54 protein-coding genes and 3 tRNA genes (2 of these 57 only partly in view) are annotated in these 55,796 nt (G+C 62.5%); 29 read left to right on the top strand and 28 right to left on the bottom strand.

The features are described 5' to 3' along the window. The 4 genes from U3654_RS11380 to U3654_RS11365 form a co-directional block, all read left to right on the top strand. Positions 1–186: the end of a helicase-related protein gene (locus U3654_RS11380; RefSeq protein WP_324751663.1), read on the top strand. 2,664 nt of this gene lie to the left of the window's left edge; 186 of the gene's 2,850 nt are visible here — the last part of the coding sequence; its start codon lies beyond the left edge, outside the window; it ends in the stop codon at positions 184–186. Then, a complete protein-coding gene (locus U3654_RS11375) occupies positions 183–590 on the top strand; it encodes an RNA-binding S4 domain-containing protein (protein ID WP_324751662.1) in 408 nt (135 codons plus the stop codon). Before U3654_RS11380 ends, U3654_RS11375 begins: the two co-directional genes overlap by 4 nt. A gap of 49 nt (positions 591–639) precedes the next feature. After that, positions 640–978 (top strand): ferredoxin FdxA, encoded by a 339-nt coding sequence (gene fdxA / locus U3654_RS11370; protein WP_324751661.1) that lies wholly within the window; start codon positions 640–642, stop codon positions 976–978. A gap of 314 nt (positions 979–1,292) precedes the next feature. After that, positions 1,293–1,805 carry a CarD family transcriptional regulator gene (locus U3654_RS11365; RefSeq protein WP_324751660.1) on the top strand — a complete coding sequence of 171 codons (513 nt, stop codon included), beginning with the start codon at positions 1,293–1,295 and terminating at the stop codon, positions 1,803–1,805. Between the two features lie 65 nt (positions 1,806–1,870). Here the strand turns inward: U3654_RS11365 and cobS are convergent, their stop codons facing one another. Beyond that, a complete protein-coding gene (gene cobS / locus U3654_RS11360; RefSeq protein WP_324751659.1) occupies positions 1,871–2,626 on the bottom strand; it encodes an adenosylcobinamide-GDP ribazoletransferase in 756 nt (251 codons plus the stop codon). 82 nt (positions 2,627–2,708) lie between these two features. On the opposite strand from cobS, the gene cobT reads away from it, so the two are divergent. After that, on the top strand, positions 2,709–3,725 hold the full coding sequence (gene cobT / locus U3654_RS11355) for a nicotinate-nucleotide--dimethylbenzimidazole phosphoribosyltransferase (RefSeq protein ID WP_324751658.1): 1,017 nt from the start codon (positions 2,709–2,711) through the stop codon (positions 3,723–3,725). 21 nt (positions 3,726–3,746) lie between these two features. Here cobT and U3654_RS11350 read toward each other — a convergent pair whose 3' ends face one another. The 5 genes from U3654_RS11350 to U3654_RS11330 form a co-directional block, all read right to left on the bottom strand. Beyond that, a complete protein-coding gene (locus tag U3654_RS11350) occupies positions 3,747–5,651 on the bottom strand; it encodes a cation:proton antiporter (RefSeq protein WP_324751657.1) in 1,905 nt (634 codons plus the stop codon). Between the two features lie 332 nt (positions 5,652–5,983). After that, on the bottom strand, positions 5,984–8,767 hold the full coding sequence (locus U3654_RS11345; protein WP_324751656.1) for a hypothetical protein: 2,784 nt from the start codon (positions 8,765–8,767) through the stop codon (positions 5,984–5,986). A 136-nt stretch (positions 8,768–8,903) separates the two neighbouring features. After that, on the bottom strand, positions 8,904–10,181 hold the full coding sequence (locus tag U3654_RS11340; RefSeq protein WP_324751655.1) for an O-acetylhomoserine aminocarboxypropyltransferase/cysteine synthase family protein: 1,278 nt from the start codon (positions 10,179–10,181) through the stop codon (positions 8,904–8,906). A 124-nt stretch (positions 10,182–10,305) separates the two neighbouring features. Beyond that, a complete protein-coding gene (locus U3654_RS11335) occupies positions 10,306–11,310 on the bottom strand; it encodes a hypothetical protein (RefSeq protein WP_324751654.1) in 1,005 nt (334 codons plus the stop codon). 119 nt (positions 11,311–11,429) lie between these two features. Next, positions 11,430–11,513: transfer RNA gene (locus U3654_RS11330), tRNA-Tyr, on the bottom strand. A 149-nt stretch (positions 11,514–11,662) separates the two neighbouring features. Between U3654_RS11330 and rlmB the strand changes: the two genes are divergently transcribed. The 3 genes from rlmB to U3654_RS11315 all read left to right on the top strand — a co-directional run bounded on the left by rlmB (position 11,663) and on the right by U3654_RS11315 (position 13,437). Next, positions 11,663–12,445, top strand: a complete 783-nt coding sequence (gene rlmB / locus U3654_RS11325; protein WP_324751653.1) for a 23S rRNA (guanosine(2251)-2'-O)-methyltransferase RlmB — start codon at positions 11,663–11,665, stop codon at positions 12,443–12,445. A gap of 21 nt (positions 12,446–12,466) precedes the next feature. After that, positions 12,467–12,796 carry a hypothetical protein gene (locus U3654_RS11320; RefSeq protein ID WP_324751652.1) on the top strand — a complete coding sequence of 110 codons (330 nt, stop codon included), beginning with the start codon at positions 12,467–12,469 and terminating at the stop codon, positions 12,794–12,796. Positions 12,797–13,023: 227 nt separating this feature from the next. Then, positions 13,024–13,437, top strand: a complete 414-nt coding sequence (locus tag U3654_RS11315) for a CoA-binding protein (protein WP_324751651.1) — start codon at positions 13,024–13,026, stop codon at positions 13,435–13,437. 40 nt (positions 13,438–13,477) lie between these two features. Here the strand turns inward: U3654_RS11315 and U3654_RS11310 are convergent, their stop codons facing one another. The 4 genes from U3654_RS11310 to hisF are packed head-to-tail and all read right to left on the bottom strand — an operon-like array spanning position 13,478 to position 15,904. Then, positions 13,478–14,458, bottom strand: a complete 981-nt coding sequence (locus tag U3654_RS11310; protein WP_324751650.1) for a hypothetical protein — start codon at positions 14,456–14,458, stop codon at positions 13,478–13,480. A gap of 60 nt (positions 14,459–14,518) precedes the next feature. Beyond that, positions 14,519–14,809, bottom strand: a complete 291-nt coding sequence (locus U3654_RS11305; protein WP_324751649.1) for a Dabb family protein — start codon at positions 14,807–14,809, stop codon at positions 14,519–14,521. 1 nt (position 14,810) lies between these two features. Further along, positions 14,811–15,143: a phosphoribosyl-ATP diphosphatase gene (locus tag U3654_RS11300; RefSeq protein ID WP_324751648.1), complete on the bottom strand. Its 333-nt coding sequence runs from the start codon at positions 15,141–15,143 to the stop codon at positions 14,811–14,813. Continuing rightward, entirely contained in the window at positions 15,140–15,904 is a 765-nt protein-coding gene (gene hisF, locus U3654_RS11295) for an imidazole glycerol phosphate synthase subunit HisF (RefSeq protein ID WP_324751647.1), read from the bottom strand. The genes U3654_RS11300 and hisF overlap by 4 nt, the downstream gene beginning before the upstream one ends. A 95-nt stretch (positions 15,905–15,999) precedes the next feature. Between hisF and U3654_RS11290 the strand changes: the two genes are divergently transcribed. After that, the gene (locus U3654_RS11290; RefSeq protein ID WP_416384509.1) at positions 16,000–16,452 is read left to right on the top strand and encodes a DUF302 domain-containing protein; all 453 of its coding nucleotides are present in this window, start codon (positions 16,000–16,002) and stop codon (positions 16,450–16,452) included. Positions 16,453–16,454: 2 nt separating this feature from the next. Here the strand turns inward: U3654_RS11290 and hisA are convergent, their stop codons facing one another. From hisA to U3654_RS11255, 7 genes are all read right to left on the bottom strand, one after another. Continuing rightward, positions 16,455–17,174 carry a 1-(5-phosphoribosyl)-5-[(5-phosphoribosylamino)methylideneamino]imidazole-4-carboxamide isomerase gene (gene hisA / locus U3654_RS11285; protein WP_324751646.1) on the bottom strand — a complete coding sequence of 240 codons (720 nt, stop codon included), beginning with the start codon at positions 17,172–17,174 and terminating at the stop codon, positions 16,455–16,457. 25 nt (positions 17,175–17,199) lie between these two features. After that, a complete protein-coding gene (gene hisH, locus U3654_RS11280) occupies positions 17,200–17,838 on the bottom strand; it encodes an imidazole glycerol phosphate synthase subunit HisH (protein WP_324751645.1) in 639 nt (212 codons plus the stop codon). A 4-nt stretch (positions 17,839–17,842) separates the two neighbouring features. Then, positions 17,843–18,430, bottom strand: a complete 588-nt coding sequence (hisB, locus tag U3654_RS11275) for an imidazoleglycerol-phosphate dehydratase HisB (protein ID WP_324751644.1) — start codon at positions 18,428–18,430, stop codon at positions 17,843–17,845. Between the two features lie 151 nt (positions 18,431–18,581). Further along, a tRNA-Gly gene (locus tag U3654_RS11270) sits at positions 18,582–18,656 on the bottom strand. A 234-nt stretch (positions 18,657–18,890) separates the two neighbouring features. Further along, positions 18,891–19,697 carry a metallophosphoesterase gene (locus tag U3654_RS11265; RefSeq protein ID WP_324751643.1) on the bottom strand — a complete coding sequence of 269 codons (807 nt, stop codon included), beginning with the start codon at positions 19,695–19,697 and terminating at the stop codon, positions 18,891–18,893. Continuing rightward, positions 19,694–23,134 carry a pyruvate carboxylase gene (locus U3654_RS11260; RefSeq protein WP_324751642.1) on the bottom strand — a complete coding sequence of 1,147 codons (3,441 nt, stop codon included), beginning with the start codon at positions 23,132–23,134 and terminating at the stop codon, positions 19,694–19,696. Before U3654_RS11260 ends, U3654_RS11265 begins: the two co-directional genes overlap by 4 nt. Positions 23,135–23,291: 157 nt before the next feature. Beyond that, complete coding sequence (locus U3654_RS11255; RefSeq protein ID WP_324755273.1) at positions 23,292–24,437, bottom strand: alpha-hydroxy acid oxidase; 1,146 nt, start codon at positions 24,435–24,437, stop codon at positions 23,292–23,294. A gap of 379 nt (positions 24,438–24,816) precedes the next feature. On the opposite strand from U3654_RS11255, the gene U3654_RS11250 reads away from it, so the two are divergent. Further along, a complete protein-coding gene (locus U3654_RS11250; protein ID WP_324751641.1) occupies positions 24,817–25,755 on the top strand; it encodes a TonB family protein in 939 nt (312 codons plus the stop codon). 58 nt (positions 25,756–25,813) lie between these two features. Further along, positions 25,814–26,719, top strand: coding sequence for a DMT family transporter (locus tag U3654_RS11245; protein ID WP_324751640.1), 906 nt, complete (start codon positions 25,814–25,816; stop codon positions 26,717–26,719). 7 nt (positions 26,720–26,726) lie between these two features. Here U3654_RS11245 and U3654_RS11240 read toward each other — a convergent pair whose 3' ends face one another. After that, positions 26,727–27,416, bottom strand: a complete 690-nt coding sequence (locus tag U3654_RS11240) for a dimethylsulfonioproprionate lyase family protein (RefSeq protein ID WP_324751639.1) — start codon at positions 27,414–27,416, stop codon at positions 26,727–26,729. Between the two features lie 174 nt (positions 27,417–27,590). Continuing rightward, positions 27,591–29,147, bottom strand: coding sequence for an ABC transporter substrate-binding protein (locus U3654_RS11235; protein WP_324751638.1), 1,557 nt, complete (start codon positions 29,145–29,147; stop codon positions 27,591–27,593). Positions 29,148–29,461: 314 nt separating this feature from the next. Between U3654_RS11235 and betC the strand changes: the two genes are divergently transcribed. Next, a complete protein-coding gene (gene betC / locus U3654_RS11230; protein WP_324751637.1) occupies positions 29,462–30,976 on the top strand; it encodes a choline-sulfatase in 1,515 nt (504 codons plus the stop codon). A gap of 3 nt (positions 30,977–30,979) precedes the next feature. Here betC and U3654_RS11225 read toward each other — a convergent pair whose 3' ends face one another. Both U3654_RS11225 and U3654_RS11220 read right to left on the bottom strand, forming a co-directional pair. Further along, a complete protein-coding gene (locus U3654_RS11225; RefSeq protein ID WP_324751636.1) occupies positions 30,980–32,368 on the bottom strand; it encodes a helix-turn-helix domain-containing protein in 1,389 nt (462 codons plus the stop codon). Positions 32,369–32,435: 67 nt separating this feature from the next. Next, positions 32,436–33,653 (bottom strand): multidrug effflux MFS transporter, encoded by a 1,218-nt coding sequence (locus U3654_RS11220; RefSeq protein WP_324751635.1) that lies wholly within the window; start codon positions 33,651–33,653, stop codon positions 32,436–32,438. Positions 33,654–33,839: 186 nt separating this feature from the next. Here U3654_RS11220 and U3654_RS11215 point away from each other — a divergent pair, with 186 nt between their 5' ends. The 3 genes from U3654_RS11215 (at position 33,840) to U3654_RS11205 (ending at position 36,153) form a co-directional block, all read left to right on the top strand. Further along, positions 33,840–35,372, top strand: coding sequence for an acyl-CoA carboxylase subunit beta (locus U3654_RS11215; RefSeq protein WP_324751634.1), 1,533 nt, complete (start codon positions 33,840–33,842; stop codon positions 35,370–35,372). 128 nt (positions 35,373–35,500) lie between these two features. Then, entirely contained in the window at positions 35,501–35,779 is a 279-nt protein-coding gene (locus tag U3654_RS11210) for a DUF7218 family protein (protein ID WP_324751633.1), read from the top strand. A gap of 47 nt (positions 35,780–35,826) precedes the next feature. Next, entirely contained in the window at positions 35,827–36,153 is a 327-nt protein-coding gene (locus tag U3654_RS11205; RefSeq protein ID WP_324751632.1) for a DUF6497 family protein, read from the top strand. 211 nt (positions 36,154–36,364) lie between these two features. On the opposite strand, the gene U3654_RS11200 is transcribed toward U3654_RS11205, so the two are convergent. Further along, complete coding sequence (locus U3654_RS11200) at positions 36,365–36,598, bottom strand: hypothetical protein (protein ID WP_324751631.1); 234 nt, start codon at positions 36,596–36,598, stop codon at positions 36,365–36,367. Between U3654_RS11200 and U3654_RS11195 the strand changes: the two genes are divergently transcribed. The 4 genes from U3654_RS11195 to U3654_RS11180 all read left to right on the top strand — a co-directional run bounded on the left by U3654_RS11195 (position 36,587) and on the right by U3654_RS11180 (position 40,182). Next, positions 36,587–36,946 carry a hypothetical protein gene (locus U3654_RS11195; protein ID WP_324751630.1) on the top strand — a complete coding sequence of 120 codons (360 nt, stop codon included), beginning with the start codon at positions 36,587–36,589 and terminating at the stop codon, positions 36,944–36,946. The genes U3654_RS11200 and U3654_RS11195 overlap by 12 nt on opposite strands. A gap of 382 nt (positions 36,947–37,328) precedes the next feature. Next, positions 37,329–37,550: a hypothetical protein gene (locus U3654_RS11190; protein ID WP_324751629.1), complete on the top strand. Its 222-nt coding sequence runs from the start codon at positions 37,329–37,331 to the stop codon at positions 37,548–37,550. 103 nt (positions 37,551–37,653) lie between these two features. Then, a complete protein-coding gene (locus tag U3654_RS11185; RefSeq protein ID WP_324751628.1) occupies positions 37,654–39,654 on the top strand; it encodes an acetyl/propionyl/methylcrotonyl-CoA carboxylase subunit alpha in 2,001 nt (666 codons plus the stop codon). Between the two features lie 6 nt (positions 39,655–39,660). Next, complete coding sequence (locus U3654_RS11180; protein ID WP_324751627.1) at positions 39,661–40,182, top strand: hypothetical protein; 522 nt, start codon at positions 39,661–39,663, stop codon at positions 40,180–40,182. A 16-nt stretch (positions 40,183–40,198) separates the two neighbouring features. Here the strand turns inward: U3654_RS11180 and U3654_RS11175 are convergent, their stop codons facing one another. Next, positions 40,199–40,660, bottom strand: coding sequence for a DUF4174 domain-containing protein (locus U3654_RS11175; protein ID WP_324751626.1), 462 nt, complete (start codon positions 40,658–40,660; stop codon positions 40,199–40,201). Positions 40,661–40,836: 176 nt separating this feature from the next. Here U3654_RS11175 and U3654_RS11170 point away from each other — a divergent pair, with 176 nt between their 5' ends. Both U3654_RS11170 and scpA read left to right on the top strand, forming a co-directional pair. Next, a complete protein-coding gene (locus U3654_RS11170) occupies positions 40,837–41,790 on the top strand; it encodes a hypothetical protein (RefSeq protein WP_324751625.1) in 954 nt (317 codons plus the stop codon). Then, positions 41,744–43,879, top strand: a complete 2,136-nt coding sequence (gene scpA, locus U3654_RS11165; protein WP_324751624.1) for a methylmalonyl-CoA mutase — start codon at positions 41,744–41,746, stop codon at positions 43,877–43,879. Before U3654_RS11170 ends, scpA begins: the two co-directional genes overlap by 47 nt. A gap of 336 nt (positions 43,880–44,215) precedes the next feature. Here the strand turns inward: scpA and U3654_RS11160 are convergent. After that, positions 44,216–44,291 (bottom strand) — tRNA-Met (locus U3654_RS11160). A 164-nt stretch (positions 44,292–44,455) separates the two neighbouring features. On the opposite strand from U3654_RS11160, the gene U3654_RS11155 reads away from it, so the two are divergent. Genes U3654_RS11155 through U3654_RS11135 form a run of 5 tightly spaced genes read left to right on the top strand, consistent with a single transcriptional unit; the run spans position 44,456 to position 47,733 of the window. Beyond that, entirely contained in the window at positions 44,456–45,067 is a 612-nt protein-coding gene (locus U3654_RS11155) for a VOC family protein (protein WP_324751623.1), read from the top strand. Further along, positions 45,064–45,555, top strand: a complete 492-nt coding sequence (locus U3654_RS11150) for a GNAT family N-acetyltransferase (RefSeq protein WP_324751622.1) — start codon at positions 45,064–45,066, stop codon at positions 45,553–45,555. Before U3654_RS11155 ends, U3654_RS11150 begins: the two co-directional genes overlap by 4 nt. Before the next feature lie 39 nt (positions 45,556–45,594). Next, complete coding sequence (locus tag U3654_RS11145; protein ID WP_324751621.1) at positions 45,595–46,278, top strand: molecular chaperone DjiA; 684 nt, start codon at positions 45,595–45,597, stop codon at positions 46,276–46,278. Continuing rightward, the gene (locus tag U3654_RS11140; protein ID WP_324751620.1) at positions 46,275–47,306 is read left to right on the top strand and encodes an endonuclease/exonuclease/phosphatase family protein; all 1,032 of its coding nucleotides are present in this window, start codon (positions 46,275–46,277) and stop codon (positions 47,304–47,306) included. Before U3654_RS11145 ends, U3654_RS11140 begins: the two co-directional genes overlap by 4 nt. A gap of 31 nt (positions 47,307–47,337) precedes the next feature. Further along, positions 47,338–47,733 (top strand): hypothetical protein, encoded by a 396-nt coding sequence (locus U3654_RS11135; RefSeq protein WP_324751619.1) that lies wholly within the window; start codon positions 47,338–47,340, stop codon positions 47,731–47,733. Here the strand turns inward: U3654_RS11135 and U3654_RS11130 are convergent. The 4 genes from U3654_RS11130 to U3654_RS11115 all read right to left on the bottom strand — a co-directional run bounded on the left by U3654_RS11130 (position 47,730) and on the right by U3654_RS11115 (position 53,366). Next, positions 47,730–49,295, bottom strand: a complete 1,566-nt coding sequence (locus U3654_RS11130; protein WP_324751618.1) for a Ppx/GppA family phosphatase — start codon at positions 49,293–49,295, stop codon at positions 47,730–47,732. The two genes, U3654_RS11135 and U3654_RS11130, sit on opposite strands and share 4 nt — an antisense overlap. Positions 49,296–49,370: 75 nt before the next feature. Further along, positions 49,371–51,545 carry an RNA degradosome polyphosphate kinase gene (locus U3654_RS11125; RefSeq protein WP_324751617.1) on the bottom strand — a complete coding sequence of 725 codons (2,175 nt, stop codon included), beginning with the start codon at positions 51,543–51,545 and terminating at the stop codon, positions 49,371–49,373. A 61-nt stretch (positions 51,546–51,606) separates the two neighbouring features. Continuing rightward, the gene (locus tag U3654_RS11120; protein WP_324751616.1) at positions 51,607–52,299 is read right to left on the bottom strand and encodes a chromosomal replication initiator DnaA; all 693 of its coding nucleotides are present in this window, start codon (positions 52,297–52,299) and stop codon (positions 51,607–51,609) included. Then, a complete protein-coding gene (locus U3654_RS11115; RefSeq protein WP_324751615.1) occupies positions 52,299–53,366 on the bottom strand; it encodes an AI-2E family transporter in 1,068 nt (355 codons plus the stop codon). The genes U3654_RS11120 and U3654_RS11115 overlap by 1 nt, the downstream gene beginning before the upstream one ends. 174 nt (positions 53,367–53,540) lie before the next feature. Here U3654_RS11115 and proS point away from each other — a divergent pair, with 174 nt between their 5' ends. The 3 genes from proS to U3654_RS11100 all read left to right on the top strand — a co-directional run. After that, the gene (proS, locus tag U3654_RS11110) at positions 53,541–54,896 is read left to right on the top strand and encodes a proline--tRNA ligase (RefSeq protein WP_324751614.1); all 1,356 of its coding nucleotides are present in this window, start codon (positions 53,541–53,543) and stop codon (positions 54,894–54,896) included. Further along, positions 54,897–55,400, top strand: a complete 504-nt coding sequence (locus tag U3654_RS11105; protein WP_324751613.1) for a DUF2937 family protein — start codon at positions 54,897–54,899, stop codon at positions 55,398–55,400. Positions 55,401–55,492: 92 nt separating this feature from the next. Beyond that, on the top strand, positions 55,493–55,796 hold the start of the coding sequence (locus tag U3654_RS11100; protein ID WP_324755272.1) for a lipoprotein-releasing ABC transporter permease subunit. The gene runs 947 nt beyond the window's last position; 304 of the gene's 1,251 nt are visible here — the first part of the coding sequence; it begins with the start codon at positions 55,493–55,495; its stop codon lies beyond the right edge, outside the window.

Genomic DNA, 55,796 nt, shown 5'->3' with positions numbered 1-55,796 from the left:
GGACGTGGTAAACCGCAGGAGGAGCGCGGTAAACCGCGCGGCAAGGGTAAGCCAAAGGGCGGTGAGCGCGGTCCCAAAAGCAATGAGCCCAAAAGTTATGCGGCCAAGCCTGCCCCGAAAAAGGACAGGATCGACCCCGATAATCCCTTTGCTGCAGCCCTGATGGGCCTCAAGAAAGACAAGTGAAGAACGCGCCAGAAGGCATTGTTGAGGCGGGAAAAATCCGCCTCGATAAGTGGCTCTGGCAGGCGCGTTTTTTCAAGACACGCGCATTGGCCGCCGCCACAGTCAAGGGCGGCCATGTGCGTATCAACGGTAACCGCGCGGGCAAGCCCTCTCAGACGGTGCGCGCGGGCGATGTGCTGACCTTTGCGCAAGGGCGCATCATTCGCGTGGTGCGCGTCGTCGCCCCCGGTACACGGCGCGGTCCGGCGTCCGAGGCGCAGACCCTCTACGATGATTTGACGCCTGCACCCGAGCCGGAAACCGAAACATTCGTTTCGCCAAATCCGCGCTATGAAGGAAAAGGTCGGCCCACCAAACGCGACCGGCGCAAACTGGACCTCAATACCCCCGGAGCGCTTGAATGATTCAAACCGCTGGATTAAGTGTCTCGCGACTGACCCCCGAGAGGCCGACATGACCTACATCGTCAACGATGCCTGCATTGCCTGCAAATATACCGACTGCGTCGAGGTTTGCCCGGTCGATTGCTTTTACGAGGGCGAGAACATGCTGGTCATCCATCCGGATGAGTGTATTGATTGTGGCGTCTGCGAGCCGGAATGTCCCGCCGACGCGATCCGCCCCGATACCGAACCGGACATGGAAAAGTGGGTCGAGTTCAACCGCAAATACGCCGAGCTATGGCCCGTCATCATCACCAAGAAAGACGAGTTGCCCGAGGCGCAGGAGCGGGATGGCGAGACCGGAAAACTGGAGAAGTACTTCTCTGAAAAGCCGGGCGAGGGCGGTTAAGCAGGACAGCGCAATTTGTACTGATTCGCGCTGCATTGCCGCGTAACGCTTGTCTATCGCATGAGGGTCGCCGCATAAGCCATTGGGTTTGAAGTCTGCTCAAGGTGCTACGCACAGGCAGCCTTCCTTACAGTGCCGATTTGTGATATAGTCACTTCAAATGTAACGTCCGTCCCGATATCCGCGTTCCCGTGCTGCTGCTCGGGCGTGGATTTGCTTGTGTCACGATATAGCGCCATCCTGCCTGCGGCCTCGCGCCAAGGCAAGGCGGCGGTGCTCATGACACTCGGGTTGGCTGGGAAAGGAATACCGAGATGAGCAAAGCCAGAAAACCCGATTTCAGTCCTAATGACTTCGTCGTCTACCCCGCCCATGGTGTGGGCAAGGTTGTTTCGATCGAAAGCCAAGAGATCGCCGGCATCGAACTGGAGTTGTTTGTCATCAACTTCGAAAAAGACAAGATGACGCTTCGCGTGCCGACCCACAAGGCGACCGAGATCGGAATGCGCTCGCTGAGTAGCCCCGACATCGTATCAAAGGCGATGACCACGCTCAAGGGCAAGGCCAAGGCGAAAAAGGCCATGTGGTCGCGCCGCGCGCAGGAATACGAGCAAAAGATCAACTCGGGCGATCTGATTGCCATCGCAGAGGTCGTGCGCGATCTGCACCGTACCGACGATCAGCGCGAACAGAGCTATTCCGAGCGTCAGCTTTACGAAGCGGCGCTGGAGCGACTGACCCGCGAAATTGCTGCCGTGAGCGGCGATGACGAGGTCGAGGCAGCCAAGCAGGTCGGCGACGTTCTGATCTCGCGCGTTGCTGCGTAAGGAACTGCAAAGTTACGAAAAGGGCCGCGCTCCATAGGGGACGCGGCCTTTTTCATGACCGCATGTCAGGCGATGATCGACAGCAGCACCGCAATTTCGACCAGCTGCTGCGTCGCGCCTAGTATATCGCCGGTCTGGCCACCGATCTTGTCCTTGGCGATCCAGCCGACAGCAACGGTCGTCAGCGCCGCCCAGATTACCACACCAAATACTGACCAGCCGACGAGGACCAGCGCGATCACCGCGGCAATGCCAGCCGCCACTGCACAGGTCCGCGCATCGGGGCGTCCAATGCCGTGTGACAACCCGGAGGCGCGCGCGTGGGGTAGGGCCCACATCACCAGCGGCATCGCCGCGCGCGATACCGCCGCAGCCGTTACAATCGCGGCCAATGCCCAGCCGCCACCCATCTGAAAAAGCACCCATAGCGCCGCCCACCGCGCCGCCAGCGCCAGAAACAACGCGATCACGCCAAAGGCGCCCATGTGGCTGTCTTTCATGATTTCCAGCCTCTTGGCGCGGGTCCAGGCCCCCCATAGGCCGTCGGCACTATCGGCCAGCCCGTCCTCATGCATCGCGCCAGTGATGATTACCTGCACTGCCAGCGCCGCCAATGCCGCCAGCGCCGAGGGCAATCCGCCCCAGTGCGCGATCAGCCCGACCAGCCCTGCGATCAATCCGACCACTACGCCTGCCAGCGGATAAGCCCATACGGCCCGCGCGCCCCGCAGCGGTGCGTCGGGCAGGGGCAGGCGGGTCAGCAGGGCCAGCGCGGCGCGCAGATCGTCGAGATGGGCGGAGAGGGCGTCATTTTTTTGCATGGGATTGGACCTTTTGAGGGTGCGCAGGTGGCTCTTCCTTGCGATACACTGAGGCGAAACAGAGTTGCAACCGGGGGGCGGAATGACCGCGAAAATCCGCACCATGTCCGAGCTGGCTGCATTGGTAAAAAATGGTCCGCTGCCCGACACCTTCGCGCGTGATGCCGCCTGCGCCCGTGACGCCGTTCTGACCAAACCGCCCGGCGCGCTGGGCCGCCTGGAAGAGGTCGCCGCCTGGTATTGCAGTTGGCGCGGCGATGCGTGCGCGCAGGTGTTAGCGCCGCAAATTATTGTTTTTGCCGGGAATCACGGGATCACAGCGCAAGGCGTGTCTGCCTTTCCGGCCGAGGTGACGGCGCAGATGGTCGCCAATTTTCAGGCGGGCGGCGCGGCGGTGAACCAGCTGGCGCGCCAGTTCGGCGCGCGGCTGGACGTGCACGCGCTGGATCTGGACCGCCCGACCGCCGATTTCACCCAAGGCCCCGCAATGGGCGACGTCGATTTCCTCGCCGCGCTGCGCACCGGCTGGGACGCGGTCGATCCGAAGGCTGATCTGCTGGTGGCCGGCGAAATGGGTATCGGCAACACGACGTCGGCCTCTGCAATTGCGCACGCGCTGTTCGGCGCGCAGGCGGTGGACTGGACCGGCAGGGGCACCGGCATTGGCGCCGAGGCATTGGCGATCAAGACGCGTGTCGTCGCAAACGGCGTGCGCCGTCACGCTGCGATCCGCCGCGACCCGCTGGAGGTGCTGCGCTGTCTTGGCGGGCGCGAACTGGCGGCCATGGCGGGCGCGATCCTGAGCGCGCGCCATCAGCGCATTCCCGTCATCCTCGACGGTTTTATTTGCTGCGCTGCTGCCGCGTGCCTTGCTGCCGAAGCGCCCGGCGCGCTGGATCATTGCATCGCGGGCCATGTCAGCGCCGAGGTGGCGCATCCTCGCCTTCTGCACCAGCTGGGCATGGAACCGCTATTGTCGCTGGGAATGCGTCTTGGCGAGGGGTCCGGCGCGGCGCTGGCGATTGCGATCGTGCAGGGCGCGCTGGCTTGTCATTCGGGGATGGCGACGTTCGACGAGGCGGGCATCGCTGCTGGCTGAGCGCGGCCTACCGAGCGTTTGTCAGGCTCGCTTTTTCGGCTCGTCCTCACCTGATTCCTCAAGTTGCGACAGCAGCATTGTCTCCAGTTCTTCCTCCAGTTCGCGGGCGCGGGCGAGGTATTTCTCATTCTCGACGGTCGGCACGTCGGGATCCCACAGTGTCGCCAATTCGCGTACGGAATGGCGGTCGTGCCGATAGAAGGTCTGCTGCAATTCGGCGGCCTCAAATTCGGGAACACCCATATTCTCAAGGACATAGCGGCCTGCCCGCAAGGAGGAATCAAACATCTCGCGCACGATATCGTCGGCCCCGGCCTGAAACAGGCGAAAGACCTGCGTACGATCGCGCGCGCGCGCGATAATGTGCAGGTCGGGCCGCTCGCGCCGCGCGAACGCGACGAGTCGCACGGCGGCGTCAGGATCGTCCAGCGCCGCGACCAGCACGCGCGCGTCCTTGAGGCCCGCAGCGTGCAGCATTTCGGGGCGGGTGGGGTCGCCAAAGAACCCCTTGACCCCGAACCGGCGCATCCGTTGGATCGTCGCGAGGTTATGATCCAGCACGACCGTCTCGTAGCCTGATGAGCGCACCAGCCGGTTCACGATCTGGCCAAATCGACCAATGCCGACGATGATGATGCGGGCCTGTTCGTCCACATTGTCATCCTCAAAGTCCTCACTCGCCTCTTCCATGCGGTTCGACAACCAGTCGTAGAGTATGAACAGAAGCGGCGTGATCAGCATAGACATGGCGACAATCAGCAGCAGCATCTCGGTCATATCTGACGGCACGACGTTCTGCTGCCCCGAGAACGAGATCAGCACAAAACCGAATTCACCCGCCTGCGCCAATGACAGCGTGAAAAGCCACAGATCGCGTCCGCGCAGATCAAACACCCGCCCGAGGATGTAGAGGACCGCGCCCTTTAGCACGATCACCATCAGCGCGAGGCCAAGCACCAGAAATGGCGCGTCAAAGAGCAGCGAAAAATTGATTCCCGCCCCGACGGTGATGAAAAACAGGCCCAACAACAGGCCCTTGAACGGCTGGATGTCGCTCTCCAGTTCGTGCCGGAATTCGCTGCTGGCCAGAACCACACCGGCCAGAAACGCCCCCAGAGCGGGCGAGAGGCCCACCAGGTACATCAGGAAACTGATACCGCAGACGATAAGTAGCGCCAGCGCGGTGTACATCTCAGGCAGGCGGGCGGCGTGGATGAAGCGAAAGACGGGGCGCGTTAGGTAAACACCGGCAATGATGATCGCTCCGACCATGCCCAGCGTGACCAGCGTCACCCCCCATCCCGGCAGGCCCGCAACCAGCGACAGGCCGGTATCGTGACTGCCAGCGGACGTGTCGATGATGCCGGAATCCAGATGATCCGTCGCTTCGCGGACCCGCGAGAGGCCTGCACCGCCGATGGCCAGCAGTGGTAGCAGCGCCAGCATCGGGATGACCGAGATGTCCTGCGTCAGCAGCACCGAAAAGGCCGAGCGCCCGCCCTTGGTCTGCATCAGCCCCTTTTCCGACAGGGTTTGCAGCACGATAGCGGTCGACGACAGCGCAAAGATCATTCCGACGGCCAAGCCGACACTCCAAGTATGACCCAGCATCATGACGCCGCCCATGATGACCAGCGTCGTCAGCAGGACCTGCATTCCACCAAGGCCCAGTAGCCGGTGGCGCATGTCCCACAGCGCGCGCGGCTCCAGCTCAAGGCCGATGAGGAACAGCATCATGACGACACCGAATTCGGCGAAATGCTGAAGCTCGGCGGTTTCATTGCCCACAAGGCCCAGAAGCGGCCCGATCAGGATGCCAGCCGCCAGATAGCCCAGCACCGAGCCGAGTCCGAGGCGCGCCGCGATGGGAACTGCGATCACTGCGGCGGCCAGATAGATCGAGGCCTGGTAGAGGAAGCCTTCCATCAGGGTCTCCTTTGGGGGCCGCAAGGGGCCGGGTGGAACTAGGGCGCGCCGGCTCGTGGTGACGCGGGTGGTGGGTCTGGTTCAAGCATAGGGGCAGATCGCGATGTCGCAACGCCCAACGCGCGCGTATCGCGTCATTCAAAGGCAATATTGCAGAAGATTGATACGGGTCGCCCGACATTTGAGCAGCCAGTTGCCCCGCCGGGCATCCAAAAACACTCTGTATCTAATCTGGACTACAGATTTAACGCAAAGCGCCTGCAACATTGCCGCAACATCAAGGGGTGCGGGCCATTTGCGCATTGCCTGTTTCAGGAAAAGCGCGAAACGCTTTAGCCCCGCGGCATCTGCAGCACCACGTTGCGGCCCCGCTTGACATAGTGCAGTTCGCTATCGCCGATGGCGGCGACTTGACCGCCATCCAGTGTGTCGCCAACGCGCACCTTCTTGTAGCGTCCGTTGCCGAGGCGCACCAGAGCGCGGCGGCTGGCGGTCGAGCCATAGACGCCGATCAGATTGACCTTGCGCATGTTCAGCACGTCCTTGTCCGTCGCCTGTTTGGCCACCGATGCGCTCGACGGTAGCGCTGGCTGCATGCGCTGCGAGGTCGGCACCGGCTGGGCTGCGGCCTTGGCGCGCGTGCGCTTGACGATGCTTTCGAAATCTCCGGGGCGGCGCAGAGGGGTAAGCGAAGCAGTGACCGCCTGCGGCGTCGCATTTTCAAACGCATTGTCCAGCTCATTTGGGTCTTGGACTGCCTCAGGCTGAGGGATGTCAGGCTGCGCCGAGGCCATGGCGATGGCGCGGGTCAGTGCGGCGCCGTCCACCAACGGGGCGGCGGCAGCGCCTGTCTTGCTTTGCAGTGTGGCGGCGGCGGCGTTCATCTGGCGCGGGCGTGGCTGGGGGCGCAGCGCGGCCAGCGATGGATCGCCCTGAAAGGCGGCGGCGCTGGCCGCATTGGCCACGCGTGTCTCGGCCTCGTCGCCGGGCTGCACATTTTCACCGCCCTGACGTGGGGCGGTGTCGTTCTCTGGCGTTGCCTCGCCGTCGCCGCTGCCTGCCAGTGCGTTCTGTGGCCGGGTGCGCGGGCGGACGCTGGCCAACGTCGGATCACCGGTAAAGATGATGAACTCGCCCTCTTCGCCGTCTGATCCTGTGGCCGTCACGGTAATCGTCTGAACCATGTCGGCAGGCGGCGCCATGGACGGGCGACCCGCAAAGATCCGGATGCCCTCGGGTGTCATCGAACCCTCAGGCGTGGCGCGCACGAAGCCGCGTTCGTCAAAGTCATAGCGCGTCCCGGCAGGCGGCGGACCGGATGGCTTTTCGGGGCGGGTATCGCGTGCATCAGGCTGGCGACGCGGCAGACTGGCTGGCGCGCCAAGGCCGATGCCGGGATCCAGCGAAACCTGAAACAGATCGGCGAGTGGCGCGCCCGCAGCCGGAATTTCGGGTGGTGTGGGCGCCATCTGCCAGATGCCGGTCGCGGCATAGCGCGCCAACGCCTCGCTGGGCGACAGCGAAGAGGGCCGATTAGGCAGGGTGGCGACGTCGCGCGGGGGGGCGGTCTGCCTTGGAAGTGACGCGGTGCGCTCCTCCCCGGTGGGAAGGGGGGCGATCTCGCCGGTGGCGATAGCGCCCTGTAAATCCTCGTCCACCTCATCGGCGGTCGGGACGTCAGCCAGCTTGATATCGTCGCCACCGCCGAAAAAGCGCGCCAGCCCATCCTCGAGAAAGATCGACGCCCACGCCGCGACGCCCACCAGAAACAGCAGCAGTATCGCCGTCAGGATCAGGCCCAGAAACCGCGGCTTGCCGCGCACTTCGTTTTGACGCGCGCCAAACACGGTCATGCGCTGTTTTTCGTCCTCGTGGCGCGGTGGCGGGGCCTTTGGTTTGGCGACGCGGGGCGGTTTCTCGGCGCGGGGACTGTTTTTGCTAAACAGGCCAGGCGTGACGTCGGCTGGCTCTGGCGCGGCGGTCGCGGCGTCGCGGTCCAGCCGCGCATCCGGATCGGGCGAGAGGCTGGCGGCCAGTTCGGCGATCAATGCCGGATCGGTCACGTCACCGCTGGCAGGGCTGGGCAGGGGCGGCGCGGCACTCGCGGCCGGCGCAGTATCGGCGCCGTCCAACCGGGTCAGCCGGGAGGGTGCGGTGACCTGCGGCGCGCCCGTGCCCGATTCGCCCGAACGACTGGCACGGATCGACGCGAAGGCAGTTGGCGGAGTCTTGGCCGGGGCCTCGACCTTGGCCTCAGTCTTTGCTTCGGTCTTAGCATTGGCCGGGGGCTTGACGGATGTCTCTGTGGACGAAACTGCAGACGGGGCTGCGGATGCGACGTCGGGCTTGTCGCCGGGTTTCTCGGCGGGAAGGCGCGGAGTGTCCTTCGCGGCGGGAGGTGTGTCTTTTATGGCGGGAGGCGTGCTGACGTCAGTCGTCTCAGTTTGCGATTTAGCCTGTGCGTCCTTCTCGGTCGGCTCTGGCGCGCTAACCTTGGGCGCTGGGCCGGCCTCAGCCACCGCCTTGGCCGCGGCCGCGGCGACAGGTTCGGACGGCTGTTTGGTGACGTCCTGAGGGGTCTCAACCTCGCCGGTTACGTGAACCGGAGCCTCGTCACGCTCGACCTTGGTGCCTAGGGGCAGCGCCTCGGCGGCCCATTTGGTCATGCCAAAGAACGGCTCGCCGCCGAAATCGCTGCCATTGGGTATGGCGGCGAAACTGACCGGCTCGAACCCGTGCTCGACCGCGAAATTCTCGGCCTCGGCCAGTGTTTCCAACGCGACGGCGGCAACGCTGATGACGCCGCCCTCGGCGGTCCAGTCATATTCCAGCTCACTCACCGCATAGGGCGTCGCGCCCGCCAACGCGGCGCGCACGGCGGTGTCGGGGTCGCCGTCGGCCTCGATGGAGAGGTACTTGATCTGGTCATACGGGATCACCAGCTTGCAGGTGCGATCGCCGGGCAGGGCGCTCGCGCGCTCTTGCAACCGGCTCAGCGCCGCGCCCAAATCGTCCGCGTCAAAGCCGACATCGCCGACGCGCGCCCAGCCCGAGTATGTCCTGTGCAGAAGGCTGGCGCCCTCGCTGGACAGGATAAGGGAAAAATTCGGTTTCATCGCACGTCTCTAGCACCCAACGTTCCGCAGCGGGAGTCCTCGCCCCCCGCTGCGTAATTCTATAGCAGGTTCATGCCGAGTGAAAGGAAAAGCCCGACGTCACCACGAAGGGGGTGGCCAGCGGGCGTGTTCCCCCTCAGCCTGCCTTGGTCAGCGCCTGATCCAGATCAGCGATTATATCGTCCACTGTCTCGATCCCGATCGAGACGCGCACCACCTCGGGGCCGGAATCTGCCGCGCGCTGCTGCTCGGGGCTGAGCTGGCGGTGCGTGGTCGAGGCCGGGTGGATCACGAGGCTGCGGGTATCCCCGAGATTGGCGACATGGCTGAACAGCTCCAGCGCATCGACGAACTTGACGCAGGACTCATAGCCGCCCTTCAGCGAAAAGGTGAAAAGCCCGCTGGCGCCCTTGGGGCAGACCTTGGCAACGCGGTCGTAGTAGGGCGAGCTTTTGAGGCCGGCATAGGTCACGCCCGTGACGGCGTCGTGGCCCTCAAGCCATTCGGCGACCTTTTGGGCGTTGGCACAATGGCGTTCCATGCGCAGGCTGAGTGTCTCGATCCCCATCAATGTGTAGTGCGCCGCTTGCGGATTCAGTGTCATCCCCAGATCGCGCAGGCCGATGGCGATACTGTGAAAGGTAAAGGCCAGCGCGCCAAACGTCTCGTGGAATTTCATACCGTGATACGCGGGCTCGGGCGCCGATAGCGACGGGAACTTGTCCGAGGCGGACCAGTCGAATGTGCCTGAATCGACCACAACGCCACCGGTAACGGTTCCGTTGCCTGTCAGGTATTTCGTCATCGAATGCACGACCAGTGTCGCGCCATGCTCGAACGGGCGGCACAGATATGGGGTGGCGGTCGTGTTATCCACGATCAGCGGCAGGCCGGCCTTATCGGCCACATCCGCGATGGCGCGCAGATCTGCGATATGCCCGCCGGGATTGGCGATGGATTCGCAGAATATCGCGCGCGTGTCATCGTCGATAGCGTTCTGGATCGCGTCCATATCGTCGATATCGACGAATTTAGCGGTCCAGCCAAAGCGCTTGATCGTCTGGCTGAACTGCGTGATCGAACCGCCATAAAGACGCGTCGAGACGACGACGTTCTTGCCCGGCCCCATCAGCGGGAACAGCGCCATGATCTGTGCCGCGTGCCCCGACGAGCAGCAAACCGCGCCCGCGCCACCCTCAAGCGTCGCGACACGTTCCTGCAACGCGGCGACGGTGGGATTGGTCAGGCGCGAATAGATATAGCCCACCTCTTGGAGGTTAAACAACTTGGCCGCATGTTCAGCATCGCGAAAGCAATAGGCGGTAGTCTGATAGATCGGGATCTGCCGCGCGCCGGTGGCCGGATCGGGATTTGCGCCCGCGTGGATCTGCTGTGTCTCAAAGCCGAGTGTCATGGGGTTATGCCCTCCTGAAAATACGCTTGGGCGGATTTGTAGGGGATGCACGCGGGCTGGGCAACGTTCAAGCGATGCATGACGTTTATGAATGGCGCTAATCCATGCGGGCAAGGTCGCGCGCTTAGCGCATCCAGAACCCGTTGCGCTTGATCGTGTTGCGGATCGCCTGTTCGCGGCGCGGCAGGTCGTCCTGATCGAACAATGCGCGCACCTTCATGCCGCGCCCCTGATAGACCATACGTTTGATCGGATCGTATTCCTTCAGCACTTTTTTCACACGGTTATGCGCTGTGACGTGATGAAGGGCCTCGACCACATGATCGCCCTCGCGCGCATAGAGCAGCGGCAGGAGGCGATAATGACAGCTGACCGATCCATCCAGATACCCCTCCGCCAGCGCATCACGGCCGCCCCCCAGCGAATGGATGACCAGCGGCAGAGCGACCTGATCCAGCCACGGGTCCAACTCCTGGCAGATCAGTTCGGGCGGGGGATCGTCGCGGATGGCGAGGGCATAGTCGAGGAACCGCTGGCCGAAGGCGCGCGGGCATTCGTAGTAAAAGAAACCGGCGTTGAAATAGAGGTACCGTTTCCAGAATTCGTCCGGTTGGCCCAGATCGAGTGTCGTGTCGAAATCCAGTTCGAACTTGTCATAGAGCGATTTCCAGATGGCGGCGTAGCCCGGCCCGTATAGCTCGGGCTTGGGCCAGGTGCCTTCGCAGCGCAGAGACGCGCTGGGGCGCACAAAGTCGAACGGGACGGCGGCAAGATCGCCGGTGATCAGCGTGTCGGTATCAAAAAAGACAAACGGTTCGCCTGCGGGCATTGCTGCCAGCGCCTCGATCTTGTTGCCATAGGGGTAGCTCTGGCCGAAATGCGCGCTGTCGAACGGTAAAATCTCGGCGCCCAGTTCTTCCAGCATGTCACGGATATCATCCCCGCGAATGCGCGGATCGTTCTGCCATAGCGGCCCCGGTTGCGGCTCGGCCACCAGAAGGCGGCCCTGAAAATCTGGGCAGTAGCTGCGTAGGCTGAGGCAAAACAATAGCGCCTCGTATTGCAGGCGCCCGCCTTGGGCCACGATCATTACGTTAAAATGCTGGGGTGCTTTGGGCTGCCCGGCCATATCCATCCTGCTCTGACGACGTTTTTCGGCGACTATAGGGCGCGCGCGAACATTGCAGAAGGGAAAGATACGGCAAATAGCGTCGTATTATCTCAAGATCATGGATAATTTCGCTAAAATGGTGGGCGACCCAGGAATCGAACCTGGCGTGCGTCTCCGCGAGGGAGTTACAGTCCCCTGCCACACCTTGCGGCCTGTCGCCCACTTGGCCAGCCACGATAGCGCCTGACGTGGTCGGCTGATTACTAGCGCACCCGTCAAGCGTCAACCGGAAAATGCCGCCCGAAATCGCCTTGCGCGCGGGCAGGGCGCGGCGCATTCTGCGCAGCTGAGGCAAAGGGAGCGGCGCGCCATGAAGAAACCGAAATGGGTGGTCGAAAAAGAACAGGCCAAGCGTGCGGCGGATGCGCAGACCGTTTGGCTGTTCGGCCTTCATGCGGTGCGCGATGCGTTGTTGAATCCGGCCCGTGAAAAGCTGCAGCTGATCGTGACGCTGAACGCCCGAAACAAGCTGGAAGAGGCGATAGCGACCTCCGGTATGACGCCCGAAGAGGTCGAGCCGCGCAAGTTTTCCGCGCCGCTCGATCCCGGATCGGTCCATCAGGGCGCGGCGCTGGAGGTCAAACCACTGGACTGGGGCGATCTGGAGACGCTGTGCCTTGGCGATGGTCAGCGCCCGCCGCGCGTGATCTTGCTGGACCGTGTGACCGATCCGCATAACGTGGGCGCGATTCTGCGCTCGGCCGAAGTGTTTGGCGCCTGCGCGGTGATCGCGCCGCGCCACCATTCCGCGCCCGAAACCGGCGCATTGGCCAAAACCGCCAGTGGTGCGCTGGAACGCCAACCCTACAAACAGGTGCGCAACCTCGCCGACGCGATCAAGCAATTGCAAAAGATAGGATATCTGGCGTTGGGCCTGGATGGTGAGGCCGAGCAGACCATCGAGGCCGCGCTGGAGGGCCGTCGTGACCGCCCGGTCGCACTGGTGCTGGGCGCCGAGGGGCCGGGCCTGCGCCAGAAAACGCGCGAAACCTGCGACGTATTGGTCAAAATCCCGTATTTCGGCGCTTTTGGTTCGTTGAACGTCTCAAATGCGGCGGCGGTGGCCTTATATGCCAGTCAGGCGCCGGACTAACCCGCGCCCGGATCGGGAGGCATGATGCGCAAGATCGCCACATGTTGTTATTGCGGCACGCGCGCGGCGCTGGTGCTGCGCCGCGAGGGCCGCCACGAGCTGTCCTGCGCAACCTGCGGCGCCCCCCTGCGCGAGTTGAAGGCAATCCCCTGCGCCGTGCAGGATCGCGCGCAGGATCGTCCACAGCTGCGCCCCAAACCCAAGCGGCGCCGCGCCCCCGCGCCGCATACCCATGACACCCGCGGCGACCGCCATAAAAGCCGCCCTGACCGGCAGCGCACACGGCGCAAGCCCTTTTTTCGCGACGCGCTGGAAGAGATATGGGACGTCGTCGAGGATATTTTTGACTGACATCAACACGTCTCGCCCGGCGCCGATCTGATAGAATCGGTCACAGATTTATCACAGCTCCATTACCACCCCTTTTAAACTGCTCACTTCGTCCTAAATCTTGGATTAGAAGCGCCGGACCGGAACTTCGGTGCTTTCTTTCACTGTCCCTCGTTCCGTGACTGCGCCCGAAGCTAATTCTTCGGGCGCTTTTTTTCGTGTAGAGGCAGCTACAAGGGAGCCGCGCCATGACAGATGATCTCATCACACAGATATTGCGGAATACGCGTCGCATCGCGCTGATTGGTGCGTCGGCCAATCCGGCACGGCCCAGTTACGGGGTGATGCAATTCCTGCTGAATGCCGGATATGGTGTCGTCCCGGTCAATCCCGGCCTCGCAGGTCAGACTTTGCAGGGCCGCCAAGTGGTGGCCACGCTGAGCGATATCGAAGGCGATATCGACATGATCGACATTTTTCGCCGCCCCGAACATGTCCCCGCAATCGTGGATGAGGCGCTGGAGAGGTTTCCGAACCTGCAGACCATCTGGATGCAGATCGGCGTCGTGCATGAAGAAGCGGGCGCGACCGCCCGTGCAAGTGGCGTCAACGTGGTGATGGACCGCTGCCCCGCGATAGAGCATCCGCGCCTGATAGGGTGAGGCGGGCGGCGCAGTCGTGACTGGCTGGCGCGGGTCGGCGTCAGCCCGGCACGTCGATCACGCTTGCGACTTGGCCCATCCAAGTCGATTTACCCGTGATCTGGAGTGTTTCACTCTGCGTCAGCGCCTCGAACATCTCTGGAGAGAAATTGCACAATTTTACTGGCCCGGCATCAGTGCCGATCTGAACCGATCTGGAACAAAATCTGCCGGTTTGATCCGGCTCGACCGTTAGGATGGGATAGGACAGCACGATCTCGCTGCCGCCAATTCTTGCAGCGATGGCCGGAACTGACCTCAACAGCATGATGTTATAGCCGGCGACCGCCAAAAACGCGGTGACGGCCGTGCACACTGTGAGGCCGGGCAATGTCCGCGGTCGCGCCGCGGCAGGTACCACCCAGAAAAGAGGCAGCATCGTTATACCAATCACCCCCAGTGGAAGGCCGAAAGCCAGCCATTCACCCACCGGGCGATACGCCTCTGACAAGATTACCTGCGGTGCATAAATGAAAAAAATAAATGGTAACACGAGCATGCCGGTCGCCGCAGAATAGCCGTACAAGATCCACCTGTTTCGGTGGATCATCGGCTTTGCTAATGTGCCCAAGTCCTGCATGCTCAGCGCTGACGACGCGGTGACGATTACGCCGCGAAACGCGAGGCCCGGAAAGACGAACGCGATCAAGAATGCGCCCATGATGCACAGGCCCGCCCAGTAGGGAACGATCCCTGATAGAGAGTTGATCAGCACAGGCACCGGCATGACCAGCGCGCAGCAAAAGCGCAGAGGGCCAGTACCGGTGCTGCCGGCGATCCGACGCAACATCGCAATCGTGGCGCGCGCTCGCAGGAACACGACACCCGCAGCCACCGATATCGCGATCATGGCGAACCGGATGCTGTCGGCGCCGATACTGCCCGCCCGGTTCAACGCCTCGGGAACTGCGGCAATCGCGACGATCAGTGAGAAGAGGCCAAAGATCATTGCAGCGAGGCGGGTGAAATCGGATTGTGTCATGGCCGGGGAGTCGCAAAGAAACCCGGCGAAAATATGACGTTACGCCCGCAAAAGCGCCACCTAGCCGCTGTGAAAATCTGCCGCGATGCGCATCTCGCGCATGGGGCGCACATGCTTGGTGCAGGCGTCATATGTCGGATGCGCCTTGAACGCAGCCAGCGCGGCCTCGTCGGCGAATTCGGCATAGACGACCAGATCGGGTGCATCCGGGCTGATCGTATCGGCCTGAAGGTTGCGGCCCACCTCGAAATGATCGGCGTGCGGGATCGCGGCCAGCATCATCAGCCCCTCGCGGACAGTCTCGACAGAATGGCCGTTCGTGGCCGAGAAGAAAACGATGTGACGGATCATGTCAGCCCTCTTTGGGTGTCGATGGTGCGGCGCGCGCGGCCTTTTCGGCAAGGCCGGATTGGCCCTGACGGCGATCAAGCTCGGCCATGACGTCTGCCACAGCCACGCCGCGCGATTGCAGCATGACCAAGAGGTGAAACAGCACATCAGCCGCCTCGCTGGTCAGCGCTGCGGTATCGCCCTTGACCGCCTCAATGATGGCCTCGATGGCCTCTTCGCCAAATTTTTCGGCGCATTTTTCGGGGCCTTTGGCCAGAAGTTTCGCAGTCCAACTGGTATCCGCGCTGGCCTTGGCGCGCCCTGCAATGATGCCGGCCAGATCATCAAGCGTCATAGCCCCATCCTCATCGGTATTCCGGCAGCCGCCATATGCGCCTTGGCCTCTTGAATCGTGAACTCGCCAAAGTGGAAAATCGACGCGGCCAGCACGGCGCTGGCGCCGCCCTCGCGCACGCCCTCGACCAGATGATCCAGCGTGCCGACCCCGCCCGAGGCAATCACCGGCACGTCCACGGCATCCGATATCGCGCGTGTCAGCGGCAGGTTGAACCCCGCCCGCGTGCCGTCGCGATCCATTGACGTTAGCAGGATCTCACCCGCGCCAAGGCTTGCCACCAACTGCGCGAACTCGACGGCGTCAATGCCGGTTTCCTTGCGCCCGCCATGGGTAAAAATCTCCCACTTTCCGGGGCTTACGGTCTTGGCGTCGATGGCAACGACGATGCATTGGCTGCCAAACTGATCTGACGCCTCGCGCACCACGTCGGGGCGGGCGACGGCGGCGGAGTTGAAGCTGACCTTGTCCGCGCCTGCCAAGAGCAGCGCGCGAACATCGCCGGGCGTGCGGACGCCGCCGCCGACGGTTAGCGGGATATAGCACTGCTCGGCCGTGCGGCGCACCACGTCGAACATCGTGCCGCGGTTCTCATGTGTGGCGGTGATATCGAGAAAGCACAGCTCATCCGCGCCAGCGGCGTCGTAGGCGCGCGCGGATTCTACCGGGTCGCCTGCATCGATCAGATCGACGAAATTCACGCCCTTGACCACGCGGCCATCGGCCACGTCGAGGCAGGGAATGATGCGGGTTTTCAGCATGGTATCGCGGGGCCTTTTCGTGTCACGCGATTGTTTATGGGCAAATGGCGCGACATGCCAGAGGATAGGACGCGAAATGACGAGGGAGCGACGCTATGAAACGAGTGATGGCAGCGGCGGCGATTGCGCTGATGGGAACCGGCGTGATGGCCGGTGAGGACGACATTACGCGCATCAAGGCCGCAGGCGACGTGGCCGTGACGATGGATGCGCTGGAGGCCGCCGTCGAGGGGGCTGGCGCCACCGTATTCGCGCGCGTCGATCATGCCGGGGGGGCTGAAAAGGTGGGAATGGACCTTGCGCCCGCGCAGCTCTTGATCTTTGGCAATCCCAAGCTGGGCACACCTGCGATGCAGGACGATCCGCTGGCGGGGCTGTATTTGCCGCTCAAGGTATTGGTCTATGAGCAGGACGGGCAGGTCTGGCTGGCCTATGAGGATCCGGCAGAGACGCTGGGCGATCTCGAAGGTATCGCGCCTGAGGCGGGCTATATCGCCAAGATGCAGGGCGCGCTGGCCAAATTGACCGGCAAGGCGTCGGGTATGTAGTGTCAGGCCAGCGCGGTTAGCGCCTCGCGCAAATCCAGCGCCCCGTCATAAAGCGCACGGCCCGAGATCGCACCGTTCAGCGGCGCGCCGCAATCCCGCAGCGCGATGATATCCGCCAGCGAACTGACGCCGCCCGATGCGATCACCGGGATGCTGACGGCATTCGCCAGCGCCGCTGTCGCCTCGATATTCGGGCCCTGCATGGCGCCGTCCCGCTCGATATCTGTGTATATAATCGCGGCGACGCCCGCGTCCTCAAAGCTGCGGGCGAGGTCGGTGACCATCACATCCGTCTCTTCGGCCCAGCCCTTGGTCGCCACGCGGCCTGCGCGCGCGTCGATGCCGACCGCCACCTGTCCGGGAAACGCGCGCGCTGCCTCGCGCACCAGTGCGGGGTTTTCGACAGCGACGGTCCCCAGGATGACACGGGCCAGCCCCTTGGACAGCCAGCCCTCGATTGTGGCCATGTCGCGGATGCCGCCGCCCAACTGCGCGGGAACCTTGCAACGTTTCAGGATTTCCTCGACCGGGGCCGCGTTGACCGGCGTGCCGGCGAACGCACCGTTCAGATCCACCAAGTGTAGCCATTCACAGCCAGCCGCAACGAACGCCTCGGCCTGCGCCGCCGGATCGTCGTTGAACACGGTCGCCGCCTCCATTTCGCCGCGCAAAAGGCGCACGGCCTGTCCGTCCTTGAGGTCGATGGCAGGGTAGAGGATCATGGCGTAACTCTTTGTTAAATTGGGTTCAGGGCGTCCAGCGCAGGAAGTTCGCGATCATACGCAGCCCGGTCGCCTGGCTTTTTTCCGGATGGAACTGCGTGCCGATCAGATTGTCGCGGCCCACGACCGCCGTGACCGGCCCGCCATAGTCGACATGGGCCAACAGATGGGCCGGATCATCGACGTGGAACTGGTAGGAATGGACGAAATAGGCGTGCTGTCCGGTCTCGATCCCGTCAAATACTGGATGCGGGCGGTCCAGAATCAGATCGTTCCAACCCATATGCGGCACTTTCAGGCTGGCATCGCCGGGCGCGATTGGCCCCACTGTGCCACCGATCCAGTCGAAACCGTCGGTCTCGCCATGCTCCAGCCCGCGCGTGGCCAGCATCTGCATGCCGATGCAGATCCCCATGAAGGGGCGGCCCGTGTCGATCACCGCCTCGCGCATTGCCTCGAATAGCCCGCGATGATCGTAAAGTTGGGCCTGACAGGCAGCAAAGGCACCATCACCCGGCAGCACGATCCGGTCGGCACGGCGCACTGTATCGGGATCGGACGTGACGATGACCTCGCCCGCGTCGCCCTCGCGCGCCATGCGCTGAAACGCCTTTTCGGCTGAGTGCAGATTGCCGCTTTCGTAATCGACGATAACCGTTCGCATGGTCCTAAAGCGTTCCCTTTGTCGAGGGGATCGCATCGGCCTTGCGCGGGTCCGTCTCGACCGCGTCGCGCAGCGCGCGTGCGACCGCCTTGAACGCTGCCTCGACCATGTGATGGCTGTTAAGTCCGTGCAGGGCGTCAACATGCAGAGTCATGCCGGAATGCGTTGAAAACGCCTGAAAAAACTCGCGCACCAGCTCGGTGTCGAAGGTGCCTATTTTTGCTGTCGGCAGGTCCATGTTCCACACCAGATAGGGTCGCCCGCTGAGGTCAAGCGCCGCGCGCACCAGCGCGTCGTCCATGGGCAAGAGGCAGGCGCCATACCGGCGAATTCCGCGCTTGTCCCCCAGTGCCTCAGCCAGCGCCTGACCCAAGGCGATGCCGACATCCTCGACCGTGTGGTGGTCGTCGATATGCAAATCGCCCTCGCAGCGGACGGTAATATCGATCAGCGCGTGGCGGGCCAACTGGTCCAGCATGTGATCAAAGAACCCGACGCCGGTCCGGTTGTCGTAGTTGCCCGAGCCATCCAGCGCGATTTCAACGCTGATGTCTGTCTCGGCGGTCTTGCGGGTCACTGTGGCGCTGCGCATGTTGATCTCTTCTGCTGGAACTCTGCGGCGCTTATAGGCAGAACGCGCGGCCCCGCCAAGGGTCGCGCCGCCACGAACGTGCAAAAGCCCTGAAACAGAAAAGGCCGCCCGAGGGCGACCTTGTCACTGTGACCGTGGGTGGCGGTCTAATTGGAGCGGGCGAAGAGATTCGAACTCTCGACCCTAACCTTGGCAAGGTTATGCTCTACCCCTGAGCTACGCCCGCACCGATTGAGGGGGAGATACAAATTCCGCGCATCACCTGCAAGGCCAAATTGCCGGGTTGCCGAAAAATTGTTCCCCAAAGCCGCGCCCGGCAGCCCTCGCTGTGTGCGCAGATAGTTTTGTGGCCCACTGCGATGATGATTGCAGCAGCACGAATGCCGCCAGCCGCTAAGACTTTCATTGTTCCACAAATACTCTGGGGTTTTGGGGGTGAAACCCCCATGATCGTGCGGCGTTAGCGATATGTCAGCGGTCTGCGACCAGGGATACCAAAATCCTCAGAGTGCATTACGACGCCCTCATCGCCTAGGTAAAGAATCCCATACGCGCCCGGCTCGTCGACTGAGCTATGCACGTCCATACCCGGCTGCATCATGGGCGACTGATGGCAAGTGCTCTTGATCACGCTGGCTGCAATGCCGCCCGCAGCGCCCGAAACCGTGCGGTGCAGATGGCCCGAAACGATCTGGCAGGTGCTGGCGCGCGCCTTGAGCAGCGCGAGGAACTCGGCCCGGTTCGAAAGGCCAATGGCGTCCATTGCTGCAAAACCGACAGGCATGGGCGGATGGTGGGCAAAGACGACCGTCCGCCGCCCCTGTGCGCCCGCCAGCGCGGCATCGAGCCATGCGAGGCGGGCGTCGCAGAGGATACCGGCGTGACGACCCTCATCCACCGTGTCGAGCAGGATCAGCCTTGTATCGCCAGTGTCGATCACCTGCTGCACATGGCCCTCTGGTGTCAGGGGCGTGTGCGCAAACGCATCACAAAACGGCTTGCGCGCGTCATGATTGCCCAGCATCAGATGCACGGGCAGAGGGCATCCATCCAACGCGGCGGCAAGCCGCGCATATTCCTTGGGCAGACCGTGATGCGCAAGGTCTCCGGCGATCACGATCCGCTCGGCCTCGGGGAACTGGTCCAATGCGTGGGCCAGCCCCTCGCGAAACCGCTCGTCCGGGTCTAGATGCCCGATCAACTCGCCGGCTGCAGTGTAGTGCAGGTCGGTAAAGACCAGAATCTTGCGCATCTCGGCTGCGCTCATTCCAGCTCGATCAGCAGGTCTTTGGCGTCGATCTGACCGCCAAGGACGACGTGGACGGCTTTGACCACCGCGTCCCGCTCGGCATAGATGCCGGTCTCCATCTTCATGGCCTCGATGGTCAGCAGCAGTTCGTCGGCCTTTACCTTGGCCCCGACCTTTGCCGCGACGCTGGCGACGACGCCGGGCATCGGCGCACCGACGTGACACGGATTGCCAGCTTCGGCCTTGGGGCGAGCGGCTGTCGTTGCCTTGACCGCACGGTTCGGCACGCGGATCACGCGCGGCTGACCATTCAGTTCGAAAAATACGCGAACCTCGCCATCTTCGCCCGTCTCGCCCACCGTCTGAAGGCGAATTTCCAGTGTCTTGCCGGGGTCGATTTCGGCAGTGATTTCTTCGCCTGGCTCCATGCCGTAGAAAAACGTGCGCGTTGGCAGCACCCGCACCGGGCCATAGACGCGATGACGTCCCATGTAATCGAGAAAGACCTTGGGATACATCAGGTATCCGTTCAGGTCCTCGTTATCGACCCTCTTGCCGTCCAGGAGCGCGCTTAGCTCGGCGCGGGTGGCCTCCAGATCGATCGCTGGCAGGTGCGCGCCGGGGCGGTCGGTATTGGGGGTCTCGCCCTTCAGCACCTTTTGGGTCAGTGCGGCGGGAAAGCCACCCGGAGGCTGGCCCAGATTGCCGCGCAGCATATCGACAACCGAGTCGGGAAACGAGAGGTCATGGTTCGGATCCTCGACATCGGCGCGCGTCAGGCCTTGGGCGACCATCATCAGCGCCATGTCGCCGACGACCTTGGAGGAGGGCGTGACCTTGACGATATCACCGAACATCTGGTTCACATCGGCGTAGGTCTGCGCCACCTCGGGCCAGCGATCCTCGAGGCCCATCGAGCGCGCCTGCGTCTTGAGGTTGGTGAACTGTCCGCCGGGCATCTCGTGCAGGTAAACCTCGGACGAGGGCGCCTGCATCGACGACTCGAACGCGGCGTAATGTGCGCGAACACTGTCCCAATAGTCCGAGATTTCGCGCACGTGGGCGATGTCGATGCCAGTGTCACGCTCGGTATGCGCCAGCGCCTCGACCACCGAGCCGAGAGTGGCCTGAGATGTGTTGCCCGACAGAGCATCCATGGCGCAATCAACCGCATCGACGCCCGCATCGGCGGCGGCAAGGATCGAGGCGCAGGCGATGCCAGCCGTATCATGCGTGTGGAAATGGATGGGCAGGCCCACCTCTTCCTTGAGCGCGCGGATCAGTACGCGCGCGGCGGCGGGTTTAAGCAATCCAGCCATGTCCTTGAGGCCCAGCACATGCGCGCCTGCGGCCTCCATTTCCTTGGCCATGCCGACATAGTATTTCAGGTCATATTTGGCGCGGTCGGGGTTCAGGATGTCGCCGGTATAGCAGATTGAGCCTTCGCAGATTTTTCCCGATTCCACCACTGCGTCCATCGCGACGCGCATGTTTTCCACCCAGTTGAGCGAATCGAACACGCGGAATACGTCGACGCCGGTCTGTGCGGCCTGGCGCACGAATTCCTGCACGACGTTGTCGGGATAGTTGGTGTAGCCAACGCCGTTTGAGGCGCGCAACAGCATCTGGGTCATTACGTTCGGCATCGCCACGCGCAAATCGCGCAGGCGCTGCCACGGACATTCCTGCAAGAATCGGTAAGCGACATCAAAGGTCGCGCCGCCCCAGCATTCCACTGAAAACAGCTGCGGCATATGCGCGGCATAGGCGGGCGCGACGCGGATCATATCGCGGCTGCGCATCCGCGTCGCCAGCAGGGATTGATGCCCGTCGCGCATGGTGGTGTCGGTGATCAGCAGCTGCTTTTGCGCCTTCATCCAATCGGCGACGGCCTGCGGTCCTTCGGCCTCAAGCAGGTTGCGGGTGCCGGGCTGTGGCGTACCGCGCGCGATGGGTGGGCGCGGATCCTTGAGGTCTTTACGCGGAAGAGGGCGGTCCTTTGTCTCGGGGTGGCCGTTCACGGTGATGTCGGCGATGTAGGTCAGCACCTTGGTGCCCCGGTCGCGGCGACTGCGAAAGGTGAATAGTTCGGGCGTCTCGTCGATGAACTTGGTGGTGTATTTGTTGCTAAGGAACGTGGGATGTTTCAGCAGGTTTTCGACAAAGGCGATGTTGGTCGAAACGCCACGGATGCGGAATTCGCGCAGGGCGCGGTCCATCCGCGCGATCGCCGCCTCGGGCGTTTGCGCGTGGGCGGTGACCTTGACCAGCAGGCTGTCATAAAAGCGCGTGATGACGCCGCCCGAATAGGCTGTGCCACCATCAAGGCGGATGCCCATACCCGTCGCCTCGCGAAAGGCAGTGATCCGGCCATAGTCGGGAATAAAGTTGTTCTGCGGGTCCTCGGTTGTGATGCGTGTTTGCAGCGCGTGGCCGTGCAGATGGATCTCGTCCTGACTGGCCTTGCGCGTGGCCTCGGTCAGGGTCTTGCCCTCGGCGATCTTGATCTGGGCCTGCACGATGTCGATGCCGGTGACCTCCTCGGTCACGGTGTGTTCAACCTGCACGCGCGGATTCACTTCGATGAAAAAGAACTGTTCGGTGTCCATGTCCATAAGGAATTCGACAGTGCCGGCGCATTCATACCCGACAAACTTGCAGATCTTGTAGCCCAGATCGCAGACCTCCTGGCGCTGGGCGTCGGTCAGGTAGGGGGCGGGCGCACGCTCGACCACCTTTTGGTTGCGGCGCTGCACGCTGCAATCGCGCTCGAACAGGTGATACATGTTACCATGCTTGTCGCCGAGGATCTGCACCTCGACGTGACGGGCGCGCAGGATCATCTTCTCCAGGTAGCCCTCGCCATTGCCAAATGCTGCCTCGGCCTCGCGGCGGCCCTCCAGCACCTTTTCCTCCAACTCATCCGGCCCATTGATCGGGCGCATTCCGCGCCCGCCGCCGCCCCATGACGCCTTTAGCATCAGCGGATATCCCACCGCCTCGGCCTCGGTTCGGATGACGTCCATGTCGTTGCCCAGCACCTCGGTGGCGGGAATGACAGGCACGCCTGCCTCCATGGCGACGCGGCGCGCGCTGGCTTTATCGCCCAACTGGCGCATGGTTTTGGCCTGCGGGCCGATAAAGGTGATGTCGTTCGCGACGCAGGCATCTACGAAATCGGGATTTTCGGACAGCAGGCCATAGCCGGGATGGATCGCGTCCGCGCCCGATTCCTTGGCGACGCGAATGATCTCGTCGATGCTGAGATAGGCGGCGACGGGGCCAAGGCCAGCGCCGATGCGATACGCCTCGTCAGCCTTGAAGCGGTGCAGGCCCAGCTTGTCCTCTTCGGCAAAGACGGCGACGGTGAGTTTGCCCAGCTCGTTCGCGGCGCGCATGATGCGGATCGCGATCTCGCCCCGGTTGGCGATCAGGATCTTCTTGAACTCGGTCATGGCGCGTCCCTGTTGTTGTAGTTTTGGCAAGTCGATGCTCGCGTTCGCGCAGAGTGCAAATTGCCGCAGCGCAGCGCAACTTGTTTCTGACATTTTAAAATTCAGCACGTGATTGCGCAACGGTTTCGCCGCCCGACTTACCCCTTTGCGACATTTCCTACCCGGCAGGTGATGGGTATAGCCGCCCCGGCAGATCAGCAAGGCGGCGCGCGCCCAACTGACCCATGTTGGCGCGCATGTCTGCGGCCAGGATATGCACCAGATGCTGAAGGCCGAGTGGTCCGAGGGCGGCCAGCGCATATTGCCATGGCCGCGCCATCATCACGAAATCCGCGCCAAGGGCAATGGCGCGCAGGATATCAAGGCCGCCGGTGACGCCCCCGTCAAAGATCAGCGGCAAGCGCGTGGCGGCGCGGATCAGAGGCAATTGGTGGATGGTCGCAGGCGCGCCGTCGAACTGGCGGCCCCCGTGGTTCGACACCCAGATCGCATCGACGCCCGCCTCCTCCAGCATTGGCACGTCGGCAGGGTCTAGCACGCCTTTTACCATCAACGGGCCATCCCAATGGGCGCGCAGCCAGTCCAGATAGGCGCGGTCGGGCGATGTGCGCAGCAGATACCCCGCGTGGGCGGTCGATGGCAGCCCTGAGGTATCGCCAGCGTAGCTGTCGATCAGGCGCATCCGGGGCAGGCCCATACGCGCCATGCCGATCGCCCAAGCAGGGCGCAGCGCAACCTGAGCCATCAGGCGCGGCGTCAGGCGCGGCGGCTGGATCAAGCCCGAGCGAGTCTGGCGTTCGCGCCGCGATGCGACCGGCACATCAACGGTCAGCACCAGCACCGTGAAACCGGCAGCGCGGACGCGGGCCAGCATGTCACGGCGGACCGTTTCGTCGCGTGGGGGATACATCTGGAACCACGCATGATCCCCGGCCAGTGGGCCGATATCCTCGGGCGTTTGTGCGGCGACGGTCGAGAGGGTGTAGGGGATGTCAGCGGTGGCCGCAGCGCGGGCCAGATGCCGCTCGGCGTCGGGCCAGACGAGTCCGGACATGCCGACGGGGCCAATGCCGAAGGGCAGGGGATGCGCGCGTTCGAAAAGCGTTGTCGAGAGGTCTGGCGTGATCTCGCCATGCAGGATCGAGGGCATCAGCGCGATGTTCCGCAATGCAGCCGACCCGGCATGGCGCGCCCGTTCGGCCCCGGTGCCGCTGTCGAGGTACTCCCACACGAAACGTGGTAGCCGTCGTCGCGCGCGCGCCTTCAGATCGCTCAGGGCAGGATATCGCGCGTCTATATTCATGCGCGGCATTTGGCGCGGGCTATGCTGCATTGTCCAGTGCCGCGCGTCAAAGCTGCGCCACTCTGAAGCTGCTGCGGATGTCGAACATGCGTCTATTGGCGCAAGGAAAGGCGTGTTCGGGCCAATGACCGTCGTCTTCGTCTGCAAGATGCCGCTGGTGGTTTTGCTGACTCACCCAAATACGGACTAGATAGTCTGTGGATCAGGCGCGATTACGCTGCGCTGGGTGCATTCCATTGTGCAGGGTGCCCGGATGTGGTGAATGCCGGAATGTTGCGCTAGGTCATATCCGGATGGCCCGTTTGCAAAAGGAAAGCCCGATGGCTTGCATCCAGATTGCCGAGTGTTTGGTCGCGCCTTTGACAGAGGCGGGCGCGCAATGATCGCCGCCTCGCGCAGCATCCAGATTGGCGCCGTCCTGGCGGCGGTTTTGGTGCATGGCGCGCTGGCTATGGCGCTGATGCCCGACGGAGATGTTCAGATCGACGGTGGCGCAGGCGCCCCCGAGGCGCGACTAGGCAGCAGCTTTGCCGACATGGCCGCAGGTACGCTGAAGGCTGCGAAAGCAGTCGATGCGGCGCAGCCCGTGCCGATAGAGGCAGCGCAACAGCCTATCAAGCCCGAGGCTGGGACCCCTCCCAAGCGCCCATCGATATCGCCTGATACAACGGTTGCTGCGCTGACGCCCATTCCCAGCCTTTCGCGCGCTCTGGAGGCGCTCAAGCCCGACATCCCAACCGCTGGGCAGGCGCAACCCGCGGCAACACAGGCCGAGCGCACCGAAGAGATGCTGGAATTCGAGGGCGAGGTCAGCGCCGCCGTAACCAGATCCCTGCGGCCCAAGCGGCGCAGCGAGGAATTCGAGAGCGCGCATGAAAGACCCAAGCCCAAGGCGGCGGCGAAGGCCCAGCGGAAATCCGACCCTGAGCCCAAGGAGCAGCCTACAAATCGCGGCAACGCCCAGCAGAACGCGACCGCAGGCGCCGCAACCGGCAAAGCCACGGCCAAGGCGGCCGCCAGCGGATCGGCTGGCAAGCAGCCGCAAGCGTCCGGCAATGCCGCTGCCAGCAACTATCCCGGCCTCGTCATGCACAAGATTTCCCGCGTGCCGCGCCCGCGCGCAGGCTCACGCGGGACGGCGGTTGTGGGATTCAGCGTGACGGGTGGCGGCGGGCTGGCCAGCGTCCATCTGGTCGGCAGTTCGGGTTCGGCGCAGCTGGATCGCGCAGCGCTGCAAATGATCCACCGCGCCGCGCCATTTCCCGCGCCACCTGCGGGGGCGCAGCGCAGCTTTACCATCAATATAGAGGGGCGCTGACGTCGCCGGTCCAGATCGTCCCTCGACATTCCGGGCGCTTTGATTTCTCTATGCGCGCATGGAGACCGACGCAAACACACAGCCCGGCTGGGGCATCTTCTGGATGGTCGTCACGGGCATTCTTTTTGTCGGGGTGACCGCGCTGGTCAAGACCATTGGCACCCGCATTCCCGCCGCCGAGTCGGCCTTTCTGCGCTATGCGCTGGGTCTGATCCTGCTGATCCCGGCGATCCCGGCGGTCCGGCGCGCGCGTCTTACAGCGCGCCTCTGGGGGATATTCTGCGCGCGCGGCGCGGTGCACACTCTGGGCGTGGCGCTGTGGTTCTTTGCCATGGCGACGATCCCGATCGCGGACGTCACGGCGATGAACTATCTCTCGCCCATATACGTCACCATAGGCGCGGCGCTGTTTCTGGGTGAGCGGCTGGCGATGCGCCGCCTTATGGCTGTACTGGTCGCGCTTTTGGGTGCGGTCATCATCCTGCGGCCCGGCCTGCGCGAAGTGGGGCCGGGGCACCTTGCCATGCTGGTCACGGCCATCAGCTTTGGCATATCCTACCTCTTAGCCAAAATGGCGACAGACCGTGTGTCGCCGGTGGTGGTGGTGGTGATGCTGTCGCTGACGGTGACGGTGGGCCTTGCGCCATTCGCCGCCCTGAATTGGGTCCAGCCGACATGGCTGGAGCTGGTGACGCTGTTCGGCGTCGCGGTGCTGGCGACGGGGGGACACTACACGATGATGCTGGCCTTCCAGGCGGCACCGTTGGCGGTGACGCAGCCGATGACCTTCCTTCAATTGGTCTGGGCGGTGATGCTGGGCGCACTGGTGTTCGGTGAGGCGGTCGATCCCTTCGTCGTGCTGGGCGGTCTCGTGATCGTCGGCTCGGTCAGCTTCATCACCTGGCGCGAGGCCGTGCTCAAGCGGCGCGCCGTTACCCCCGTTAGCACCGCGACCAAAGTGTGAGTGGCCTTTAGGACCCCTTTGTCCGGCGCGGAGTGGTCAGCTTCATCTCTGGTTCAGCGAGGCGTGGGGTCGGGCCGGTCCACGCATAGGCCAGCAGGCATGGATCGCGATCCCCGGTTGTGATGCGGTGCTCGTCTCCGGGGCGGTTCAGGATCAGCGAGCCGGGCGCATAGACCGCCAGATTGTTCTCGGACCACGCGCCCGAGATTGAGATATAGCTCTCCTCGATCTCGTGGTGGCTGTGTTGTGGATAGGTCGTGCTTGGTGCAAACAGCACGAACCCAAGGTTCAGCGCCTTGCACGGCACCGGGCCTTTGGCACCGAGGATCTCGCAAAAGGCGTATTTGCGCGCCAGCGCTTTGGGCAGTTGATCATAGCCGTATTCCCACGTCAGATGATCCTTTACCTCGCGTAGGGCGCGGGCCATGCCCTGCATCGCCGCCCTTTCACCCAGATCCAACGCGCGGGGCAGGTGGGCAGTGACGGGGCGCGTTTCGGGCGCGCGCGCGTCCATAACCGGATTGGCCGAGATCGCCGCCGAGATCGCATCGCGCACCCGTTTGCGATGACTGCGGATCGCCGGACTACCCCCGTCCGAGCCATAACGGTAAAGCGCGTCGAATTCGCGCAGAAGATACAGCCAATCGGGGCAGTCCATCAGGCGGACTGCGTCGTTGGAGGGGGCGGTTTCGGTCATAGGTCATGGTCCGCAAGGAAAGGTCTGTAAAATTTCAAGCACAAAGACCTCGCCCGCCGCAAGCCTCTTGGGGTCGCGAGCGCCGGATCAGCCCATGAAAAATGCCGCCGGATGTGGGTCCGGCGGCATCGTTTTTCAGCGTCGAGCGCCTGACGGGCGCTCAGGCGGTAAGGCTTAGACGAACCACCAGCGCTCGGCCCAGCGTTCGCCGTCCATGTCCCAGTTGGACGCGACGGTCTCGGGCATGCCGATCTTTTTCTGCGTGGCAAAAACGTAGTTGGCGAACATCGGGATAATAATCGCGCCTTGGGTGCTGACGATTTCCTGCAGCTCGAAATACTGCTCCTTGCGCTTGTCCTGGTCCAGTTCGGCGCGTGCCTTGACCAGCAGTTCGTCGAAATGCTCGTTGCACCAGAAGCCGTCGTTCCATTCCGCACCGCAGGTATAGGCGGTCGTGAACATCTGGTCCTGCACCGGACGGCCGCCCCAGTAGACGGCGGAAAAGGGCTTCTTCATCCATACATCCGACCAGTAGCCATCGTTCGGCTCACGCACGACCGTGAGGTCGATGCCTGCGTCCTTGGCTGAGTTCTGATAGAGCGTGGCGGCGTCGACCGCACCCGCAAAGGCGGCGTCGGAGGCCGAAAGCGAGACTTCGAGTTTGTCCAGACCGGCCTCTTTCAGATAGAACTTGGCCTTGTCGGGATCGTACGTCTTTTGCTCCAACTCGGTGTTGTAGAATTGCTGGTTCTGACCAATCGGAACGTCGTTCCCGACCGAGCCGTAGCCAAAGAGGATCTTTTCGACCAGCTCTTCGCGGTTGATCGCGTACTTCATCGCGAGGCGCACGTTGTTGTCGTCATAGGGCGCCTGATTGGCCGACATCGCAAAAGTGAAGTGCTGCGTGCCCGCGATCGAGCTGATGACGAGGTCGGAGTTGCGCGACAGGAGGCCTATGGTCTTGAGGTCCAGCTTGTCCACGGTGTCGACATCGCCCGACACCAGCGCCGTGGTGCGCGCGTTCTGATCGGTCAGGACCAGCATCTCGATTGTGTCAAACCATGCGACGTCATCGCGCCAGTGGTTTTCATTCCGCTCGAGCATCGAAGAAACGCCCGGTTTGAATGACTTGAGTTTGTAGCTGCCGCAGCCGTCACCGGATTTCCAATCGATGGAATCGCCGTCCGCAGGAAGGATGGGCAGATGATAATCGGTAAGAATGAAGGGAAAGTCGGCATTGCCACCGTCCAGCGTGAATATAACCGTATTGCCCTCGACGCTGATCTCTTGGATGGGGGCCACGATCGGGCCAGCGGCTGAGGTGGAACCTTCGCCGCGGTGAAAGCGGATCGAGGCGGCGACATCCTCGGCGGTCACGTCCTTGCCCGAATGGAAGGTCATGCCCTCGCGGATTTTGAACCGCCACGTCTTGGCGTCCTCGGATGCCTCCCAGCTTTCGGCAACCAAGGGGCCTACGGACCCATCGGCCAACACCTCTGTGAGATGGCCGTCTTTGGCATAACTCTGAGCGATCATGAAGCCGTGGTCCCACGTGCCGGGGTTCAGCGTGTCTGAGGTCGCGCCGTGGCCCTTGCCGACGCGCAGGTTGCCGCCCTTCTTGGGCGTGGCGGCCATGGCGCCGCCCATGGGCAGCGTCGCGGCGATGGCGCCTGCGGCGGTGGTTTTCAGAAATCCGCGTCGATCGAGGCGGCCATTGGTGAGTAGCGACATTAGTATCTCCCTTTTTCGTTTCATTGACGGATTGGTTGCCGCGCCAGCGACGAGTCTGCATGGGCGGCTTTGTTCCGGCTTGGCTGGTGTTGATGCCAGCGGCGCGATCTGCTTCTTGCTGAGGACTGTGCCATGGTGGTGCAGCGGCGGCAAAGTGCGCGGCTCTGAGCGTATGATAAGCCCGCGCTCTGTTGCAACCTCTATATCCGGCAGCCTTGCGCGCTGCGATTGACGCGGCTTGGCGTTTTCCATAGCCGTGGGGGGTGGCGATCCGCACGCGGCCCGCCGCCCGACCCAGTAGGAGCCAGCCCGATATGAGCCGCCCGAACATCCTGATTTTCATGGTCGACCAGCTGAACGGCACTCTCTTTCCCGACGGCCCCGCCGACTGGCTGCACGCGCCAAACCTCAAGCGCCTCGCTGCCCGGTCGACCCGGTTTGCAAATGCCTATACTGCCAGCCCGCTCTGTGCTCCGGGGCGGGCCAGCTTCATGTCCGGTCTGCTGCCGTCGCGCAGCCGGGTTTATGACAACGCCGCTGAATTCGCCGCCGATATCCCGACCTACGCGCATCACCTGCGCCGTGCGGGTTATCTCACGTGCCTCTCGGGCAAGATGCATTTTGTCGGTCCCGACCAGATGCACGGGTTCGAAGAGCGTCTGACGACCGATATTTACCCCGCCGATTTCGGTTGGACGCCCGATTATCGCAAGCCGGGCGAGCGGATCGAGTGGTGGTATCACAACATGGGCAGTGTCACCGGGGCAGGCGTCGCCGAGATTTCCAATCAGATGGAATATGATGACGAGGTCGCGTATGAGGCCACCCGCAAGGTCTATGATCTGGCGCGGGGGCAGGACGCGCGGCCATGGTGCCTGACGGTCAGCTTTACCCACCCGCATGACCCTTATGTGGCGCGGCGCAAATACTGGGATCTCTACGAGGATTGTGAGCATCTGTCGCCCGAGGTGCCGGCGATGGAGTACGAGGATCACGATCCCCATTCGCAGCGTATTTTCGACGCGAACGACTGGCGCAGCTATGACATCAGCGAGGATCACATCCGCCGCGCCCGGCGGGCGTATTTCGCCAATATCAGCTACCTCGACGACAAGATCGGTGAAGTGATGGAGGCGCTGGACGGTACGCGGCAGACCGAGGATACGATCATCCTGTTCGTTTCGGACCACGGCGACATGCTGGGCGAGCGAGGGTTGTGGTTCAAGATGTCCTTTTACGACGGCTCGTCCCGCGTGCCGATGATGATCGCCGCGCCCGGAATGACGCCGGGCCGCGTGGACGCGCCGGTCAGCAATATCGACGTCTGCCCGACGCTGTGCGATCTGGCCGGCGTTTCGATGGCTGAGGTCGCGCCGTGGATCGCGGGTCAGTCGCTGGTGCCGCTGGGGCAAGGGCAGACGCGCGAAGCGCCGGTGGCGATGGAATACGCGGCCGAGGCATCGTTTGCGCCGCTGGTTTCGCTAAGGCAGGGCAGGTGGAAGTTCAACCGCTGCGCGCTGGACCCCGATCAGCTGTTTGATCTGGAGACCGATCCGCATGAGCTGACCGATCTGGCAGGCGACCCGGCCTATGCTGAAACGATCGAGCGGTTCAGCGATATGGCAGCGGCGCATTGGGATCTGGATGCGTTTGATGCAGCAGTGCGCGAAAGCCAGGCGCGCCGCTGGGTGGTCTATGAGGCGTTGCGACAGGGCGGCTACTATCCGTGGGACTACCAGCCGCTGAAAAAGGCGTCCGAGCGCTATATGCGCAACCATATGGACCTGAACGTGGTGGAGGAAAACGCCCGCTTTCCGCGTGGGGAATAGCCGTTACCCAACCTCGTAAGGCAAGACACCGCGCGCATCGGGGCGGATCGTCAGCCGCCGTTCCAGCGGCGGGATCGACCGCTGATGGCAGTCGGTCCGCTCGCAAATGCGGCACGAAATGCCGATAGGTTCGAACGCGGCGGGACTGCTGAGGTCCAGCGTATCGGCATAGACCAACGCGGGCGCGTGTTTCACTTCGCACCCCAGAGCGATGGCAAAGCGGCGCACCGGTGCACCAAAGTGTCCGCCGGGTTTTGAGACGTCCCGCGCAAGGTTGATGTAGCGAACGCCGTCCGGCGTTTCGGCCAGTTGACGCAGGAAGCGGCCGGGGGTTTCAAACGCGCGGTGGACGTTCCAGAGCGGGCAGGCCCCGCCGTAGCGGGCGAACTGCATCCGGGTGGCCGAGTGGCGTTTCGTAATCGTTCCGGCCTGATCGACGCGGACGAAAAAGAACGGGATACCCTTGGCACCGGGGCGTTGCAGGGTGGATAGGCGGTGGCACACCTGCTCGATCGACGCGCCAAAGCGGTGGGCGAGGATCTCTAGATCGTGCCGATGCTCGCGCGCGGCTTGCAGGAAGGCGGTGTAGGGCATCATGGCCGCGCCCGCGTAGTAGTTGGCCAGCCCGATTTTCGCGATGGCGCGCGCCTCATCCGATTGGAAACGGGCCAGATCCAGCGTAGCCTCCAGCAGCTTGTCTTGGGTCAGCAGCGCCAGTTGCAGCAGCATTTGAAAGCCGCGCGTTTCGGGTGCGGCGCGCGCGCTGAGGTAGAGGATCCCGCTGGCCCGATCCAGCCGCCGCAGCGGACCGTCATCGGTGTTGACCACGCTGATCCCGATACGCGTCAACGCCTCGACCACGGTGTCCTGCGTGGTGCCGCTGCCCGCGCCAAATCGCTCGGCGGCGCGGTCAACGGCGTCGATGTAATTGTCGCAATAATGGAAAAAATCGCGCACTTCGGTCCACGGGCTTTGCTGCGCTTGCGCATCGTCGCGCCCCAGCGCCTCGTCCAGCGACGCAAGCCGCTCATGCGTCTGGCGATACGCGCCGTGCAGCTCAAGAAACGCGCGCGCAAGGGCGGGGGCGTTGGTCGCGGTCAGCCGCAGATCGGCTACATCGGGGATGACTGAAAACACCGGATCGGCCAGCGCCTCGCGCATGTCGCTGACCATGCGGTCGGCCTCGCCCGAGCCCAGTTCGGTCACGTCGAAACCGAATTCCTGTGCAAGCGCCAGCACAACGGTGGTGCTGACGGGCCGGTTATTGTTCTCCATCTGGTTGAGATAGGGCAGGGACACGCCGAGGCGGGCGGCGAAATCCTTTTGCGTGAGGCCGATGCGCTGGCGCGTTTCGCGCAGCTTGGCCCCGGCATAGAGTTTTTGTGCGCGCATGGCGGCCCCGCTTTGCAGATTAGCTTAGCCGCCAGATTAGATTTGCAAAGTGGTGCGCGCAAGCGCCTTAGGCCATTGCCAATCGCGCCTCGCGCCGCATCACCAGCAGGATTGTAAGGACCGCACCCAGCGACACGATCAGCATGATCCACAGCAGCGGGAACGCACCGGATTCCTCGGTCAGCCACACGCCCGCCAGCGCAGACAGCCCCGCACCGCCGCCGATTTGCAGCGCGCCGGTCAGTCCGCTGGCCGTGCCGGCCAGTTCAGCGCGTACCGACAGTGCGCCTGCGGTGGCGTTGGGGATCGTCATGCCGTTGCCCAGCCCCATCAACGTCATGAGGCCAAAGAAGCTGGCGGCGCTGCCAAGCCCTACATAAAACAGCCCCAGATTGATCGCGAGGCCCCCGGCGGTGAAAAGTGCGCCCCAATATACCATGCGGTTGACGCCCACGGAAATCGAGAACCGTCCCGAGATGAAATTGCCCACAAAATATCCCAGTGCGGGTGCGCCAAAATATAGACCGACCTGCGCCGGCTCCAACCCAAAGACGATTTCACCCACGTAAGGCGCGCCGCCGAGATAGGCAAAGAACGTGCCCGACGACAGCGCCGCCGCCATCGCATAGCCCCAGAACCTCCGGCTGCGAAACAGCACCGGATACTCGCTGAATTGCTGGCGCAAGGTCAGGCCCGAGCGGCCCGCTGTCTCGCCCAGATCGGCCCATGCGATGTAGAAAACCAGCCCGGCCATAACCAGCAGCGCCCAGAAATTGGCCTGCCAGCCAAATGCTTCATCCAGCAGCCCGCCGAATACCGGGCCAATCATCGGCACCACCGCCATGCCCATCGTGACATAGCCGATCATGCTGGCCGCCTGATCCTGTGGAACCATGTCGCGCACGATCGCGCGGCTCAGGACCATCGCGGTGACGATCGCCGCCTGCATCATGCGAAAAAATAGGAACACGGCGACCGATTGCGACAGCGCACAACCAATGGTCGCCAGCAGAAATATCACCAGACCGGCAAGGATCACGGGCCTGCGCCCCAGCTTGTCCGAAATGGGGCCGATAAAGATTTGCAGTACCGCGTTGACCGCCAGATATAGCGCCACGGACAATTGCATCAGCCGGTAAGGCGCGTCGAAATATTCGGACATGCCGGGCAGCGACGGCAAAAAGATGTTCATCGCCAGCGCCGACAAGCCTGCCATCAGGATGAGCGTGGCGATATGCGGCGGCGTGCTGCGGTCGAGAAATATGGCGCGGGTCTGATTTGGCATGGGCCTAGGGCTAGGCCCGCGCCCCGGTAAAGTCCAGCGGGCAAAACCCATGCGGGTGCGGGGCGATATGCAAGTTTGCAAAACGGGCGCTGCAATGATGCGTTGATTTGCAAATTTGCCGAAAAACGCTGTTGCGTGGCGCGTCATCAGGTATAGCCTGCGGCAAACCGGAACGTAGAGGGCGCCATGAAGGATATCTTGCAGGAACTCGAAGACCGCCGCGCCGAGGCGCGCATGGGTGGCGGCGAACGCCGCGTCGCCGCACAGCATTCCAAGGGTAAGCTGACCGCGCGCGAGCGGGTCGAGCTGTTGCTGGACGAGGACAGCTTTGAGGAGTTCGACATGTTCGTCGCTCATCGCTGCATCGATTTCGGCATGGAGCAGGACCGGCCCTACGGTGACGGCGTGGTGACCGGCTGGGGCACGATCAACGGGCGGCTGGTTTATGTTTTCTCTCAGGACTTTACCGTCCTTGGTGGCTCGGTCTCGGAAACGCACGCCAAGAAGATTTGCAAGATCATGGATATGGCCGTGCAGAACGGTGCGCCTGTAATTGGCATCAATGACTCTGGGGGCGCGCGTATTCAGGAAGGCGTCGACAGCCTCGCTGGCTATGGCGAAGTGTTCCAGCGCAACATCACTGCGTCGGGCGTCGTGCCGCAGATCAGCGTCATAATGGGCCCCTGTGCGGGCGGTGCTGTCTATAGCCCCGCGATGACCGACTTTATATTCATGGTCAAAGACAGCTCTTACATGTTCGTGACCGGCCCTGACGTGGTGAAAACCGTGACCAATGAGCAGGTCACGGCAGAGGAACTGGGCGGTGCCAGCACGCACACCCGCAAGTCGTCCGTCGCCGATGCAGCGTTCGAGAACGACGTCGAGGCGCTGGCCGAGGTCCGTCGCCTCGTTGATTTCCTGCCGTCCAGCAATCGCGAAAAGCCGCCCGTGCGCCCATTTTTTGATGAGCCAGCTCGCATCGAGGCGTCGCTGGATACACTAGTGCCGGACAATCCCAACATGCCCTATGACATGAAGGAATTGATCACAAAGATCGCGGACGAGAGCGATTTTTACGAGATTCAGGAACAATTTGCCAAGAATATGATCACCGGTTTCATCCGGCTCGAAGGGCAGACCGTCGGTGTTGTCGCCAACCAGCCGATGGTGCTGGCCGGATGCCTCGATATCGACAGCTCGCGCAAGGCTGCGCGGTTCGTGCGGTTCTGCGACTGCTTTGAAATTCCTTTGCTGACGCTGGTTGATGTCCCCGGCTTTCTGCCCGGCGTTACTCAGGAACATAACGGCGTGATCAAGCATGGCGCCAAACTGCTCTTTGCCTATGGAGAGGCGACGGTGCCAAAGGTCACGGTCATCACGCGCAAGGCCTATGGCGGCGCGTATGTGGTGATGGCGTCCAAGCATCTGAGCGCCGACTTTAACTATGCATGGCCGACGTCGGAAATCGCCGTGATGGGCGCCAAGGGTGCGACTGAGATCATCCACCGCGCCGACCGCGACAACCCAGAAAAGCTGGCAGCGCATGCCAAGGATTACGAGGATCGCTTTGCCAGCCCCTTTGTGGCCGCCGAGCGTGGGTTCGTCGACGAGGTCATCATGCCCCATTCCACTCGCAAGCGTGTCGCGCGGGCGTTCGCGTCCCTCAGGGGCAAAAAGGCGCAGATGCCGTGGAAAAAGCACGACAATATCCCGCTGTGACGCGGCGCAGGCCGTGCATTCGAGGGCAGGAGCGATCATGACTATCAGCTTGGCTACCACCCGGCGCAGCGCCCATGCGGGAACTACCCGTTGGATGGGGGCGTTTTGCGTCCAAAAGGAGGCATGCCATGGCCAAATCGCACGACACCAGCAAAAGCAACCTCAGCATCAAGGACGCGGACACTTACAGGGCGCTGCGCGATCAGGGCGCGTCCAAGGAGAAGGCGGCGCGTATCGCCAACGCGCAGGCGAATCCGGATATGAATCCATCTCGCAAGGGCGGCAAAGCACCACCTTACGAGGAGTGGACGAAAGACGATCTTTACCAGCGGGCAAAGGAAATCGGCATCGACGGGCGTTCGGGCATGAGCAAAAATCAGCTTATAGAGGCGTTGCGCGCACACTGACCTTCTGCATCGCTGCTGGCCTTATGCTGGCTGCGCCAAAGGCGGCTATGGCGCAGGACAGTTTGCAGCTGCCCTCGGGGGCGCAGGCCCAGTTGTACGAGGTGATCGGGCAAGGCACGGCGGAGGTGCGCTTGCGCTATGTTTCAGCAGGGTTCGACCCGCGCGGCGCTGATACGGAACTGCTTCTCGCAGACATGACGTTTATTTGCGAAACCAACGTCTTGGAGGGCGCGTCCCAATACGACACGCCTCAGAATGTGATCGTGTCGCTGGCCGATAGGCCGTCGGAATTTGGCGTGCTGAACACCGAAGTGCAACAAATATTTGAGGCATTTTCGGTCGACGATAACACCTGCATCTGGGAGGCATTTTGATGCATCCACAATATCTTGGGCGGCAATGCTCACCTTCACGGTCTTGTGAGGCTTTGAGGCCACAGGGCCGCCGCATTCGTGCAGTGGCATATCACTTTGCAAAAAACTGCTCTATTCTCACTCGGGATTGCACCCAAGCAATCCATATCTCGAAGATCCGGCGGGGGCTGGGCGTGAGTCCGAGCCCGCTTTCAATAAGTGACAGGAGAATTCAATGTCGAATGCTATCAAAGGTCTTATGGCCCTCGGTCTGCTCGTTGCCGTTTCGGCTTGCCAGCAGGCGCCCCAAGATGACTACGTGGTTGTCGAGCCGGTTACGGTCGAGCCCGTTCAGACTGGCAAGTACTAATCCGCACCGCCGGATTGTGATACCGGGGCAGGCCGCGAGGCCTGCCTCGACCCAGCAGCCGCGCCCCATATCGGAGGGCATGGCATGATCAAGCATCGCGGGTTCCCCGGCAGATTGCCGAGTTCCGATTTTCAATTCACCATTCGCCGCGCCAATCCCAAGGGCGCCACGCCCCTCATCCGGCGCGAGAGGTTCGCTGACCGGCGCCCGCCCGACCGGCGGGCTGATGTGGGGTTTGTGCGCGCACTTTACGATTGTTTCGGTGATCAACCATTCGAGCGGGGCAATCTGGACGCTGGACGGCTTTCGTGGCTGCTGGGGCGTGAAGTGCTGACCGTTTCGGACCCGTTTGATCCCACCGATTACGAGGCGCTTATGGTGTTGGATGTTGAGGCCGCGCGCCGCGCCTTTCCCGCAGCCTTCGGCGACGAGGAGGACGCATGATCGCGTCTGTGCAGCGCGACCCGCAGCCTGTTGGCGTAAATTTGCCCACAGGCTGCGCCCGTGCGCGGAATACAGCCGATAATTGCATTGCCTCACAAATCCTCTTGGCCGGCCGCGTCGATGCTGTCAGCGTCGGGCTAGTAGTGGCGGGCCTTCCCCAAGGGTCCGGGGCACTTTGTCCAAACCGTTACCCTTCCCCTGATAGGCGGCGTTGCGCAGCGATGTGCACGCCGCCTCTTTTTTCTGCATTGCCAACGTGTTATGCGAATCGGCAAGAGCTCGCGCAGACCCGCCACGGTGGTGTGGATCGCTTTGACGCGGGTGCGAATATACCCTTTAATACCCGCGCGCGACGCGCGACTAACAAGAGAGGCAGCAGGACATGCTCGGAGCAATCAAAACACAACCCAAGGCTGTATTGGCCTTCGTCGCCCTGTTGGCCGTTTCGGCCTGTGGCGACACGATCGGTAAGCAGGGCCTCATCGGTGCAGGGGCGGGCGTGGCCGGCTCGGCCGTGCTGGGCGGCAACCTGTTGGCGGGCGCTGCAGTCGGTGCCGCCGGCAACGTCGCCTATTGCCAGACCTTCCCGGATCGCTGCAACTAATAACCGCCGCCGCGAGGCGAGCGTATGTCTTTGTCAGACCATCCGTGCCACCGGGCGCGGGTGGTCTTTTACGTTTTCGGCCCACACATAAGGGGACACGCCCATGTTCAAGAAAATTCTGATCGCCAACCGGGGCGAAATCGCCTGCCGCGTTATCAAGACCGCGCGCGCCATGGGCATCAAGACGGTTGCGATCTATTCCGACGCCGACCGCAACGCTCTGCATGTGCGCATGGCCGACGAAGCCGTGCGCATCGGCCCGCCGCCTGCCAACGAGAGTTACATCGTCATCGACAAGGTGATGGACGCCGTCCGCCAGACCGGTGCCGAGGCGGTGCATCCCGGCTATGGCTTTCTAAGTGAAAACGCCAAGTTTGCCGAGGCGTTGGAGGCTGCAGGCGTCGCCTTTATCGGACCGCCGAAAAAGGCCATCGAAGCGATGGGCGACAAGATTACATCCAAAAAAATCGCTCAGGAGGCAAATGTTTCGACCGTACCCGGCAATATGGGCCTGATCGAGGATGCCGAGGATGCGGTCAAGATTTCGAACCAGGTCGGTTATCCGGTAATGATCAAGGCCAGCGCCGGGGGCGGTGGCAAGGGGATGCGGATCGCGTGGAATGACGACGAGGCGCGCGAAGGGTTTCAAAGCTCGAAAAACGAGGCGGCCAGCAGCTTTGGCGATGATCGGATTTTTATCGAAAAATTCGTGACGCAGCCGCGACATATCGAAATTCAGGTGCTGTGCGATGCCCACGGTAACGGCATCTATCTGGGCGAGCGGGAATGCAGCATCCAGCGCCGGAACCAGAAGGTGATCGAAGAGGCGCCCAGCCCGTTTCTGGACGAGGAAACCCGCAAGGCGATGGGCGAGCAGTCCGTCGCGCTGGCGCAGGCTGTCGGCTACACCAGTGCCGGCACGGTCGAATTCATCGTCGATGGGGACCGCAATTTCTACTTTCTGGAAATGAACACGCGTCTTCAGGTCGAACATCCGGTGACAGAGCTGATCACCGGCGTCGATCTGGTCGAGCAGATGATCCGCATTGCGTATGGTGAAAAGCTGAAGATTGCACAAAAGGACGTGAAACTGAATGGCTGGGCGATGGAATGCCGCCTTTATGCCGAAGATCCCTACCGCAATTTCCTACCGTCCATCGGGCGTCTGACCCGCTATCGCCCGCCCGAAGAGGTGAAGGTCGAAGGCGCTGTCGTGCGCAACGATACCGGTGTTTATGAGGGCGGCGAGATCAGCATGTATTACGACCCGATGATCGCCAAGCTGTGCACATGGGGGCCGGACCGGATGGCCGCGATTGAGGGGATGCGCGCCGCGCTCGACGGGTTCGAGGTCGAGGGGATCGGGCACAACCTGCCATTCCTGAGCGCGGTCATGGACCATCCGAAATTTGTGTCAGGCGACATCACGACTGCTTTCATCGCCGAGGAATATCCCGAAGGTTTTGACGGGGCCGAGTTGGACGATGCCACCCTGCGCCGCATTGCCGCCTCCTGCGCCGCGATGCACCGCGTGGCCGAGATCAGGCGCACACGTATTTCAGGCCGCATGGACAATCACGAGCGCAAGATCGGTGACGACTGGAACGTGGCGCTTCAGGGTCAAAGCCATGATGTGCGCATCACCGCGCGCCGCGGGGCTGCGACAGTGACGTTTGCAGATGGCGGCGAGGTCGAGGTCGTTAGCGACTGGACACCGGGCGATCATCTGGCGCGGCTCGACGTGGACGGTGTGCCCTTGGTACTGAAGATCGGCAAGATTTCGGGTGGTTTTCGCATCCGCTGCCGGGGTGCGGACCTCAAGGTGCATGTGCGCACGCCCCGTCAGGCCGAACTGGCGGCCCGGATGCCCGAGAAACAGCCACCGGATACGTCGAAAATGCTGCTGTGCCCGATGCCGGGCCTCGTGGTCAAAATGAACGTCGAGGTCGGCAACGAGGTGCAGGAGGGGCAGGCCCTTTGCACCATTGAGGCGATGAAGATGGAGAATATCCTGCGCGCCGAGCGGCAAGGGATCGTCAGCGTGGTCAATGCAGGGCCGGGCGATAGTCTGGCTGTGGATGAGATCATCATGGAGTTTGATTGATCCGCCATGCGCCCCTCAGCACCCGCCCGCCTGCGCCTTGCCGCACTGTCCTGCGCCATGCTGGTTTTGCTGGCGGGGTGCAAACGCGCGAGTGAGGCTGACATGCGCGCAGCGTTGGCCGAGTGGGTGCCACTGGGCGATACTCTGACCTTTGCGAACAAGCGCGGCTGCGCGGCGGGACTGTTTGCCCTGCGGGATGCCCGGATCGCGTCCAGGATGCGCGTTGCGACCAGCGCACGTGAGGCGGCGATGATCCTGCGCGGTCAGGGCGAAGTGGCGATTGACGACACGCGCCTCAGCCCCGATGCCGCCATACTGGCGCTCATGGAGGCGGATCGCAGTGCTGGTATGGCGATGCGCATGGCCGGGCTGGAGGGGCGCGATTGCATGGATGTTCAGGTTGAGGGCGCCTTTGCTGCGGCGCTGGTCGACCCGCGCGCGGTGCTTCTGGTGGGGCGCGATCGGCGTATATTGGCGCTGATGGATGTGGATGCGGGTTTGCTGATCGCCGCGATGGGCGCCGAATGATGCCTGGCGCCCTGTCTCAGATGCCGTCTGCCCGCCTCTCACGGACCTCGTCTTGGCGCATGGGCAGCTTGTCGATGGTGCGGCTGATCTCGCGCACGTCGTACGGCAGCGGCTTGCGCAGGTATATAGTGCCGTCCTTGACGATCAGCACCAGCATGAAGCCACGCGGATGCAGCCGCTCACGCAGTGGGCTGCGCTTGTCAGGATCGGTATCGGTCAGAATCACGACGTCGCGCTCGGCCAGATCATCGAGGCGGGACGTCAAAAGCTCCATCTGGCGGACAAACCGAGGATCGTTCGGGCTGTCGGCAAAGACGACGATGGGCCTGTTTTTCCATAGGAATTGTTTTAAATCGACGTCTGTCCCATCAATTATGATGCTGTCCAGAGCGGGTTCCGCCGGGGCGGAAGGCGCTTCTTGTGCGGTGAGCGGAAAGGCCAAAAGGCTAGCGAAAACAAGGGTCAGTAACGGTTTCATCGGCGCTCCTATATGGTATGATATAAGCGAGGTGGCGCCGATTGCGATGCGGAAAGTGATCCGCGACCCGCAAAAGTTGCCGTTAAGGGCATTGTCAGATTTGAACTCTACCAAAGTCGACGTATCCGGACGCCGCCTAACACTGTGCGGCGCTGTAGCGAAAGGCGGGCCGACGAATGGAAATTACCCTGCATCTGGGGGCGCATCGCAGCGCTTCGACCAGTTTCCAACACTACATGCGCAAAAACAGTGTGCGCCTCTTGGCAACTGGTATCGGCTTCTGGGGGCCGCAGCAAATGCGCAAGGGCCTGCTGGAGGGTGTGTTCCCGCGTCCCGGCCCAATGCCTGCCGCCGATCAGGCGGCGCGTGCACGCGGGCGGATCGCGCTGGCCATTGCCAAGGCCGAGGAGGCCGGTATCAAACGGCTGATTATCTCGGACGAGAACATGATTGGTACGCCGCGCCGCAACCTGCGCGATATGCGTCTGTATCACGGTATCGGCGAGCGGATGGCGCGTTATGGCAATGCGCTGGGCGGTCAGGTCACGCGCGTCGCGCTGTCAATACGCGCGCAGGATGCTTGGTGGGCCTCGTCCATCGCCTTTGCGGTGGCACGGGGCGCTCAGGTGCCGACAGGGACAGAACTGGCGCATATTGCGTCCAGTCCGCGCGGTTGGCGCGACGTCGTCACAGATCTGGCCTGCGCGCTGCCGCAGGCCGAGATACTGGTGATGCCACACGAGGCCTTCGCGTCGGTTCCCGAGCAGCGGCTGTCGGCAATGCTGGGCTGCACCGAGGTGCCACGCGCTCATGCGCGCGAGTGGCTGAACCGCGCGCCCGATCTATCGGCCCTGCGTCAGGCACTCAGCGAACGCGGCAGCGATCCGGCGCTGCTGCCGCTGGGCGTGGGGGCATGGCAGCCCTTTGGCCGCGAGGAATGCGCGGCAATGCGCGAAGTCTACTTGGACGATCTGTTCTGGCTGCGCGCAGGTGCGGACGGACTGGCGACATTGACGGAAAAACCGGGGCCGGATCAGGTGGGGCAAACGCCGCCGATTCTGTCCCAGACAGGAGAGCAAGGACATGACCGACAAGGTACGAGACGATTGGCGCAAACTGGCGGAGGCTGAACTGAAGGGCCGCCCGCTGGACGATCTCACGTGGCACACGATTGAGGGCATCGACGTAAAGCCGCTTTATACCGCCGAAGATACTGAGGGGCTCGATCATCTGGGCGGCATCCCCGGTGCCGGCCCCTTTACCCGCGGTGTCAAGGCGACGATGTATGCCGGACGGCCCTGGACGATCCGGCAATATGCAGGATTTTCCACTGCCGAGGAATCGAACGCCTTTTATCGCCGCAATCTGGCGGCGGGACAGCAAGGCGTTTCGGTGGCCTTTGATCTGGCGACCCACCGGGGCTATGACAGCGACCATCCCCGGGTTGAGGGCGATGTTGGCAAGGCGGGCGTTGCCATCGATTCGGTCGAGGATATGAAGATCCTGTTTGACCAGATTCCGTTGGACCAGGTCAGCGTCAGCATGACGATGAATGGCGCCGTGATTCCAATTCTGGCCAGTTTCATTGTCGCAGGGGAGGAGCAGGGGCACGACAAATCGCTTCTTTCAGGCACCATACAGAACGATATCCTCAAGGAATTTATGGTGCGGAATACTTACGTCTATCCGCCCCAGCCGAGCATGAAGATCATTTCGGACATCATCGAATACACCTCCGAAGGGATGCCGAAATTCAACTCGATCTCGATCTCGGGCTACCACATGCAGGAGGCTGGCGCGAACCTCGTGCAGGAACTGGCCTATACCTTGGCCGACGGGCGCGAATATGTCCGCGCGGCGATCGAAGCGGGAATGGATGTCGACAAGTTCGCTGGGCGGCTTAGTTTTTTCTTCGCCATCGGCATGAATTTCTTTATGGAGGCGGCCAAACTGCGCGCCGCGCGCCTGCTGTGGCACCGCATCATGACCGAGTTCGGAGCCAAGAACGAGCGCTCGAAAATGCTGCGCACCCATTGCCAGACATCGGGCGTCAGTTTGCAGGAGCAAGACCCTTACAACAACGTTGTGCGCACTGCCTATGAGGCGATGAGCGCGGTTCTGGGTGGCACGCAGTCGCTGCACACCAACGCGCTGGACGAGGCGATGGCGCTGCCGACCGAATTCAGCGCGCGCATCGCGCGAAATACCCAACTGATCCTGCAAGAGGAAACGGGCGTGACCGCCGTCGTCGACCCGCTGGCAGGCAGCTACTACGTCGAAAGCCTGACCGCCGAGCTGGCCGAAAAGGCCTGGGAGCTGATTGAGGAAGTCGAGGAAATGGGCGGTATGACCAAGGCTGTTGCCAGCGGCATGCCCAAGCTGAGGATTGAGGAATCGGCAGCCACCCGGCAGGCGATGATCGACCGCGGCACCGAAGTGATCGTGGGCGTGAACAAGTATCGTCGCGACAAGGAAGATCCCATCGACCTGCTGGACATCGACAATTCTGCCGTGCGCGACAGCCAGGTGGCCCGACTGGAGCGTATCCGTGCCAGCCGCGACGAGGACGCTTGCACCGCAACGCTGGCCGAACTGGAACGCCGCGCAGGCGAGGGCGGCAACCTGCTCGAAGCAGCCGTTGAGGCGGCGCGCGCACGCGCCACTGTAGGAGAGATATCAATGAGCATGGAAAAGGTGTTCGGCCGCCACCGCGCCGAGGTAAAGACTTTGGCCGGTGTTTATGGCGCCGCCTATGAGGGCGACGAAGGCTTTGCCGCGATCCAGAAATCGGTTGAGGATTTCGCCGAGGAAGAGGGACGCCGTCCCCGGATGCTGGTGGTCAAGATGGGACAGGACGGTCATGATCGCGGCGCCAAGGTGATCGCGACAGCGTTCGCCGATATCGGGTTCGACGTTGATGTCGGCCCGCTGTTCCAGACACCCGAAGAGGCGGCGCAGGATGCGATCGACAACGACGTGCACGTCGTAGGCATCAGCAGTCAGGCGGCGGGGCACAAGACACTAGCGCCCAAGCTGGTCGAAGCGCTGCGCGCACAGGGGGCGGGCGATATCCTGGTCATCTGTGGTGGCGTGATACCGCAGGGAGATTATGATTTTCTCAAGAAGGCCGGGGTGAAGGCGATATTTGGCCCGGGCACGAATATACCCGATGCGGCGCAGGATATCCTGCGCATGATCCGCGAGGCACGAGACGCATGATCCGCTAGGCGCGGGATTGGCGCACGCGCCATTGGTTTTCGTGATTTCGACGCGCGGCGGACGGAAGTTCGCCGCGCTTCTCATTTTGGCTGCAGTGGATTTTAGGATCGTTTTCCGCATTCTTATAAGACGTCTGGAACCGCAAGTATTTGGGGCGAATTGGGTGACGTCATTTTGTGACGCAAAATGGCTGTTGCCGCCCGCTCTCGGCATTTCTGCGAAACGCCTGCCGCTATGAGCATGATTGGTGAGAGTGGGGAGGCACTTTGCGTTGCAAAGTGGATGACGTGCGCGTTTGGAGAGAGTGCGGAGTCACTTTGCTTTGCAAAGTGACTTTGGTGGCGTGAGGTGGATTTGAACCACCGACCTAACGATTATGAGTCGTTTGCTCTAACCCCTGAGCTACCACGCCTTGGGCGCGTGGCTAAGGCAGCGGCGCGCGCCCGTCAAGGCGGAAATCTGACCTTGATATGCCCAAATGCGCCAAGCGGGACATTGCCGGGGCGGGATTGAACTTGGCCGGCGATCGTGTCTATGGTTTGCAGCGGTCAGACGCCACTGGAAAAGGTCGCAAATATGCTGGAACTTGATCATCTCGCCATCGCCGCCAGATCGTTGGAGGACGGGTGTGATTGGGTCCGTGCAAGCATGGGCGCGGTGCCAGCGCCGGGGGGGCGGCACGCTCATTTCGGCACGCATAATTGCCTGCTGGGTCTGGCGGATGGTCTATATCTGGAAGTCATCGCGATAGATCCCGAAGCGCCGCCGCTGCCCCATGCGCGTTGGTTTGATCTGGACCGGTTCGAAGGCCCACCGCGCATCGGGAACTGGATATGCCGAACGAGTGATCTGGAGGCAACGCAGGCTGCACTGCCAGGTATTGGCCCTCAGGTTGCACTGTCACGCAGTGATCTGCGCTGGCGCATGGCGGTGCCGCAAAATGGCCAGTTGCCATTCGATAATTGCCACCCGGCGGTGATCCAGTGGGATTGCGCGGCGCATCCGGCGGCCTCGCTACCCGATAGTGGCATCGCGCTGCGGCGGTTGATTGTCACGCATCCAGAAGCGCAGGAACTGGAGGCGCGGCTGAGCACGCGGCTGGCGGATCGGCGCGTTGTGTTCGAGACCGGAAGCGTTGCGCTGAGGGCGGAGTTCGATACGCCCGGCGGGACGCGTTTCTTGGGATGATCCTGCGCGACGCAGTGCCCGGCGACGTCCCGGCGCTGATGACGCTGTGGAATCAGCAAATTCGCGAAACAGCCATCACCTTTACCACCGAGGAAAAGACCGAAGAGGGACTGACAGCCGAGATTGCGGCCTGCGCGCGCGAGGGGCGAGCGTTTCTGGTGGTCGAAGAGGGCGGTGTGGCAATCGGCCTCGCCACTTGGTTCGCCTTTCGTAAGGGGCCCGGCTACGCCCACACGGCGGAGCACACCGTCGTTCTGGCGCCCTCTGCGCAACGGCATGGCACGGGGCGGGCGCTGATGGGCGCGCTCGAGGATCATGCGCGGCAGGCGGGCATTCAGGTGTTGGTCGCCGCCGTGACAGGCGAGAATGCGGCGGGACGGGCGTTTCATTTGGCGCTGGGGTATTGCGAGGTTGGCTATATGCCGCAAGTGGGTCGAAAATTCGGGCGGTGGATGGATCTGGTTCTTTTGCAGAAACAACTGCGGTAACGCGCTGACACCGCATACCAAACGCTCTAGGATCGCGCCATGTCGCTCTGGACCCGCATAACCGAGGCCGTGTCGGCCCTTGCCAAAGGCGAGGGTCTGAGCCGGGTGTTTGAGCATTTGCGCACCCCGCCCGAACGGCGCGTGGCCTTTGCAATTGCAATCATCGCGCTGGGCGCAAAGATGGCCAAGGCGGACGGGCAGGTGACCCGAAATGAGGTGTCGGCCTTTCGCGAGGTGTTCCAGATTGCGCCGGAGGACGAGGCAGGCGCGGCGCGGGTTTTCAATCTGGCGCGGCAGGATGTGGCGGGCTTCGAGGAATACGCGGCCCGCATAAAAACGATGTTCGGCAGAAAAACCGGCGCGCTGAGCGATCTGATGGAGGGGCTCTTTCATATCGCCATGGCCGACGGTCACTATCACCCGGATGAGGACCTGTTTCTGGAGCGTGTGGCCGAGATTTTCGAGCTACCTGAGCGCGAGTTTCAGCGGATGCGCTGCCGCTTTGTGCCCGACGTCGCGCCCGATCCCTATCTCGTGCTGGGCGCGTCGCCGGATGATAGTCTGGCGGCGCTGCGCAAGCGGTATCGCGCCATGGTGCGCGAGACGCATCCCGACCGTATGATGGCGCGCGGGGTTCCCGCCGAGGCGACGCGCCTTGCCGAAAAGAGGATGGTCGATATCAACCGCGCTTGGGACGAAATTCAGGCTGCGCGCGGCGCATGAGGCTGGCGACATGGAATATTGAGTGGTTCAACAGCCTCTTTGACGACGCCGGGCGGCTGTTTGAGGATGGTGAATGGTCGTCGCGCCATGACGTCACGCGGCAGGATCAAACTGCGGCGATTACAGCGGTGATGCGCGCGCTCGACGCCGACGCGATCATGATTATCGAGGCGCCTGACCATAACGGGCGGCGCAGTACGGTGAGGGCGCTTGAAGGATTCGCACGGGCCAAGGGATTGCGCACGCGCCGCGCTCTGCTGGGCTTTGCCAACGACACGCAGCAAGAGATCGCGCTGCTCTACGACCCTGACGTGCTGACGGCCTCGCATGATCCCATTGGTGAGGAAACTGGCAAGAAAGGGTCCACGGGCGCGCCACGATTCGACGGCGTGTTCCGCATTGATCTGGATATCGACGCGGCTGAGGATCTGGTGCGCTTTTCCAAGCCACCGCTTGAGGTGCTGCTGACCACGCGGTTGGGCCAAACACTGCGCCTGATAGGCGTGCATCTGAAATCCAAGGCGCCCTACGGCGCCTCCACGCCCGCCGATGTCATGCGCATGGCCATCGCCAACCGGCGCAAGCAATTGGCGCAGGCCGTCTGGCTGCGCGCACGAATCGTGGGGCATCTTGCCGCAAAGGAGGCGCTGATCGTGATGGGTGATCTGAATGATGGCCCCGGCCTTGACGAATACGAAGGGCTTTTTGGGCGCTCGTCGGTGGAGGTGGTACTGGGTGAGGGTCAGGAGGCGCAGCTATACGATCCGCACGCGCGCAGCGCTCTGGGGCAAAAGATCGGAGCGCTCCACAGCACCTCGCGGTTCTATATGAACCATGAGGGGCGATATATGCAGGCGCTCTTGGACTACATCATGGTGTCGCCGGATTTGCTGGCAATGGGGCCGTCGTGGCGCATTTGGCATCCGTTTGACGACCCTGCATGCTACGGCGATGCGGCGCTACGGGATGCGTTGCTGATGGCTTCGGATCACTTTCCGGTGACGCTGGATATGGATCTTGGGTCTTAAAAGGCGGGCGCGCTGTGCTATATTGTCTGGTATGAGACAGTTTTTCATTCCTATCGCCATTGCGGCCAGCCTTGCCGCGCCCGTTCATGCTCAGGACCTTGAGGCGCCCTCCGATGGGGCCTCAATGATAGAGGATGGCGCGCGCATGTTCTTTGAGGGGTTGCTGCAAGAGGCGCGCCCGGCCATGCGGGACATGCGCGAACTGGCCGATCGGCTGGGTCCGCAACTACGAAGTTTCGCCGAGGAAATGGGCCCGGCTCTGGCCGATATTCTGAAGGATGTCGAAGATCTGAGCGTCTATGCTGCGCCCGAAAAACTGCCCAACGGCGATATCATCATCCGCCGCAAGGAGCCGCTGGAACCGGTGCCGCAGCCTGAGCGCCCCGATCTATTGGCCCCCGATACAGGCGACGAGATCGAGATTTAGCGCGCAGCGCTTTTAACCACTGGCTCGGCGCCCAGCGATGAGGCGAGCGAAGAGAAGCGCGCCTGCGCAACCTCGCCAAAGAGGGGTGTAGCTTCGGGCGCCAAGGCCAATTCGAGGATCTTCTTTTTGGGATAGTGATGCAATGCGCCCGGATTTGCGTCGCGCTGTAGCCATAGCATAGCGCCAAAGCGCATCGCCTTGCCGAGAATCTCGGCATCGCGGCGTAGGGGGCCGTCTATCAGTTGGCTGACCTGATCAAAGCGCGTATGTCCTGATGAATTCGAATAGCGGTGCAGCAATGCAAGACCCAGAAATACCCGCTCGGCATGTTTCAGACCACCTAGATTGGCGCGTGTCGCGGTGTCAAAACAAATGTCGGCGCGGTATTCGGGATGCGCGCGCCAGTTCACGTCATGCAATAGGCACGCGGCCTTGATCAGGCGCACCCGTTCGGGCTTGGCGTTTTTGAACAGCGGCATGATAAAGTGGTAGAGCACTTTGCCAAAGCCCGGTACGCGGGCATCCTTGGCCTCGGTAAAGCGACAGGCCTCGATCAACGGATCGCGGTCGCGCAGTTGTTGGGGCATTTGTTCGTACAGCATCCCCTCGCGGATGCCGTAGCTGGAAATGGCGATATCGTGCGGCTTGAAAAAGCGCACGACCTCGCGCAGCACCTCGGCGGCCTGCGGTACCAGCGCCATGCGCGCGGATGAGACGCCCGCGCGCTGGCGCAGCGAATCCAGATCTTCGCAATTATGGATATAGGACAGAGTGTCGCGCACGGAATTGGCGCGCATCCGGTATTCGTGCAGCACATGCAGGGGATATCCGCGCCGCTCCATATCGATCCGCGCAATCGCGCGCCACGAACCGCCGACAAGGAACAGGCGATCCTCCTGCTCGCCCAGCTCACCGGTCATGGCGTTAAGCGTTTCGGTGATGTAGGCGCGGCGCGCCTTGCGCCCCCCCTTCATGTCGCGCAATTTCAGCGGACCCAGCTGTGACGAGACGCAACGCCCCACGGTGCCGCCCTTGATCTCGGCCAACTCCATGGACGAGCCACCGATGTCGCAAACAAGGCCGTAAGCGCCGGGCCAGCCCAGTAGCACGCCTTGCGCCGACAGCCGCGCCTCTTCGCGCCCGTCAATGATCCACAGTTTTAGCCCGGTCTTCTCTTCGACCTCGCGGTGGAATTCTACACCATCGTCGGCGTCGCGCACGGCTGCAGTGGCGACGCAGGTCAGCGGCCCGGTCTCCATCGCGTTGGCCAATAGCGCAAAGCGGCTAAGCGCGTTCAGCGCGCGCACGCGGCCCTCAGGGTTGAGCCGCCCGGTTTCTGACATGCCCGCACCAAGGCCGCACATAATCTTTTCGTTAAAGAAATAGGCCGGGCTGCGCGCCGCCCCATCAAAAACGACCATTCGGACCGAGTTCGACCCCACATCAACGACCCCGACCCGGCGCAGCTTGCGCGCTGATGGTTTGTCGAAAATGGCACGTCCAAAAGGGGTGAACGCCGCCGTGCGTTTTGCGCCGTTGCCATTGGTTTCGGGTGCGCTCATATTCTCACCAGCCGCCTTTTTTACCGTGCCTGCCTTATTGCGACTTGTCCGCCCCGCGTCAACGCGCGGGGGCACTCAATCCTCGGTATGGGTCAGTTGCGGCACGTCCGCCGCTCCCGCCGAGCCGCGCCCCGAAAGCGACGGGTTTTCCATGAAAAACCGGTGACAGTTGAACGCGAACTCACCCTCAGGGATGACGGCGCGGATAAAGGAGCCGCTAGGCTCCATCACCCAGCTTTGCGCGACGTCAGCCATATTGGCGGCCATGACCTGAGAGGTGATCTGCGCCTTGACGGTGGGATTTTCGATCTCGACCAGCGTTTCGACCCGACGGTTCAGGTTGCGGCCCATCCAGTCGGCCGAGCTGATGAAAACCCGCGCCTTTTTGTGTGGCAGGCCGTGGCCATTGCCAAAACAGACGATGCGGCTGTGTTCCAGGAATCGCCCGACAATGGATTTGACGCGTATGTTTTCGCTAAGACCCGTGATGCCGGGTCGCAGCCCGCAGATGCCGCGCACGACCAGGCTGATGCGCACGCCCGCCTGACTGGCGGCATAGAGCGCGTCGATGATGTCCGGCTCGATCAGGGCGTTCATTTTGGCCCATATTTCCGCCGGGCGGCCGTTTTTGGCATGCTCGATCTCGCCTGCGATCATTTCCAACAGGCGGGGTTTCAGAGTCAGAGGCGATATGGCGAGGTTTTCCAGCTTTTCCGGTTGCGCATAGCCCGACAGGTAGTTGAACACCTTGGTCGCATCGCGCCCCAGCACACTGTCACAGGTGAAAAAAGACAGGTCGGTGTAGATGCGTGCCGTGATCGGGTGGTAGTTGCCGGTGCCGAAGTGCGTGTAGGTGACTAGATTATCACCCTCGCGGCGCACAACGATGCTGATCTTGGCGTGCGTTTTCAGATCGAGAAAGCCATAGACCACATGCGCGCCCGCGCGTTCCAGTCGGCGGGACTGGCGAATATTGGCGGCCTCGTCAAAGCGGGCTTTGAGTTCGACCAGCGCGGTGACGGATTTGCCGTTTTCGGCGGCCTCGCACAGCGCCTCGACGATGGGGGATTGGTTGGAGGTGCGGTAGAGCGTCTGCTTGATCGCCACCACATCGGGGTCATTCGCCGCCTGTTTCAGAAAGCGTACGACCATATCGAATGTCTCGTAGGGGTGGTGCAACAGCATGTCCTTTTGGCGGATCGCGGCGAACATGTCGCCCTCGAAATCCTGCACACGTTCCGGCACGCGGGGCGAAAAACTGGGCCAGAGCAGGTCGGGGCGCGATTCCAGCACCAGTTCGCTTAGATTGGCGAGGCCGATCATGCCGTCGACCTCGACCACATCGTCGGACGTCACGTGTAGCTCTTGCATGACCAGCGCGCGCAATGCTTCTGGCGCATCGCGTGTAATATTCATGCGCACCACCTCGCCGCGGCGGCGACGCTTTAGCGCGACTTCGAACTCGCGCACGAGGTCTTCTGCCTCTTCTTCGACCTCGAGATCGCTGTCGCGCAGGACGCGGAACGCGCAATGACCCTTGTATTTATAACCCGGAAAGAGGCTGTGCAGATGCAGGATCAGCAATTCCTCCAGCGGCAGAAAACGGTGTGCGCCACCTTCGGCCGGCAGGGCGACAAAGCGGTCGATCTGCTGGGGGATGGGTAAGAGGGCCTGCAACGGGCGCTTGTCGCGGATGCGGGTCAGGTTCAGCGCCAGCGAATATCCAAGGTTCGGGATGAAGGGGAAGGGGTGTGCGGGGTCGATCGCGAGGGGCGACAGGACCGGGAACACCTTGCTGAGAAACATATCGCCCAGATAGTCGCGGTCGGCCTCGTTCAGGTCCTCGCCCGACATGATGGTGATGTTTTGCACCTCCAACTCATCGCGCAATTGCTGATAGGTTCGCTGCTGCGCGCCCAAAAGTTTGCGGGCGTTCTCGTTTATCAGCACCAGTTGTTCAGCCGGGGTCAGCCCGTCGGCGGCGGGGGTAGTATTGCCCGCGCGGGCCAGTTCGCGCAGACCGGCGACGCGCACGTTGTAGAACTCATCGAGGTTGGTGGCCGAGATCGACAGGAACCGCAGCCGCTCAAGCAGAGGCACGCGGGGGTTCTGCGCCTCTTCCAGCACGCGCCAGTTGAAGCCCAGCCAGCTCAGCTCGCGGTTATAGAACCGGCCCGTCCCGGTAAGGTCCAGATCGGGCAGATCGCGGGCCGGAGGGAACGGGGATGCGAGGAAATCGGCATGATTCATGGGAATTGGGTAAAGGCCTGATGTGACTGGGTATGGCGGGGTGCGCGGCCCAACTGTGGCGTCACAGACCCAGGTTGTCCAGCGCCTCGGAGGCGAGCGCGCGGGTGACCGGGCGGCGGCGCTCAAGCGCGAGCTTGTCCAGCGCGGCGACAACGCGGCCCGCATCGCCGAACGCGCGCGGCATCCGGCGCACAAGATAGGGGATGGTGCCGGGGGTCGGCAGGATCTGACGGTCGCCCATCTGCTTCATAAGGACGGCGGCCAGCAATTCGTCGTCCGGTTCCTTGAGGGTGCAGGTCGGCGTGGCCTCCATCCGGCTGGCGAGGTCGGGCAGGACCAGCGGCCAATGATTTGGCGCGGCGCGCGCTGTCAGCAGCAGCGAATTACCCTCGGCCAACGTAAGGTTGTGCAAGTGAAAGAGCGCCTCTTCGATCGCGCGGTCCCCTGCGATGGTGTCGGCCCCCTCTATGGCAACATGGCTGCTGGCGAGCGCGGGGATGTCTGCGCCCGCCAGCCCGGCGGCAGGCACGATAGCCGCACCGCTGAGGTCACGCCAGACATGGGCCAGATGCGTCTTGCCCGATCCGGGTGGGCCATTGAGGACCAATTTACGCGCGGGCCAGTCCTGCCAGCCGTCGATCAGGGCGACGGCGACGGCGTTGGCCGAGGACACGTAGAAATCGTCACGCCCCTGCGCGGGCTTGGTGACCAGATCAAGGCTGAGTTGCCGGGGTGGCGCGATGCGACGGGCCATCAGTGGCCGTCTTGACCGTGTGCTCCGCGATAGAGCTGGCTGTCCTTGTAGCGCCCGGTGGCAAAGCGCGCCAGCACGCCAATGGCCGCCGCGACCGGCACCGCCACCAGCATCCCGACAAAGCCAAAGAGCGCGCCAAAGACCGATAGCGCAAAGATCAGCCAGACAGGGTGCAACCCGACCGAATTGCCAACCAGCTTGGGCGTCAGGAAGTTGCCTTCGGCCACTTGTCCCAGTACGAAAATGCCCCCGACCAGCCCAATTGACACCCAGTCACCCCAGAATTGGAACAGCGCGAGGCCGATCGCCAGCGCGCCGCCGACCAGCGCGCCGACATAGGGAATGAACGTCACGAACCCAGCGATCGCCCCCACCACCAGCCCGAATTGCAGCCCGACCAACATCAGCGCCAGCGCATAATATGTGCCGAGGATAAGGCAGACGGTGCCCATGCCGCGAATGAAGCCTGCCATCGTCTTGTCTATTTCGCTGGCAAGATAACGGATGACCGGCGCGTGTTCGCGCGGCAGCAAGTCGTCAATTTTGGCAATCATGCGATCCCAGTCAAGCAGCAGGTAGAAGGCGACGACCGGCACGATGACAAAGAGGATGGCGATATTGATCAGCGACGACACCGACCCGAGGATTGTCTCCAGCAACTGACCGCCGCGTTCCTTGATCGTCTCGCCGATGCCGGTCAGCGATTTGCGTAACGCGCTCTCGGCGTTGAGCATGTCGGGAAACCGCTCGTTCACGAAATCCTGCAGCCTGCGCGCCAGATCGGGTGCGGTCTCGATCAGGTCGGTGGCCTGATTAGTCAATGTCGGCACGATCAGGACGGCCGAAATGACGAAGATCAGCGCAGCAAGGATGGTGATGGCAACGACGGACAACACCCGGCTAAGCCCCAGCGTCTCGAGCCGGTCGGCCAAGGGATCGAGGAAATAGGCGATGGCCGCTCCGACGAGGAATGGCATGATCACATCGCCCAACACCCAGAGCACGCCAAGAAAGACCACCGTAGCGATCCCCCAATATTTCATTTGCGTCGCGACTGGCAGGGACATGGCGTCCTTTCAGGATCAGGCTTGCGTCGGGTCTGCCACACGTTTCGCCCAAGCGGCGCGCGCTTTCAAGTGCGCGATTGCGCCGAAACCGCGCTGTTTGGGCGAAGCCTCGCTTGCTCGATGGCTTGCGAGGCCATAAACGGGGGCAAATGTCTTTGACCGATGAGGATCGCCATGCGCCTGTCCCGCTATTTTCTACCCGTTTTGAAAGAGACCCCGTCGGAGGCGCAGATCGTCTCTCACCGCCTGATGCTGCGCGCGGGCATGATCAAACAGGCGGGCGCAGGGATTTACTCGTGGCTGCCCATGGGGTTCAAGGTGCTGCGCAAGCTGGAAAATATCGTCCACGAGGAACAGATGCGCGCGGGCCACATCCCGATGCTGATGCCGGTCATTCAGCCCGCCGACCTTTGGCGCGAAAGCGGGCGTTACGATGCTTACGGTGGCGAGATGCTGCGCATCAAGGACCGGCAGGATCGCGACATGCTGTTTACCCCGACTGCGGAGGAACTGATCACCGATATTTTCCGCGCGCATGTGAGCAGTTACAAAGATCTGCCACTGACGATGTATCAGATCCAGTGGAAATTCCGCGACGAGATGCGCCCGCGCTTTGGCGTCATGCGGGGGCGCGAATTCCTGATGAAGGACGGCTATAACTTTGATCTGAACCGCGAGGATGCGCTGCATTCCTACAATCGCCATCTGGTCAGCTACCTGCGCACCTATGAGCGGATGGGATTGCAGGCGATCCCGATGCGCGCTGATTCCGGCCCTATCGGTGGTGACGACACGCATGAATTTCTGGTTCTTGCCGACACGGGCGAGAGTGAGGTGTTCTATGATTCCGAGATCACCGATCTGAAATTTGGTGATCGCGATGTCGATTACGATTCGCATGATGCTTGCCGCGCGGTTCTGGACGAGTTTACAAGCCGCTATGCTCGCACGGACGAGACGCATGATGAGGGGCTGTTCAACGAGGTTCCAGAAGAGCGGCGGCGCACGGCGCGCGGGATCGAGGTGGGCCAAATATTCTACTTTGGCACCAAGTATTCCGAGGCGATGGGGGCCAACGTGCAGGGCCCGGATGGCAAGAGCGTGCCGGTCCATATGGGCAGCCACGGCATCGGTGTCAGCCGTCTGGTGGGCGCGATCATTGAGGCAAGCCATGATGACAAGGGCATCATCTGGCCCGAAGGTGTGACACCTTTCCATGCAGGGATCGTCAACCTCAAGCAGGGCGACGCCGAGGCGGACGCGGCCTGCGAGGCACTCTATGCCGGGATCACCGCACTGGGCCTTGAGCCGCTTTATGATGACCGGGACGAGCGGGCGGGTGGCAAGTTTGCGACAATGGACCTGATCGGTTTGCCGTGGCGGATCACTGTCGGGCCACGTGGCCTGAAAAACGGCGTGGTCGAGTTGACCAGCCGTCGCACGGGCGAGAGTGAAGAGATGCCGCCCGAGGACGCGATCAAGCGCCTCGCGCAGATCTATGCGCCCCATCGCGGCGCGCTGGTCGGCTAAATGCTGGCCCGTGCCCTTGCATTGGCGGGCGGCCTTGCGGGGGCTGCGGGGTTTTCGCAGTTCCCGGAATTCTCACAGCAATATGTGCAACGGCTGGGTGGTGCGGTCGATGAGCTGGGCCGTTTTGTGGCTGAGTTCGACGCGGACGCCGCCGAGGTCGGATTGACGCGCGCGGCTGCGCTGGCCGATCTGGGACAGGGCAGCGCGATAGGCGCACAGCGGGCCGAGAGCATGGCAGACGTGATCGTGCGCTATCAGCGGTTGTCGGCCGACCTTGCCACGCTGCGCGACGCGGGGCCGTTTACACGCGCCTACCGGATGCGCAGCTTTGCCGACGCCGAGATCGCCGAGGCGGCTTGGGAGGAGTTTAAGCCTGCCGTGCCGCTGACCATGGCGGGCGGGATATTTGCCGGGGCGGGATTTTTGGCGGGCTTGGCCGTGATCGGGGGCGCACTGGCACTGCTGCGCGCGCCGTTTCGGCGCAGGCGCGCCCGCGCTGCTTGACGCCGCTTAGCCCCCGGCGCAAGTTGCGCGCGACTAGATCAAGAGGTTTCTCAGTGGCAGGCAAATCCGCCCCCTTCGCCCCCTTCGAGTGGATGATAGCGTGGCGCTATCTGCGCGCAAAACGCGCCGAGGGCGGCGTCAGTGTCATGACATGGATTTCGCTGATCGGCATTACGCTGGCGGTGCTGGCGCTGATCGCGACGCTGGCAGTCAGGTCCGGATTCCGGGCAGAGTTCGTAGATACCATCCTTGGCTCAAACGCGCATGTGACCGTCTATAACGCGGGCGAGGTCGACGCGCTGTCGGGCCGGATCGACCGCATGATCACTGACTACGAGGCGATGGCAAGCCGCGTTCGCGAGGTGCCGGGCGTGACCCGTGTCGCCCCGCTGATCA

The organism is Roseovarius sp. Pro17 (genome assembly GCF_035599575.1).
Classification (GTDB): Bacteria; Pseudomonadota; Alphaproteobacteria; order Rhodobacterales; family Rhodobacteraceae; genus Roseovarius.
This window is presented reverse-complemented; position numbering and strand designations above follow the sequence as displayed.

Excerpts from the sequence above, each read along its gene's own strand:
- fdxA (WP_324751661.1), top strand. The coding sequence starts at position 640 with ATGACCTACATCGTCAACGATGCCTGCATTGCCTGCAAATATACCGAC.
- U3654_RS11365 (WP_324751660.1), top strand. The coding sequence starts at position 1,293 with ATGAGCAAAGCCAGAAAACCCGATTTCAGTCCTAATGACTTCGTCGTC.
- cobS (WP_324751659.1), bottom strand. The coding sequence starts at position 2,626 with ATGCAAAAAAATGACGCCCTCTCCGCCCATCTCGACGATCTGCGCGCC.
- cobT (WP_324751658.1), top strand. The coding sequence starts at position 2,709 with ATGACCGCGAAAATCCGCACCATGTCCGAGCTGGCTGCATTGGTAAAA.
- U3654_RS11350 (WP_324751657.1), bottom strand. The coding sequence starts at position 5,651 with ATGGAAGGCTTCCTCTACCAGGCCTCGATCTATCTGGCCGCCGCAGTG.
- U3654_RS11345 (WP_324751656.1), bottom strand. The coding sequence starts at position 8,767 with ATGAAACCGAATTTTTCCCTTATCCTGTCCAGCGAGGGCGCCAGCCTT.
- U3654_RS11340 (WP_324751655.1), bottom strand. The coding sequence starts at position 10,181 with ATGACACTCGGCTTTGAGACACAGCAGATCCACGCGGGCGCAAATCCC.
- U3654_RS11335 (WP_324751654.1), bottom strand. The coding sequence starts at position 11,310 with ATGGCCGGGCAGCCCAAAGCACCCCAGCATTTTAACGTAATGATCGTG.
- rlmB (WP_324751653.1), top strand. The coding sequence starts at position 11,663 with ATGAAGAAACCGAAATGGGTGGTCGAAAAAGAACAGGCCAAGCGTGCG.
- U3654_RS11320 (WP_324751652.1), top strand. The coding sequence starts at position 12,467 with ATGATGCGCAAGATCGCCACATGTTGTTATTGCGGCACGCGCGCGGCG.
- U3654_RS11315 (WP_324751651.1), top strand. The coding sequence starts at position 13,024 with ATGACAGATGATCTCATCACACAGATATTGCGGAATACGCGTCGCATC.
- U3654_RS11310 (WP_324751650.1), bottom strand. The coding sequence starts at position 14,458 with ATGACACAATCCGATTTCACCCGCCTCGCTGCAATGATCTTTGGCCTC.
- U3654_RS11305 (WP_324751649.1), bottom strand. The coding sequence starts at position 14,809 with ATGATCCGTCACATCGTTTTCTTCTCGGCCACGAACGGCCATTCTGTC.
- U3654_RS11300 (WP_324751648.1), bottom strand. The coding sequence starts at position 15,143 with ATGACGCTTGATGATCTGGCCGGCATCATTGCAGGGCGCGCCAAGGCC.
- hisF (WP_324751647.1), bottom strand. The coding sequence starts at position 15,904 with ATGCTGAAAACCCGCATCATTCCCTGCCTCGACGTGGCCGATGGCCGC.
- U3654_RS11290 (WP_416384509.1), top strand. The coding sequence starts at position 16,000 with ATGAAACGAGTGATGGCAGCGGCGGCGATTGCGCTGATGGGAACCGGC.
- hisA (WP_324751646.1), bottom strand. The coding sequence starts at position 17,174 with ATGATCCTCTACCCTGCCATCGACCTCAAGGACGGACAGGCCGTGCGC.
- hisH (WP_324751645.1), bottom strand. The coding sequence starts at position 17,838 with ATGCGAACGGTTATCGTCGATTACGAAAGCGGCAATCTGCACTCAGCC.
- hisB (WP_324751644.1), bottom strand. The coding sequence starts at position 18,430 with ATGCGCAGCGCCACAGTGACCCGCAAGACCGCCGAGACAGACATCAGC.
- U3654_RS11265 (WP_324751643.1), bottom strand. The coding sequence starts at position 19,697 with ATGAGCGCAGCCGAGATGCGCAAGATTCTGGTCTTTACCGACCTGCAC.
- U3654_RS11260 (WP_324751642.1), bottom strand. The coding sequence starts at position 23,134 with ATGACCGAGTTCAAGAAGATCCTGATCGCCAACCGGGGCGAGATCGCG.
- U3654_RS11255 (WP_324755273.1), bottom strand. The coding sequence starts at position 24,437 with ATGAATATAGACGCGCGATATCCTGCCCTGAGCGATCTGAAGGCGCGC.
- U3654_RS11250 (WP_324751641.1), top strand. The coding sequence starts at position 24,817 with ATGATCGCCGCCTCGCGCAGCATCCAGATTGGCGCCGTCCTGGCGGCG.
- U3654_RS11245 (WP_324751640.1), top strand. The coding sequence starts at position 25,814 with ATGGAGACCGACGCAAACACACAGCCCGGCTGGGGCATCTTCTGGATG.
- U3654_RS11240 (WP_324751639.1), bottom strand. The coding sequence starts at position 27,416 with ATGACCGAAACCGCCCCCTCCAACGACGCAGTCCGCCTGATGGACTGC.
- U3654_RS11235 (WP_324751638.1), bottom strand. The coding sequence starts at position 29,147 with ATGTCGCTACTCACCAATGGCCGCCTCGATCGACGCGGATTTCTGAAA.
- betC (WP_324751637.1), top strand. The coding sequence starts at position 29,462 with ATGAGCCGCCCGAACATCCTGATTTTCATGGTCGACCAGCTGAACGGC.
- U3654_RS11225 (WP_324751636.1), bottom strand. The coding sequence starts at position 32,368 with ATGCGCGCACAAAAACTCTATGCCGGGGCCAAGCTGCGCGAAACGCGC.
- U3654_RS11220 (WP_324751635.1), bottom strand. The coding sequence starts at position 33,653 with ATGCCAAATCAGACCCGCGCCATATTTCTCGACCGCAGCACGCCGCCG.
- U3654_RS11215 (WP_324751634.1), top strand. The coding sequence starts at position 33,840 with ATGAAGGATATCTTGCAGGAACTCGAAGACCGCCGCGCCGAGGCGCGC.
- U3654_RS11210 (WP_324751633.1), top strand. The coding sequence starts at position 35,501 with ATGGCCAAATCGCACGACACCAGCAAAAGCAACCTCAGCATCAAGGAC.
- U3654_RS11205 (WP_324751632.1), top strand. The coding sequence starts at position 35,827 with ATGGCGCAGGACAGTTTGCAGCTGCCCTCGGGGGCGCAGGCCCAGTTG.
- U3654_RS11195 (WP_324751630.1), top strand. The coding sequence starts at position 36,587 with ATGATCAAGCATCGCGGGTTCCCCGGCAGATTGCCGAGTTCCGATTTT.
- U3654_RS11200 (WP_324751631.1), bottom strand. The coding sequence starts at position 36,598 with ATGCTTGATCATGCCATGCCCTCCGATATGGGGCGCGGCTGCTGGGTC.
- U3654_RS11190 (WP_324751629.1), top strand. The coding sequence starts at position 37,329 with ATGCTCGGAGCAATCAAAACACAACCCAAGGCTGTATTGGCCTTCGTC.
- U3654_RS11185 (WP_324751628.1), top strand. The coding sequence starts at position 37,654 with ATGTTCAAGAAAATTCTGATCGCCAACCGGGGCGAAATCGCCTGCCGC.
- U3654_RS11180 (WP_324751627.1), top strand. The coding sequence starts at position 39,661 with ATGCGCCCCTCAGCACCCGCCCGCCTGCGCCTTGCCGCACTGTCCTGC.
- U3654_RS11175 (WP_324751626.1), bottom strand. The coding sequence starts at position 40,660 with ATGAAACCGTTACTGACCCTTGTTTTCGCTAGCCTTTTGGCCTTTCCG.
- U3654_RS11170 (WP_324751625.1), top strand. The coding sequence starts at position 40,837 with ATGGAAATTACCCTGCATCTGGGGGCGCATCGCAGCGCTTCGACCAGT.
- scpA (WP_324751624.1), top strand. The coding sequence starts at position 41,744 with ATGACCGACAAGGTACGAGACGATTGGCGCAAACTGGCGGAGGCTGAA.
- U3654_RS11155 (WP_324751623.1), top strand. The coding sequence starts at position 44,456 with ATGCTGGAACTTGATCATCTCGCCATCGCCGCCAGATCGTTGGAGGAC.
- U3654_RS11150 (WP_324751622.1), top strand. The coding sequence starts at position 45,064 with ATGATCCTGCGCGACGCAGTGCCCGGCGACGTCCCGGCGCTGATGACG.
- U3654_RS11145 (WP_324751621.1), top strand. The coding sequence starts at position 45,595 with ATGTCGCTCTGGACCCGCATAACCGAGGCCGTGTCGGCCCTTGCCAAA.
- U3654_RS11140 (WP_324751620.1), top strand. The coding sequence starts at position 46,275 with ATGAGGCTGGCGACATGGAATATTGAGTGGTTCAACAGCCTCTTTGAC.
- U3654_RS11135 (WP_324751619.1), top strand. The coding sequence starts at position 47,338 with ATGAGACAGTTTTTCATTCCTATCGCCATTGCGGCCAGCCTTGCCGCG.
- U3654_RS11130 (WP_324751618.1), bottom strand. The coding sequence starts at position 49,295 with ATGAGCGCACCCGAAACCAATGGCAACGGCGCAAAACGCACGGCGGCG.
- U3654_RS11125 (WP_324751617.1), bottom strand. The coding sequence starts at position 51,545 with ATGAATCATGCCGATTTCCTCGCATCCCCGTTCCCTCCGGCCCGCGAT.
- U3654_RS11120 (WP_324751616.1), bottom strand. The coding sequence starts at position 52,299 with ATGGCCCGTCGCATCGCGCCACCCCGGCAACTCAGCCTTGATCTGGTC.
- U3654_RS11115 (WP_324751615.1), bottom strand. The coding sequence starts at position 53,366 with ATGTCCCTGCCAGTCGCGACGCAAATGAAATATTGGGGGATCGCTACG.
- proS (WP_324751614.1), top strand. The coding sequence starts at position 53,541 with ATGCGCCTGTCCCGCTATTTTCTACCCGTTTTGAAAGAGACCCCGTCG.
- U3654_RS11105 (WP_324751613.1), top strand. The coding sequence starts at position 54,897 with ATGCTGGCCCGTGCCCTTGCATTGGCGGGCGGCCTTGCGGGGGCTGCG.